We start from the raw sequence: 57,671 nt of genomic DNA, 5'->3' as shown, positions 1-57,671 counted from the left end.
GCTGCTGCGATGGTTGCGGACAGGTCATTTATATTGAAAACAATATCCGCCACATTGGATATGATATCTACTGTTTGCCCGGTTTCCGTCTGAATCATCCGGATCTGTGATTTAATCTCTTCCGTGGCCCGAGAGGTCTGGGTGGCCAGATCTTTTATCTCCGAGGCGACTACGGCAAACCCTTTCCCGGCAGCGCCTGCCCGGGCGGCTTCAATGGTGGCATTCAATGCCAGCAGATTTGTCTGTTCGGAAATTTCTGTGATGGTCTCTGTTACTTTTCCAATGGCATCTGCAGCGGTTTTGAGAAGATCAACTTTTTTTCTGGCTGTCTTGGTCTGGGTTACGGCCTGGTCTGTTGTCTGTCTGGATGTGGCGGTATTCTTGGCCACTTCATCAATGGTAGCAGTCATCTCTTCGGCCGCGGCTGCAACTGCATTCAGGTTTTCCGAGGTCTCTTCCATGCCCTTGGCCACAGAAGTCATGGCATCATTCATCTCAGTGGCGGCTTTGGCCACATGGCTGGATTTGTCCGAAGCATTTTTGGCCCCCTCGGACATGGTATCTGACAGGCCGGTCAGCTCAGAAGCTGCATCCGTCAGATGGGTGATACCAAGGGTGAGACTTTTAATCAGGTCCCCGACACTTTTGGCCACCTGGTTTAGATGGTCTGCCAGGTCCCCGAGCTCATCGGTACTGTCAACATCCAGACGGGAGGTAAAATCACCCTTGGCAAGACTTTGGGCAAATGAAAAACTTTTGGTCAGAACCAAAAGAATCTGGCGGATAATTATGTAAGCCAGCACCGTTCCCAGGAAAATGCCGGCAAAGGCAATACCAATTAATAAAACACGGGCCTTTTTGAAATTTTTTTCTGCAATATCACGGTCATTTGTCAGGCCTTTCTGACTGGCATTGACAAGATCTGCCATGACTTTTTCTGCCTGGTCCAGATAGGGTTTGCCCTGGGCCTGGGACAGTTCAAAGGCTTTGATGTTTGAATTTTGAATAGCTAGTTCCGTAATCTGCTTGCTTGCAATGGTAAATTCTTTAAAATAACCTGTGGCTGCTTCAAAGTCTGGTTTTGATTTTTTATTGATGAGGGATCCCAGGGCATTAAATTCGGCTGCAATGGGTTTTTCCAGCTCGTTAGTTTTGGTGATGAGTGTCTGGATCTGAACCATATCCCTGGAAAGGATAATCGCCTGTTCTGTATTTTCCAGTTCCCGGATGGTTCCCAAAAGCCGGGCGGAACGTTTCATCAATTCTCCTACCTCGACAAGGAGCATGGAATCAAATAGCTGACCGGCCTCTATAAATTCCTCTTCATAATTGACAAGGATTTTTTCAACATGGCCGGTAAGTTTGGTAATCAAGGGGCCTGCAACGGTGGCCGCCAGTTGGGCGGCTTTAAAATTTGTATTTTCCCGGGTCAGAGCAGAAACAGCCCCATGGGTTTTCATGAAGTGTGAAAATGCCGTATTAAACAGGACCAGTTTCTTTCGTTCATCGGGGCTTGCAATTATAGACAATTGCTTGCTTTTGTCGAGAATTTTTGTTTCAGCCGTTTTGATCAGATCGGCATATTTTTTCATTTCTGAGTCATTTTCGGAAATGAGCATATCTTTTTCAGATCTGGAAACCAGTAGAAGATCTTTGTTAATGCTGGTGGCCAGAATTATTTTTTCAGCGGAACGATTAACGATTTTGGTGATCTGGTCCTTCATGCCGGAAAGGTTCCATAGTCCGACAATCCCGATGAGAAAAGAGATGATGATAAAAATGAGAACGACCGAAAAAAATTTAACCTTTAGGCTGATCCGGGTTGGTTTGTCTGCCATGTGAATGCCTCTCTTCTATTTTATTTTGTAAAAAATGCGTATTTTGTAAGGGTAATAATAACCACATACGGAGAAAGGAATCAATGGAAATCAAAGTCTCCGGTCCTCTCATGTCTTTGGGTTCTGACGGGTCTCCAGGCCTCATCGTTTAACAGCCAACGCCACCCAATCCCCTTCATTTGTTTCATGGTATATGTGAAGATTGCTCGTTTCAAGGGCAGCAAGAACATCGGGTTTACGTTCCCGGATAATTCCTGAAAGTATGGCCACCCCGCCCGGGGCGATCCGGCGTTCAAGGTCCGGCATGACATCAACAATCACCTGGGCAATGATATTGGCGGCAATGAGGTCATAGGTTTTTTCAGGGGTCTGGTCCAGGGTGGTGCAGGCAAGTGAATATAAAAGGGGGCTCACCTTGTTTTTTTCCAGGTTTTTTTTGCTGATCTCCACGGCCACCTCATCAATGTCAATGCCTGTCATCCGTTTGGCACCAAGACCGGCAGCCGCAATCATGAGAATACCAGACCCGGTTCCCACATCCAGGAATTCTGCTCCCGGTACAAGAAACTGCTGGATCATCCGGATGCACATGGCGGTTGTGGGATGGGTACCTGTACCGAATGCCATCCCCGGATCCAGGTGAATGACAATATCATCGGGTTCAGGGTCGTAGTCTTTCCAGTCTGGCTTGATGACAATCCTGTCGGTGATGCGGGTGACATTGAAGTAGGTTTTCCAGGCATCTGCCCAGTCTTTTTCATCCACAATCTCCACCTCTATTGTCACCTGGATACCAAACTGGGTCAGTTCCATTGACCTGGTTTTAATTTTTTTAAGAATGATATCTGAGGAGTCAATGTCGGGGAAGTATCCCACAATGGAGTTTCGATCCGGCAGGGGCAGGGTGTGGGTGCCAAAGCCTTCGTCGGGTTCTTCAAGGGGGACGTTGCAGACCACTCCTTTAAGGTTGAAGGAAAAAAAGAGGTCACAAATCAGCTCTTCAGCCAGGGGAATATTTTTTGTTTCAAATGCAGCGGTGATTTTTTTAAATTTCATGGATCGTAAGTCTCGCTTGAGTTTTTTTTTAAAAAGAATTATTTTACAAAGTCATTCTATTGTCAAATTTAATTTTCCGAAACAAAGGGAGCATGAAAAAAACAATACTAAAAATCATGGGGTTTGTCCTTGTTTTTCTTTTGGGTGCAACTCCTGTTTTTGCAAATACCCATATTAAACTGATGGGGGACACGTCTGTCTGGCCACAATTTTTTCGTGTGGACCTTGAATCATTGAAACCCCATTCCCGGACCATCCAGGCCATTGATCCCAATTTTAAGGAAGAGGGGAGAGCGGATTTTACTGGTATCGGAATAAAGAAAATTTTTGATCTGGCAGGGATTCCCTGGGAAAAAGGAATTACGATCATTGGGGCAGACCAATATGTGGGTTTTCTTTCCAAAAAGCAGATATTACAGGACATGGTCTTTTTGGTCTGGCAGATGAACCACAATCCCCTGAAAAAATTAAAGGGCGGCCCCTTAAAAATAATGTTTCTTGACCAGGCCAGGGTCCATGCTTCCTGTTATACCTGGTATGTGGAGGCCCTTATTGCCGGACGAATGGACCAGGCTGTTTTGAAGGTGCAGGTGAATGGCAATGAAAGGTCCTATGCCCGGAAAGGTCTGGTTTCCCAAGCCGGAGAGTTTTCGGCCCGTATGCTTTCAATCCCCCAGGGGTGTCGAAATGAGTTCAAGGGATTCCAGGCAAAACAAAAAACGATTTATGCCCTACCCTTTTCTCGACTCATCAAACCGGCTGAGATAAAAAAAGCAACTCAGATAAAACTGATTCCCCTTACCGGGCCCATCATGACCCTTAAACCGAAAGTGTTTGACTATCCGGTATCCATCGTTGTCAGTTGTAACGGGGACGCTCTTCATCCAGCCCTTGGCGGCCCTTTTTCCATTATTTTTCCAGTGGAAAATCATCCGGAACTCAAGGGGATGGTTCCGGATTCTGGTGCCTTGTTTTTCCTGGAGAAAATTATTGTTGAATAAAATATTTCCCCAAAAAACACTTCAGGCAAAACTTTTGGCCTCTGTCTTTGTTATTGTGAGTCTTACCATTGTTTCCATTACTGCAGTGGTAAGCGTCATTGTAAAAAAACAATTTCAGCAGACAGAACTAACTCGGATCTATTATGAAAGTAATGCCTTGAAAGCTCGGCTTGGGCAATTGATGTACGGCCAGAATTATCGATCTTTGATGATTACATTATCCAATGCGAAAATAACAAACCCGGCTATTTTGTATTTTCTGCTCACTGATAGGAAGGGTATAATTTTGATTGCCGATAATGAAACCCTTATCGGCCAAAAACAGTTTTCCGTGGCAAGCCAGGATGAAAACGACCCTTTGTATACCAATACAGACAGACTAAAGGGAAAAATCTCCTCGGATGTGTTTAACATTTATTTGTCCCGGCTCACCACAGATATCCATGACAAGAAATCCATCAAGGGCCGTAACCGGGATATTATATTTGATGCCATCTGGGAAATTTCCTATATGGGAGAGCCGATGGGAGAGCTTCGTGTGGGGTTTTCACGCCAGGAGATGGAACAGCACCTGTGGATGTTGACGGGTGCTATGCTGGGAACCGGATTTCTGGTGCTTTTGGTCACCCTTCTCATGATTTTTTGGGTAATCCGGTTGAACATGTCACCCCTGGCATCCTTTGTCGGGACGCTATCCATGCTTCAGCGGGACCGGGATGGGCAAAATCTGAGAAATAATCTGGCAGGTATTGCCCTGGAGGAAAAAGATACAGAAGTAGAAGAAATCCGGAGTTTAAAACGGGCCTTTATTAATATTCGGGATCTGTTTGTTTCAAATTGGGATCAGCTTGAAGATCACCGCCGGAACCTGGAACAGATGGTGGAAGAAAGAACCGTGGAATTCCATGAAATCAATGAACAATTGACCCTCCAGGTACGGGAAAGAAAAGAGATTGAGTCCCGGCTTTTAATGGTTCAGAAGCTTGAAGCCATCGGTACCCTGGCCGGGGGAATTGCCCATGAGTTTAACAATCTGTTCATGGCCATAACCGGGTATGCCACCCTGATCCAGAAACAGGCGGAACCCGGGCATTCCAATATTAAAAAAGCAGAAAAAATTCGCCAGCTGGTTGACACAGGCTCCCAGTCCATCCAGCAGCTGTTGGGGTTTGCAAGGAGCGGAAAATATGATCCCGGCCCCTTGAATCTCAATGGGGTGATACGCCAGAACCTTCTCATATTCAGCCGCAGCAGAAAAGATATTGAGATTAAAACAACCTATTGCCCCGACCTGTGGAGTGTCCAGGCGGACAGGTCCCAGATGGAACAGGTCGTCATGAATCTCTTGCTCAACGCTTCGGAAGCCATGCCGGGAAAAGGGTGTCTCCAGGTGGAAACCCAAAATGTGGTCCTGGATAAAAAAGCAGTTTCCCTAGGGAAAAGGGTGTCGGGTAGATTTGTCCTCTTTTGTATAAAGGACGAAGGCCGGGGCATCGATAAGGAGTTACTCCCAAGGATTTTTGACCCGTTTTTTACCACCAAGCACATGGGGGTGGGAACGGGAATGGGACTGGCTTCTGTATTCGGCATTATCGATAATCACGGGGGAATTATAACCGTTGACAGCCAAGAGGGCAAGGGAAGCCTGTTTTGTGTCTACCTGCCTGCCCTGGCGAGCAAACCCAAGGGAAGTGAATACAGATGAAAAATCCCTATGAACAATTGGTCATTTATAATCTTGACGGTGTACCAGCCCTTGACCATCGGGTGGAAAAGGATGAACGGTACCTGGGTACCTGGGTGGAGGAAGATACCTCCTTTCTTTTTTTTTCCAGTCCGGTGCCTTCCCTGGTTGAACAGGTAAGGCGTGAAAATTCCCATATCTCCCTGGTGGAAACCTATGAAATGACCTGTGAGCAATGGCACGGGGATAAGATTGAGCCCTATTTCGTTGAAGATTTTTGCATTGCCCCGCCCTGGGACCGGCTGAACGAAGAGACAAAATCGGCAGCCCGGGAAATTCTCCTGGATCCGGGGGTGGTTTTCGGCACCGGGTGTCACCAGACCACGGAGGATTGTTTGACACTGATCCATTGGTTGTGTACCCGGGAGACGATCGGGACGGTTCTGGACATCGGCACGGGCACGGGGCTTCTCGCTCTCGGGGCTGCCGCCCTTGGGTGTGCCAGAGTTCTGGCCTGTGACTTTAATCTTCTGGCCGTGAAAACCACCCTGAAAAATATTCGACTGAACCGGTTTGAAGCGCAAATCCTTGCCTTCCAGGCAAAGGGGGAAGAGGTGATCTGCCTTCCCTGCGACCTGCTGGTGGCCAATATCCACTATGATATCATGCAGCACCTGGTTGAACATCCTGCGTTTTTGGAAAAAAAATATTTTATCCTGTCCGGTCTTCTAAATTCTGAAACCACTAAGATTATGGCATCCCTGGCTACAAAAAGGGTTCATGTCATTGAAAGACGATGTCCCGACGGCATCTGGAATACCCTCCTGGGCAAACGGATATAAAAAATATGTCCCCCCTGTAAGAAGCGCGCTTTGTGGGGGAAAAAAAGATTGACATTTGTTTTTTTGATATTCTATGTTAGGGAACTCGCGTACAAGGGAATCAAATACAAAAAATTTCATCTGTCGCCCATTTCAAATCTTGGATTTCCTGCCGCTTCGTTTTCGTCTTGATTCTGGGATTCCTGTTCAGCAGGGTGCCTGATTCAAAAATAATAATGGATGATAAGGGGGAACCTAAATGAACTATTTTATCAAATTTATGATTGTATCGTTGATTTTTTTCCTGGGTGCATGCACGCCCTCAGGGGAACCAGTAGGAAAAAAAGCGCGCATGGAACTGGTCTGGGAGACAGCAACCGGGCTGGATGTCCCTGAATCGGTGATGTACGATCCGAATAATCAGGTCTTATTCGTCTCCAATATCAGCGGCAAACCAACGCTTAAAAACGGCAGGGGATACATTGCCAGGCTGAACCTGGACGGAACGCTGGATACCCGTGTCTGGGTGGGCGGTTTCAATGCGCCCAAAGGAATGGGGATCTTTGGTGACACCCTCTATGTGACGGATATTGACCGGGTTCACGCGATTGATATTCCAACGGCTGTCGTTCATAAAACCTGGGATGTTGCCGGTGCAAAGTTTTTAAATGATATTGCCGTTGACGGCACCGGGGTTGTCTACATTACCGACATGGCAACCAAGACGATCCATGTAATCAAGGAGGGACAGCTGGATTCCTTCCTGGTGCTGGAGTACAACAAGCCGAACGGGCTTTTTATGAGGGGCAGCACCCTCCTGGTCGGGACCGCAGACGGGTTGTTGAAAATTGACATCCCCTCTAAAAAGGTTGTCCTGGAGATTGTTCATCCCGGGGGCATAGACGGCCTTAAGCCATTGGGAAGAGGACAATTCATTGTCAGTGACTGGAAAGGGAAAATAGAGATTATCGAAAAGGGTCGGTCTCCAGTTCTGCTTATGGATACATCGGCTCAGAAAATAAACGCAGCGGACTTTGAATATATCCCAGATAAAAAATGGGTGATCGTCCCGACATTTTTTGACAACCGAATTCTGGCGTATCATCTGCAATAGCGCTGCGGGCTAACTCGGTGGAAATTGTATGACATCTGATTTTTTATGAACCTTGGAGGCTCTGGTTTCGGGTGTGGGGGGGGGGCTCAAAAAGCCCCCCCCCCCTATGATCGTTAGAGAAAAGTCAGTACAAGTGAGATCACAAATCCTCCCCAGAGGAGGGCAACAACGCAATAGCCCATGATATCGCGGATACCAAGACCGGCGATGCCCAGCAGGGGAAGTGCCCAGAAGGGCTGGATCATGTTGGTCCATGCATCTCCCCAGGCGATTGCCATGGCCGCTTTGGCAAGGGGTACCCCGAGGGCCTTTGCCGCAGGCATGATGATGGGACCCTGTACAGCCCATTGTCCTCCGCCTGATGGCACAAAGAAGTTGACAATGCCGGCACTCAAAAAGGTGAAAAAGGGAAAGGTCATGGGAGTGGATACCTGGACAAACCACTGGCTGATGGAGGCGGCAAGGCCCGAGTGAACCATCATGCCCATGATGCCGGCATAGAGGGGAAACTGGAGAACGATGCCGCCGGTGTTTTTAATGGCCTCATTGGCCGCCTTTAAAAAATTGGCCGGTGTGCCGTGGAGAACAATACCGGCAAACAGAAAAATCATGTTCACACTGTTGAGCCCCAACTTTCCGCCGGTGATGAAATAGTAAACAATGTAGGCAAAGCCGAAGAGTCCCAGGAGCATGGAGATGATCACGCTGTTTTCAATTCTCTCAGCCGGTGTCGTCCCTTTGGTTTTTGCAGTTTGGCCCCCGGTCTCCTCAAGCAGTGCCGGGTCTATCTCAACAATGTCATCCGCATCCGGGGCCATCATCATGTTAATGATCGGAAGGGTGAGGATGAGAACCGCACAGATCAGCAGGTTCTGCCAGGCAAAGATGGTTTCTGTCACCGGAATGACTTCGCCGCCGGTGATGGCGGACATGAAATTTTTAGAGACCTGGGCAATCTTCAGGGGAACGGAGCCTGACAGCCCGGCATGCCAGATGAGAAATCCCGAGTAGGCAGAGGCCACGAGAAGCCCGTAGTGGATCCCCTTGATTTTTTTTGCCATCTGCCTTGCCAGAAGGGCCCCCACAATCAGGCCGAAGCCCCAGTTGATCCAGCAGGCGATGAGTGCGACCACGGTGGTCACGACGATGGCCTGGGACGGCTTGCTGGCAAGGCCTGCTATGGCGGCAAGGACCGATTCCACCACCCGTGTTTTTGCCAGGGTGTGGCCGGTGACCAGGACCAGAACCATCTGCATGGCAAAGGCCAGAAGTTTCCAGAATCCCTGTCCCCAAAAGTTTACCATCTCAATGGGGGACTGCCCCTTGAAAACAATACCAAAGATGAAGACCACAAAGGTCAGAATAACGGCAAATAAAAAAGCATCGGGCAGCCATCTTCTAACTATTTTACTGAAAGACCCAGCTAAGGCTTTTATCACGAGAACCTCCTAATACGGTTGATGTTTTGTGCAGCCATTTATGAGAACCTGCCCGGGCAGACCGCCGGGCATATCTCTCCTTTGTCCTTTGTTTGCAGGTACCTGGATCTTTTAAGCGCTTGATAAAGTTAATAGCAAAGATCATGCCATTCTTCGGAGGGGGTGGGGATAGGGTCCGGGCGGGAGGGGGTGACCCAAATAAAGGGTAAACATTGACCGGAATGGGTAAAGTTTACACTGGATCTTCCAATTCGGTTGAGGCCAGGTCATAGGCATTGATCTTGTAGAAAAGTGCCTTTCGGCTCATCTGAAGCGCCCGGGCTGTTTTAATGCGATTCCATTGGTTTTCTTTCAATGTTCTGGCAATAATTTGCTTTTCCACCGCCTGGAGGGTTTCTTTCAGGGAGCGCCCCCTTCCCGTATCCACAAGGGGCTGGAAATCGGACGGGGATCGATTGAGGGAAAGGTCTTCGGGCATGATCAAGGGCCCCCGGGCCATGACAACGGCTCTTTCAATTTGATTTTCAAGCTCCCGGACATTCCCGGTCCAGTTGTCGTCGCATAAAATTGCCATGGCCTTGGGGGCGATGCATTTGGGAGGCAGGCCCTCCCCCTTTGAAAATTTGTTCAGAAAATAGTCCACCAGGAGGGGGATATCCTCCCGGCGTTCGCGAAGGGGGGGGATGGTGATCTGGATGACGTTGAGCCGGTAATACAGATCCTCCCGGAACCCCCCTCTTTCCAGGAGTTCTTCCAGGTTCCGGTTGGTTGCGGCAATGATGCGGACATTGGTTGTAATGGTTTCAAGTCCTCCCACCCGCTGGAACTGCTTGTCCTGGATCACCTTGAGAAGCTTGGCCTGGAAATAGGGCCGCATCTCGCCGATTTCGTCCAGGAACAGGGTCCCGTTGTCTGCGTATTCGAATTTTCCGATTTTGTTGGCAACCGCACCGGAGAACGCGCCCCTTTCATGGCCGAAGAATTCGCTTTCGATCAACCCTTCCGGGATGGAGGCGCAGTTTACCCCGACAAATTTACCGGTATTGTACTGGCTGTTATAGTGGATGGCTTTGGCCACCAGCTCTTTTCCCGTGCCGGTTTCCCCCTGGATCAGCACCGTTGCATTGGTCTGGGAAATTTTCCCGATCATTTTAAAGACCGTCTGCATTTTTTCGGATTTGCCAATGATATTGTTTATGGAAAACCGTTCCTTTACCTCTTTGCGCAGCAGTTGGACCTCTTTGTTCAGCGCCTTTATTTCCATGGCCTTGTTTACGCTGAGCCGGATCTCCGAATTGTTAAAGGGCTTGGAAATATAGTTGTAAGCACCCAGTTTCATGGCCTCGACCGCTGTGTCCACACCGGCAAAGGCGGTCATCATGATCACGGGAACAGTGGGATGTTTTTTACTGAGAATCTTGATGGCGGCAAGTCCGTCCATCACCGGCATCCGGATGTCCATGAAGACCAGATCCGCTCCCGAGGTCGCCATGTGGTCAATGGCCAGTTTCCCATTTTCAACCAGTGTCACCTGATATCCTTCCGCGGTGAGGATTTCCTTGAGAAGGCGCCGGACATTGTTTTCATCATCTGCAATTAATATTTTTTTATTCGCCATTTGTTTTTGTTCCTGTTATCGGTAAATGCAGGGTGATTTTTGCACCGTTGAACCGGGAGACCGAGACCGCCATGAACCCGTGGTGCAGGTCGATGATTCGCTGGACCACGGCCAGGCCGAGGCCGGTCCCGTTTTCCCGGGTTGTGAAAAAAGGGTCGATCAGCCGGTTGATATTTTTTTCTTCAATTCCGTGGCCGCTGTCTTCGATGTGAATCCGTATAAAACCATCCCCCCCGGCCTCTGTGGTGATCAAAATTTTCCCCCCATTTTCCATGGCCTGGGTGGCATTGATGATAAGGTTGATGAACACCTGGCGGATCTGTTCCTCGTCAATGGGAATCAGGGGCATGGCGGCCAGGAAGTTTTTTTCCACCCCCACCCCCTGTTTTTCGAATTTAAATTGCAGGAGGGTGAGGGCGCCATCCAGCAGGTGGTTAATGTCCTTGTGCATCTTCAGGGGGTCCGAGGGCCTGGCATAATACAACAGCTCTTCAACAATCTTGTTGAGGCGGTCTACTTCAAAGATAGCGATGGAGGCATACTCATGGGTTTGTTCCCGGGGGGCAGTTTTTTCCTGGATGAGCTGGATAAATCCCCGTATGGCGGTGAGGGGATTTCTTATTTCATGGGCAACACCGGCGGCAACTTCCCCCAGGGCGGCCATTTTATCGGCTTTTTGCATCTGTTCTTCCAGTTTTTTTCGTTTTGAAAGGGCCCCTGCCATCTCATTAATGGCCGTGATGATCTCGCCGATCTCGCCGCCCCTGGGCAGAATTCGGTAGTCCAGGTCCTCCTGGATCGTCTTTAACCCATTTTTAACCAGTTTCACCTTATTGGCCACCGACCCTGCGATCAGAATGCTGACCACAAACGAGATAAATACCCCCGTAAAAATAATGGCATAAAATTGATCCTTCAATTTTTCGGTCTGGCGGTTGATGTCCTCCACCAGCTCGTTGGCCCAGATATAGCCGATGATCTCCTTGTTGCGTATCACAGGATACATGCAGTTCATGATATTTCCCCGGACCAGCACGGCGGTCTGCACCATTTTCTGTCCTGTCTTCATCACCTCGCGGCCCTGGTGGGTAAGGGAGATGGACTGCCCGACCTTGCGACCCAGTTCATTGCTGGGCCCGTAGGTAATAATGGCATCCAGCTGCTTTGAATAATAGCCCACCCCGATTCCGGGGTCCGCATCTGCAATGACGTCTGTCCCTGATTTCAGGAGGGTATTTAACACGGCAATTTTTTGGGACCTGGGAGCATCCAGATTGCCGGTCTCTTGCAGGATCTGGTCAAAACTTTTTTCAAGCCGCCGGTCCATGAGCCTTGCCAGGGCAAACAGCTTGTTCTGCTTTTCTTTGAGAATGGCGTTCTGTGCCTTGATCATCATAAAATACCCAGTCCCCGGAACCGATAGGACGATCATTCCGGTCATGAGCAGCAGGATGGAAATTTTCAGGGACAGGTATTGTTTTCTTATGATCACAGCCTCCTGGTTAAAGGATGAATACGCGCCATATAAAAACTGATAAGTAGGACAGGGGGTCCCTTTTTGTCAAGAGGCGGGTGAAGAAACCAGCAAATCCCCGGGACCCGCTCTATTTTTCAGGAATGGGTGGGGGTAGCGTTTCAAGTACTGGGGACCGGTTTTCCCCATTCCTTTCCGGCTTGTCTGAAATTATAAAATCAAGATTAGAAATTGTATTGTTTGTATCGTAACGTCTTCGGTCGGTTTTTATTAAGAAAATAACCATGGAGTTGGCAAAAACTCAATTGTTTATATATCATTCAATATAGCCATTATTCTTTTGAATTTTCATTTTTTTTCATTTCTATATACCAATCTTCTTTGCCATAGAGTTCATCTGAACATTCAGGGCACATGCCGTGGCTGAATTCTGCATCGGAATTTTCCTGGATATAGCTTTCAATTCGATTCCAATAGCCTTTATCATCTCTGATTTTTTTACAATGGGAACAGATCGGAAGCAAACCACTTAGCGTTTTTACATTATCAATTACTTTTTGCAGCTTATCATTTGTTTGGATGAGCTGCTCTTCAGATTTCTGGTTATTCATTAATAAAAAGACTATATTAATTCCAACCTCTCCAATAAGCGCTATAAGAAAGTGTACTGAATTGAATATAGCATTTGTAAGAATATCATTGTCCTGAGAATTCATAAAATAGACCGCCCTAATCATGAGAGATGCTATTCGCACAACAATTATGGTTGCGGCAAGGTAGTATAAAAAATTATGTTGGTGGGTCATGTGGCGCATAAGTTTCCAAACTACAGGAATGCTGAAGATTAAAAAGAATAGACCAAAAACTAAGCTACGGACTGCCATATTGTCCTGAACGAAATAAAAATATGACCCAATCGCAATAGCCAAAAGGGGGGAAAAATATAATATTTTTTTAAATGACTTAACTCCCAGAAACTGAAGAATAGCATCCATTCTGCAGATTAAAGATACCATCAATAATAAGTTTCCGAACACAATACTCACACCGATTGGTATAAGCCCACGCGAACTTAAAAAAAAGAAGCCGACAGCATGAATAATTGTTCCAATAGTCCAAAGACGAAAGCCAGTGAAAGTTTTTTCGTATTTTAAATATACTAAGAATGTGAAACTTAGTAGAATAGATAAACTTATCTGGGAAAGCATTAAGGTTTTTATATCAATCATTAAATAGCATTTCACAAATATTTGTAAGTGCTGTTTTTTTTAAAAAATTCAATTTAGATTAACCTATATTTGGGGAATACATTAATTGCCATTTGATTAATGGTATTCCATTATCTGGTGGGGTAAACGGATCATGATAGTTAAAAATTAAGAACCCTTTGCCTGTTCATGTAAGATTTTAAGTAGACATTCCGGTCTTGCCTACAAGAGTCCTGAAAAATTGCCGCCGTCAAGCAGGATGCTCTGCCCCGTAATATACTTGGCATGATCGCTGGCCAGAAAGGCGGCCATGGCACCAAAATCAGACGGATCACCCATGGTTTTGCTGGGAATTTCGTTCGCCATCTCCTGGAGGATCTGTTCAGGCGTCTTGTTTTCCTGCTTTGCCTGATGACCTGCCAATTGATCAACACGGCCGGTTTTATGGATACCTGGCAAAATAGCATTCACCGTAATACCCTCCGGGGCCAGTTCCGTGGAAACGGTTTTTAAAAATCCGGTGAGCCCGGCCCGGGCTGTATTGGAGAGCAGCAGGTTCGCGATGGGCTGTTTGACAGATATGGAAGTAATGGCAATAATCCTGCCCCATTGTTTTTGTTTCATTGCCGGCACAAGGCCATGAATCAGGCGTACGGCACTCATCAGGTTCAGGTTAATGCCTTTTTCGTATTCTTCCAGGGGGGTGGTGGCAAAGGTCCCCGGAGCCGGTCCGCCCGCATTGGCCACCAGGATATCCGGGTCACCCAGATCGCTTTGGACCGCCTTGATTAAGTTTGCGATATCCTCCGGCTTGCTCATGTCTGCCCTAAACCCTGACACCTTTGCACGCGTTGCTTTTGATATCTCCTGTGCTGCTTTTTTAGCGTCGGCTTCATTCCTGGAACAGATGGCGACCTTACAGCCTTCTGCTGCCAGTTGTTCTGCACAACCTCTTCCCAGTCCCCTTGTGGCCGCAGTGACCAGTGCGATTTTATCTTTGATTTTAAAATCCATGTTTAACCTTTACTTATTTTATTGATTTATACACACTATATTTACAATGAAAACTTTTAAAATACAAATTTTTTGTACGATTTTGGGAACGGTCTTGATTTCCTGCTCCGCCTTGAATACGACCTATAACATCACAAAGGGAACTGTCAATGCGACCTATGATACGGCCAGATTTGTTACAAAATTAGGGATTGGGACATTAAAAATGTCATATAAAATCGGGACATTTACCTTCCATGTTGTTTTGGCACCATTGGAATGGCCAATGACATCAGATATCGAGAGTATTGATGGGTTGTCTCCAAAGGAAGCGGTTCGGCAGGGCAGGGTGAAAAATGCTCCTTATGTGGTAAAAGGGAAACGCTATGTGCCGATATCCGTGGCAAAATCTGCGACATATCAAGAAGTTGGAACCGCCTCATGGTATGGGAATGAAACCTTGCGTCAAAAAGGTGGACATATGACAGCCAATGGGGAAGCCTTTGATCCAAGAAAACCAACAGCGGCACACAAGCACTTGCCGCTGCCAATTCATGTGAAGGTAACAAATCTTGGAAATCATCGTTCCATAATCGTCAGGGTTAATGATCGTGGGCCTTTTTCTGGCAATCGAATCATAGACCTTAGTGCGGGTGCCGCAAAAAAGCTTGGCTTTTACAACCAAGGGACCGCCAGGGTGAAAGTCGAAACCGTGGAAATCTAAAATAAATTTTTTAAGAATAAATTCTTTAAAATTTTATCTGCCCCCGGTTTCCCCAGAGATAATCGTCTGCTGGTTTATTCTTCGCCCCGTTCTGCCAACACTTCTTTTAATACGCTCAATGCAGTGTTGGCTGCGGGCACGCCGCCGTAGATACTGGTCTGGAAAATTACTTCTGCCACCTCTTCTCTGGTGCATCCCACATTCAGGGCCGCATGGGTATGCAGCTTTAGTTCATCGGGTTTGGAAAGAACTGTCAGGGCTGCCACCGTGATCAACTGCCGTGTGGTATGGGGGATTTTTTCCCGGGCATACATCTGGCCGGTGATGTACAGGGACATGTCCTTTGCCAGGTCCTTGTCAAAATGGCGCCATAAATTATAGGGCTTGTCCTCATCTTTGACCGTGGAAAAATAGAGTTTGGCGGTTTCACCTGTTTTTTTTGCGATTTCTTTGGGATCCATTGTGGGTTTCTCCATGGGGTCAGGCTTGCGTTATTGCGTTTTGGACAAAACGCAATAACGCAAGCCTGACCCCTGTTTTTTGTTTATCTATTGGCTTTTTTAACGCCCAGCTGATCCAGGGCGATGATCATTTTGCAGATATTGGCAGAGCCTTCCACCATGGAGTAGGTGGGTGCATCTCTATAGTATCTGGCAACGGGGTATTCAGTGGAATATCCGTAGGCACCCAGAATTCTCATGGCAAAATTGGAACATTTGGTGGCCACTTCTCCTGCAAAGTATTTGGCCATGGCCACATCCAACCCGTTGTTGAGCTTGCCCTGATCCTTGGCCCAGGCAGCTTTGTAGACCAAAAGTCGGGCGGCTTCAATTTCCACTGTCATCTGGGCGATCATGTCCTGGTTCATTTGGAATTCACCGATTTTTTTGCCAAACTGCTTTCTTTCATTGCAATACTTGGTGGCGGCATCCAAACAGGCCTGGGATAGACCTACACCACCGGCGGCAGCGGAAAGTCGTGTATGGTTCAGGGAAGAGAAAACAATTTTTGTGCCGTCGCCGGGTTTGCCCAGGATATTTTCCTTGGGCACCTTGACGTTGTCCAGGAAAAGCTCGCCTGTGGGAGAAGAATGGGAGCCCAGTTTCTCCAGGGCAGAGGTTTTAATGCCGGCAAAGTTTTTGGGCTCAATAACAAAGGCGGACAGGCCTTTGGAGCCTGCGGCTTTATCTGTATAGGCGTAATAAAGAAGGCAATCCGCCGCGTTGGCATTGGAGATCCAGGTTTTTGACCCGTTCAAGAGCCAGTGATCCCCTTTGTCTTCGGCGGTTGAGGACATGGCCATGACATCGGAGCCTGCATCGGACTCTGTGATGCCAAAACCGCCGATGTACTCAGCTGTGCAGAGTTTTTTTATATATTTTTTTTTCACCGCTTCATTGCCGTATTTGAAGATGGTGTAGGCACAGCCCAATACCTGCATATTTACCTGGACCCGCAGGGAGGAAGAAACCTTTGCCAGTTCTTCTGTGACGATCATGGCGGCCATGAATCCCATGTCCTCCCCGCCGTATTCTTCGGGAATGACTGTGCCGAAATAGCCCAGTTCTCCAAAGGGTCGCATGACTTCGTCGATGGGGAAATAATTTTTTTCATCCCATTCGTCTGCATAGGGTTCAATCTGTTTTTTGGCAAATTTTCTAACTTCTTTCTGGAGCATCTGAAGCTCGGTTGATAATTTAAAGTCCATTTTTTCTCCTCTTAAAAATTGATAAATAAGTTGGTGAATAAAAATTTATGGGGTGCTGTTTCCCATGGCCTTTGAAAAAGAGTGGGCAGCACGCGTCAATATATGGATACAATTTGCGAGATGATCCTCCTGGATGATCCTTATTTCCGGTATGGCCAGGCTCAGGCTTGCCAGAATTTCTCCTCGATAATTAAAAACAGGGGCGCTCAAAGAGCCAAGTCCCGGGGTCCGCTCTCCATGGCTTGCGGCATATCCCTGGGTTTTGATTTTGTCCAGCTCCGCCTGTAATTGACCCGGATCAATAATGGTTTTCTCTGTTAAGGGCAACATTTCTATGGTATTAAAATAGTCTAGTTTAAAGGTGTCAGAAGAAAAGGCCAGAAGGCATTTGGCAGAGGCACCCGCATAAAGCGGAGACTGGTTTCCGATGGGCATGCCTGCCCTTAGTACCTTGTGGGATTCTATGGTATCAATACAGATACGCATGCTGCCTTCAATGATGTTCAGGTGAACGGTTTCAAGTGTCGTTTTTGCTATTTCTTCCATGTAGCTTTTGCCAACGCCGGTAAGGTTGTTGGCAGTGTTCAGGTTTTCAAGAAACCGGTAAAAGATATTACCAATATAGTATTGACGGGTCTTGGGATCCTGGCGGATGAATTCATAGGATTTGAGCACCTGGAGTATCCGCTGAACCGTTGCCGGGCTGAACCCAAGTTCACAGGAGAGTTCCCGGATACCCCATTTGGGTTTAGTGCCCTGGAATTTGAGCATGATCTCAAGGGCCTTTTCAATGGCATTGAGCTTTTTTTGGGCATTTGTTTTTAAGGGCATGTTTTTCCTTTAACTATAAAATCAGTCTTCTCGGGTCTGGCGATGGGCCCGGGAAGGGAAAATTATTTTGGTTTCAAAATTGTTTGGGTTCATGGGGTAACCCTGTGATTATAGGTGTTTGTTTTATATATTAAAACGCCGTTTCATATCATGGATTAAAATAAACTAAAAATCCCTTTAAATGTCAAGATAAAATATGATTAAAAATCTGATTAAAAAATATCTTGACAAAGGGTTTTGATTATTTCTATTTTAAATTGAATAGAACAGCGTCTTATATTATGAAACAGATGGGGTCCTGGGAAAATATCAACGAAATAGACGGGGTGTGAATTTTTAACGGGAAAGTATGAAACAAAAAACAAACAGGCAGGATTTTATTGCAAAGAGCCCGGTCCAAGGCCCAAGGCTCTTTACAGATAAAAATATCAGGACAAAGGTATTGAATAATTATTCAATGACAAGCATCACCTGTTTCGTGGCCACTTTGTCGTCAACCTTGACATTGATTTCTTTGATTTTTCCGTCGGCTGTTGCAACAATTGGATTCTCCATTTTCATGGCCTCCAGGACCAATAGTTCCTGGCCTTCAACGACTTCGTCTCCCGCTTTGACTTGGATTTCAATTATGGTTCCGGGCATGGGGGATAAAATTTCAGTGCTCATGGGATTCTCCTTAATTCAAAAGATAGTTGCTCAAAAGATAGTTGCCGCGTTGTTTACAAAAAATACATTTTTTTTTAAACAAGATAGTTTAGCTCTATACTTAAAGAAGAATTTAAAGTCAAGTCAGTATATGGACCGGCAGGATCATAGGAAGACCATGCCAGGGGATTGGTGGCTTTTAAGGGCCTGTTCCGGCAAAATCCAATAATATTTAGGACCTAGGAGTTTAGAATGCGACAATACTTTGAAAAGATGACAGAATTCGGCAGTGAATTGAACAAGGGAAAGATGCTCAGTTCCGAGAAAAATTTGGTACAGGTCCGGGAAGTGGAAGCCGGTATCGACCTTGAGGTGGAAAAAGTAAAAAATGCCGGAATGCCCACGGAGAAAATTAATTCCCGGGGGGTTATGACCGTGTGGCAGCGCCTGGAATATCTCGTGGATCCGGGAACCTGGCATCCGTTGCATACCTTGTTTAACCCAGAGGACAATGAGGAGGGCACCACCAACGTCATCGATGGTCTGGGCAAGATTTCGGGAAAATGGGCCGTGATTATTGGGTTTGACAATAAAGTCATGGCCGGTGCCTGGCTTCCCGGCCAGCCGGAAAATATTTTAAGGGCCACGGACCTTTCCAAGCGGTTGAATATTCCATTGGTCTGGCTGGTAAACTGTTCCGGTGTTAAATTGACGGAACAAGAAAAATTTTATGCCAACAGAAGGGGATCCGGAACCACTTTTTACCGCCATGCAGAACTCGAACAGATGGGGATTCCCATTCTGGCAGGTATTTACGGCACCAACCCGGCTGGAGGAGGATACCAGGGCATCAGCCCCACCATTCTTTTTGCCCACAAAAATTGTAATATTGCCGTGGGCGGCGGTGGTATTCTAAGCGGTATGTCTCCCAAGGGCCATTTTGATGTGGCGGGAGCAGAATTGTTGATTGATGCTGCCAAACAATACAAGGCAAAACCGCCGGGATCAGTGGAAGTGCACCATGATTCAACCGGTTTTTTTCGATATGTTTATGAAGAGGAAACAGGGGTGCTGGACGGCCTCCGAGATTATATGGGGGATATGCCCGCTTACAACCCAAAATTTTTCCGGGTGGCTGAACCTGCGGAACCTAGGTTTCCGACAGCGGATCTGGCCCGGTTGATTCCCATTAACCAAAAACAGATTTATGATTTCAAGGAAGTTCTGGCACGGCTTGTGGACGGCAGTGAGCACATGGAGTTTCGGCCCGATTACGGACCCGAGGTCTATACAGGTCTTTGTAAAATTGACGGGTTTTTGGTGGCCTGTATCGGCAACAACCAGGGTTGGCTGGGGGAAGACTACCCCGAATATGCTGATTACGGCGGAATTGGCGGCAAGCTCTACCGCCAGGGCCTCATCAAAATGAACGAGTTTGTCACCCTCTGCGGCCGGGATCGAATTCCGGTGATCTGGTTCCAGGACACCTCGGGCATTGATGTGGGGGATATTGCAGAAAAAGCTGAGCTTTTGGGGATTGGACAATCTTTGATCTATTCCATCCAGCAGACCGATGTGCCCATGACCCTTGTGACCCTGCGAAAGGGCACGGCAGCCGCCCATTATGTCATGGGAGGTCCCACTGCCAACCGTCACAACGCCTTTACACTGGGACTTGCCACAACTGAAATTTATGTGATGCATGGTGAAACCGCTGCCGCCGCAAGTTATTCCCGGCGGCTTGTCAAGGAAAAGGATGCCGGGCGTCCCTTGGAGCCCATCATTGATAAAATGAATACCCTGGCCCAGGAATACCACGACAATTCCAGACCGGCCTTTTGTGCCAAGCAGGGATTTGTGGACGAGGTGGTCAAAATGGATTCTTTGAGAGATTATCTCAAGGCATTTGCGGGATCTGTTTATCAGAATCCCAAATCCATTTGTCCCCAGCACCAACTGATTACCCCGCGAATTATCAAGGGATAGGACCCGCAAGGATTGGACTTTTTATCCCGGTCCGTGCCAGGAACTAGTGTCCGGACCGGGAATAAAAAAAAATACAATGGCAAAAGAGAGGATCAAAGATACGCGAATCGGAGAGAAACCCCCATCAAAGACAGGAGGCATCTATGGCAGAGTCTGAGGCAGAATATGAGTTTATAACCCTAGAAAAAGATGATCAGGTGGCCAGAATAACCTTGAATCGGCCCAAGCATAATGTCCTGAATATCCCCATGATGAATGAGCTGAACAAGGAACTTGCTGCCATTGCAGCAGATGAGTCCTTAAAATGTGTGGTGATCACAGGAGAGGGGAGAAGTTTTTGCGCCGGAGTAGAAGTGTCAGACCATGCCCCGGATAATGTGGATGAAATGGTGGCGGTGTTTAACAAGATATTTGAGTTGATCAATATGATCGATATTCCTGTTATTGCGGCGGTGAACGGTGCCTGTCTTGGCGGGGGGATGGAGGTGGCCATTGCCTGTGATATTGTGATTGCCTCCAAACGAGCCATTTTTGGTCAACCGGAAATCAAGCTTGGATTTTTCCCCCCCTATGCTGCCCTTCGGTTGCCGGAGCTGGTCGGACCTGCCCGAGCCATTGAAATTGTCACAACAGGTAAAAATTATACAGCCAAGGAATCTAGGAAATTAGGCTTTGTCAGCCAGGTGGCATCGGAAGATGAGTTCAGCGATCTGGTGGAAAAAAATATCAAGGAAATCTGTCATTCAAGTCCCCTGATTATCCGCATGAACAAGAGAGCTGTCAAGCGCCACATGGGCACCAGTTTTTCCCAGGGTGTGGATCTGATTTCCAATTATTTTCTTAAAACCCTTATGAAAACAGAAGATACCCTTGAGGGAATTGCCAGTTTTGAGGAAAAGAGACGACCGGTCTGGAAAAATAAATAAGGATCGTTTGTGAAAACTGCCGTGGCAAGAGCCTTTACGTTCCTTGTCACGGCTTATTTTAAAATTTTGTTTTTGATGAAAAATAAATAGACCAGGCAAAGGAAGACAAACCCAATTAAAAAGGTGCCGGGGAACCATGTAAAGCTTTCTTTGAAAACGATGTTATCCAGCATGGCCGGCCCCATATCTCGATTCTCCAGGAAAAATTCTTGGCCCAGGGCCTGTTTTTTCGTCTTCAATAAAAGGGCATACCCTGTGCCCAGTATTCCGTAAGAAAGATTATAGGACAGCCCCTTAAAACTTAACACAGTTGCCCGTTGCTCAGATACCGTTTCCCGGTTTATATAAAAGCTGACAAAAAAACCGTTAAAATACATGGCGCTGAAGGTGATAAGTGCTGGAAGAAGGCCGGTCCATGGCCAGAAAAAGCTCATGGTTGTAAGACCCGAAATGGTAAGGGCTGCTGTGATCCAAAGTCCCTGGGCAGGTGCTTTTTGTTCTGCAATTTTTCTGGCGATTCTGGGGATGATAAATCCCAGCATGGCCACCATGGAGCCGATGATCCCGAAAAGGGCCTCGGGCAGCTGGATCATTCTATAGTATTGACTGGACAGGGTAACGACCATGCGAATGATGCCGTCAAAGAGCATGCCAAATAAAATAACACTCAAGACAAAGGGGGTTTTGAAAATCCAGGCGCCGGCTGTAAAGGTCAGGCGGAAGGCCTGTTTTACCCGGTGAATCCCGCCGGGGGTATCCCCTGAAGCGGCATTTGTCTGGGCTATCTCTTCCATACCCAGGGTCGCCAGGCAGGCAAAAAAGGACAGAATAAGGGTGGCGTATAAAGGAAACCGCATGGTTGTTTCCTGGGTCAGGGAAATAGAAACTCCAAAAAATCGACAGAGGCCTTCCATGAGGCGAGGGTCATAGAGGGCAGCGCCTGTGCTCATGGCAATGATAAATCCCAGGGCCTGGAATCGTGCCAGGACTTCTAAAACCCGTCCCCAGTCATCGGGGTTCCCCCTGTCTTTAAGAGCATCGTAGGCCAGTGCCTCATCCGCACCGCTGGCAGCTGCCTCGGCCAGGCCGCTTAAAAACCGGTTGATCAAAAATACATAAAAAATCAGAGATGGATTTGATGTCGGCACAAAACTGATCATCCCCACCTCCACCACCATGGTCAGGGTGGCAAATACCAGAAGCCGTTTCCGGCCGATAATATCGGCAAGGGCGCCCGAAGGAATTTCTGCCATGACAATGGTGGCTGCCCAAACTGCATTGAGGATGGCAAACTGGGGCACGGTCAAACCGAAATCAAGGAATAATATGGTAAAGACCGGGTAGTAAAATCTTGAGTTAAACAGCACTTTAAAGGCAATATACCGTTGGATATTGGGGATGGAAAAGGGGGACACTGGGCTGGTTTTTTCGAACATCAGTGCTGCCCCCTTTTACAATTATGGTTAATTACTGACCAGAATGATTCGGCTGTCCAAACCCGTCAATGAATTATTTTTTGCTGTCATTTTATTTTTAGGGAATCAAGGTCTTTAAAATGTCTTCCTTGCCGATGATACCCACTAATTTTTTACCTTCCGCCACCGGAATGGTGTGGAAATGTTTTTCAACCATGAGGCTTGCAATCCCCGATACCGGAGTGTCCGGGGTAACAGTGGTCACTTTTTTGACCATGGCCTGGGCCACCTTTGTGGCGGCCATTTTCTGGAATTGCGCTTCCAGGCTTTTTGAAGAAGACAGGGGGAAGATACTGTCCAGGATGGCAAAAATAGGGGGGATCGGGATATCCTTTTGCTGAAATATCAGATCGCTCTGGCAGAGGATGCCGATAATTTCCCCATTGGTGTCGACTACAGGAACCCCATTGATATGATTTTTGAGCAGGATTTCCACGGCGTCAGGAATTTTTGTATCCGGTGAGAGACTGATAATATCTTTTTGCATGATATCTTTGGCTTGGATCATGAGATTCTCCTTGTGATGGGTTCACAGGCGCTTCGGGCCTGGATATTTCTAATATACATGAATTGTCGGGGCAGGTAAAGCGATTGAACACCCAGACCTGTTAGTGGGAAGGTGAGTGGCAATGTTTAGGGTTTCGTTTGAACGATAGTAACCAATTATAAAGGATCAAGGCCGTCAGTATCAGGGCACCTGCCAGCTGAACCTGATGGGGAATCAGCTCAGATGCTTGTCCCACCACAACCTGGGCCTCTATGCCGAGAAATCCGTAAAGCCAGTCCAAAAACGTTCCCATGGCAAGGGAACAGGCGGCTATCATGGACAGGTAGATTACCAGAGCCCGGGTGTTGAAAATATTTTTGACAATGGCGATGGTGGCCGCATTTGTGGCAGGTCCTGCCAGTAAAAAGACCAGGGCTGCTCCGGGATTCAGCCCCTTGAGAATCAAAGCAGCGGCAATGGGAGTGGAGGATGTGGCGCAGACATACATGGGGATGCCGGCAGCCAGCATGGTCAGCATGGACAAAAACTGATGCTCATTGGCCCAGACCGTCAGGTCATCGGGGAAAAAGAAGGTGATGATTCCGGCAATAAAAATACCGATGATAAAGGGGGTTGCAATATCGGTGAGCAATTCGCCATAGGCATATTTTACCCCGGCCATCAACCGTTGGGAGAGTGGGGCATCGGTAATATCTGCACTGGGAACACCTGCACCGCAGGTGGCAGAACAACCTCAGCCGCCGGTTTTTTTCAGGGGAGCAGAGGCAATGGCAGGGGCAGGTGTGGGGTTGCCCCAATAATTTTGGGCGATCCCCGTGCAAACGGCTGTGAAAAATCCTGCCACGGGTCGGATAATGGTCATAATCGGATCCAGCATGGCATAGGATATGGCAATGGAGTCCACCCCGGACTCAGGAGTGGCAATCATAAAAGCCATGGCGGCCCCGTCATTTGCCCCTTGCTTTTTTAGCCCGGTTGCCACGGGAACCACCCCACAGGAGCACAGCGGAATTGGAATCCCGAAAAGTGCTGATAAAAAAACCGGTTTGATCTTGCCGGTTCCCAGATAACGTTTGATCTTATCTGCCTTGAAAAATACATAGAGAATGCCTGCCACCAAAAAGCCAAAGAGCATGTAAACCGAAACATCCAGGTAGATATGCCAGGATTCTTTTAAAATTTCATATACCATATTCATGGGAGCTGTCCTTAATTTCTATATTTCATGGTTCTATATTTTACAATTCAATTGTTTGCCAGGTTCAATTGTTTGCCAGGTTCAATGTTTGTCCGATTCAATGTTTAACATGGTCAAGACTATAATGGATCAGGGACATGACATGATCGTCATCCAGTGTATAGTATACACTCTTCCCCACTCTTTTGTTCTTAACAATTTTCAAGGTTCGTAGAACCCTGAGCTGATGGGATATGGCGGACTCAGACTGTTGACAGATCACGGCGATGTCACACACGCAATGTTCTCGGTTCAACAGCGCCAATACAATTTTAAGCCGGGATGGGTCGCTGAGTGCCTTAAATATTTCTGCCATCTTCACAATTTCTTTCTGGTCGGGAAGATCCTTTACGGTCTTGTTCACGTTGGCTTCATGGATACATTTTTCCGCACACACATTCATAGATCACCTCTTCAATTGAGCATTTGTTCATATGTTACTGCAAGACATTCCGCCTGTCAAGGGGAAAAATGGGGATGTCGGGTGGTGGTAAATGGCGGGTATCGATTTCCTGGTGGCTATTTTGGTCCCATGTTTTTCAGGACGGTGCTGGCATCCAGGACCGCCGTGTATATGAGGTTGGAATGTTTTTTTTCTTTGATAATGCCGTCAGCGCCGATTTCCATATAGGAGGGGCTGATGGCGCCGCCAATGGCATAGATCTCCTTGAGATTGGTTTCAAGGTGCTCCGAAAGCATGAGCAGACGTTCTCCCTCCTTGGCGATTTTGCAGATGGTGCCGGTACAGGTGATCTGCTGAAGATGCAGGGCATCAAAAATGGCAGATGGCCCGTGGGTGCCGATACAGGCAATGACATTTTTCATGGGAAAACTCATGCCTTGATACAGATACAGGTCATTGCCCATGGAAGCTGTGGATGCCTGGTGGATATAGAGCCGGTCAATGCCGTCTGGATCCACCTCTCCTATTTTGGGGACTGCCCGCTGGAGAATCTTGATCTGGCCACCCAACAAAATTTCTTCCCCCAGATCCCGGGCCGTGTCTGTATTGATCTCAAATTTTTCTTTGATGTGGGCCCAGTAGACTGAAGAGGCATCCCGGGCTTCCCTTTTTATCCTGGAAAGGGAGGCAACAACATCGGCTGCGGCATTCCCGCCGCCGATGACCAGCACATTGATGCCGATATAATCTTCCGGGTTTTCAATATTTCTGGCCACAGTTTTTGCTTCACCGTATATGCCCAGATCGTTGGGAATATTGCTGCCAAAGGCCAGAATGACAGCCTTTGTCAGATAAGATCCCTTGTCAGTTTTGACCATATAATCGGGATGGCTTCCTTCAATGGTTTTGAACGCCTCATTGAAATTGATTTTAAGATCAAGGGAATCCACGATGTTTCTTGCCTGGTCAATATAAGTTTCAACGGGGACGCGCTCATCGGGCGGTCGGATCTCATCCACTGGAAAGGGTTGGGTATAGCGTTTGGGTATGGTGGGATAGACTTTTTTCCCCTTGGGGTAGGTATTAATAATTCCCTGCATGGGGTTGTGACCTTTTTCCAGGATGATATATGACAGGTTTTTTCGTTTGGCCAGGATCCCGGCTGCCATCCCTCCGGGTCCAGACCCGACAATGACCAGATCCAATTTAGCTGTCATGGGTTTCCTCCTTAAATCGTGTGCGCGAATTTATTTTAAAATAAATTCAATTCAAAAAATAATGAAGGCTCAACCTATCACACCGATTAAGGTATTGTCCATTTAAAAAACTATTTTAAAATCAGGGGATTTATGACTATTAATGACGGTAAAATGACTGGGTTAACTGAAGATGAAAGGAACCAAAAGATGGAAAATGATATATTGATACACAATGGCCTCCTGTTGACAATGGAACAATGGCTGCCCGTGATTGAAGACGGTGCCGTGCTGATCCGGGGCTCACAAATTTTTGACTGTGGCCCGGGAAAAGAATTGGACCTGGCCCTTGTTCACCATGACAATCGAATTGATGCCGAAGGGGGGATTATCATGCCCGGTCTTGTCAATTGTCACACCCATGTACCCATGTCCATGTTCCGGGGGCTTGCCGATGACCTGCCCCTGGATGTATGGCTTAACGAGCATATCTTCCCTGCCGAGGCAACCCGGCTCAACCCGGATTCGGTTCACCAATGGAGTCTGCATTCTTGCAGAGAAATGCTGCTTTCAGGCACCACTACCTGCTGTGATGGTTATTTTTTTGAGGCACAAGTGGCAAGGGCCATGGTTGAATCGGGCATTCGGGCAGTGGCGGGTCAGGGGGTGATTGATTTCCCTGCTCCGGGGGTGCCGGACCCCGCCCACAATATCCAGACAGCAAAAGCATTTGTTTCGCAGATCAAGGATCTGTCTTCACGAATAACACCTTCTATTTTCTGCCACTCTCCCTATACCTGTTCAGCCGCGACCCTGGTGGCAGCTAAGCAGGCAGCCGAAGATGCCGGTATTCTTTTCCAGATCCATGCAGCGGAAACAAGAAATGAGGTTCACATGGTCAAGGGACTCAATAAAAGGTCTGTCATTGCATATCTGGAGGATCTGGGCCTTTTAAATGAAAGAACGCTTCTTGTCCATTCGGTGTGGATTGATGATGGGGATATTGAGACCATTCACAGGCGTTCTGCCCGTGTTGCCCATTGCCCGGAATCCAATATGAAGCTGGCATCTGGCATTGCGCCGGTTCCCCGTATGATGGATGCAGGAATTGTCGTGGGGATTGGTACGGACGGATGTGCTTCCAATAATGACCAGGATCTTTTTTCCGAAATAGACATGGCAGCTAAGCTTCACAAGGTGGCCTGCATGGATCCTTGTGTCATGGATGCCAGAACCTGCCTTGCCATGGCCACCATTGAAGGGGCAAAGGCCATTGGCCTTGACAGGAAAATCGGGTCCATTGAACGGGGGAAACAGGCAGATATCATTATCGTGGATATAAAAAAACCCCATATGGTGCCCATGTATGATCCTTTTTCCAGCCTGGTCTATTCCGCTAAATCATCGGACGTATCCCTGGTCATGGTCGATGGAATTCTTCGGGTCAAAGAAGGGAAATTGCTCTAAAAAGAATGCCGCCTGACTGCCAGGGTCAGGGCAGTCAGGCGGCTGGATAATGTTTGCCAAGGAGATGGGGGGTTGCCTTAGAAAAACAACTTCCTTCATTATCCGTATTTCGTAATCTTAAGTTTGTTTCTATCCCTATGGTTATTTTTTGTCAAGAGTAATTTTATATTTGGGTGTAAAATAAATTATAATTACTAAAAATAACCAAAAATAACTTTGTGTGTAGTAAGATTCTGGTGTAACAGACTATCGTTAAGGGTGACTTTTGGGTTGTCACACAGAAAATTCCAGTATATAAACCAGATCAAAAAGATGTGAACCCTTTTAAAGGAGTATTCCATGCTAGAACCGATTTTCATCAAAGCCACCAGCCTGTCCGATGCCTGGTTTCAAACCCTTTATCAATGTGTTGAAAAGGGTCGGTCCTTCACCATAGACAGGGGGTCCTTTGAAGGTCAGAAACGACTTGAGTTCGATTATATTACCATTCATATCACCCATCCTTCGTCAGTTCCCCTGTTGCCCAAGGTGAACCTGGCCCTGGGATTTCCCGACCCTGTGGATGAAAATTATCTGGATGATTATCTGCCCTATCTTATGACCGGTGAGGAAAAACAGGGAGAATCCTATACCTATGGTCAGCGGATCTGCAAGTGCGACCTTGCTTATCTGCCGGATGATTACAAGGAGCTCACAAAAATTTTGATCCAGGAAAGAGAAATCTGGACAGACCGGAATATTCTGATAGAGGAAAAGGGCAAATTTTATGTTAACCAGATGGAATTGATGATCTGGACCTATACCCACAAAGGTTACCGGAATAACCAGATGATCCTGCAGGTGGGGCAACCCTCTGACATGATTTTGATTGACCCGCCCTGTCTGCGTCATATCGATACTCGTATCCAGGATGGCAAACTTCATTTTTTCCCCTATTTCAGGTCCTGGGATCTGTTTGGCGGTTTCCCGGCCAACCTGGCCGCCATCGAGATGATGAAACAATATTGTGCAGCCCAGATCGGGGTTGAAAATGGTGAGATTATTGCCTCTTCCAAGGGACTGCATATTTATGACTATGTCTTTGAAATAGCCGAGGCCATCAGGGGGCGGTCCATGGATGAGTTCCGACAGATGACATGATCGAAAGGGTCTGTGATACCGACATTTTCTACGAGATCATCGGGCAGGGGCTTCCGGTGATTAATCTTCACGGGTACGGTATTGACCATCGTTCAATGAAGGCCGGCCTGGAACCCCTATTTACCTGTTATGACCGATTCCAGCGCATCTATTTTGACCTGCCCGGGATGGGGAAATCCGGAAGCAATCCCCAAATTCTCAGCTCCGATGACATGCTGGAAGTGGTGATACAGTTCATTGATCATCTGCTTGGCCCGGATCAACCCTTCATTCTCACAGGGCTTTCCTATGGCGGGTATCTTGCCCGGGGTGTGCTTCATAAAATGAAGGACCGGGTCCGGGCGATGCTCCTCGTTTGCCCTGTGATTGGATTTCGGCGTAAGGGCAGGCAATTGCCGGATTTCAGGCTATGGGAAAGGGATGAGGCCCTGGTGTCTGAATTGACCCCAAATGAATTTGAGACCATTGATCAATTTTTGACCATCCAGACAAAACCGGCCTGGGAGCGCTTTAAACGAGATATCAACCCTTCGCTGGTCTTGCCCGACCCAGGTCTTATGGAGAGAATCCGGGACACTCAATTCTCCTTTGACGTGGATACCCTGGAATCGCCCTTTGACAATCCCGCCCTGATCCTTCTGGGACGTTACGATGTTGCCGTTGGGTATAAAGATGCCTGGAAAATTTATGATAATTTCACCGATGCCACCCTGGTGGTCCTGGGCCGGTCAGGTCATTGCCTTCAAATGGAACAGCCAACCCTGTTTGAGACCCATGTCCGGGCATGGCTGGATCATATTCCGGTCTAAGCCATGATGAAATTTTTTTTCTTAAAGAAATTTTTCTTAAAGAAAATATTGTGAAGGCGATATCTGGTATTTTTTAAAAAAACTATAATATCAGGGCTTTCCTGATTGCTTTTTCTATGATTTCTCGATAGGACATTAGTATCAAATTTTTATAAATCATTAGCCGATAACTTTGGGTGTGGTTATGTCTGTTTTAAAAATTTTTGACCATCAATGGTTCAATTTTCTATCCGTTCTGGGGGTGTTTCTATCCATTATTTTCTGCCCCCTCCTGTTTGCCCATGAGTTTGCTTTGCAAAAGGCAAAAACATATACCCATAAAGAAGATATAACAGGGTGGGTGATGAGTGAGAAGCTCGATGGAATAAGGGGGTATTGGGACGGGCATCAATTGCTCACCCGAAAGGGCCTGCCCCTGAATCCACCCCCATGGTTTGTTAAAAATTTTCCACCCTTTGAGCTGGATGGTGAACTTTGGAGTAAACGGGGTGATTTTGAATTCATTCAATCAATCGTTCTTGATGAAAAACCGGGGGAGGGGTGGGAGAAAATCAGGTATAATGTTTTTGAAGTTCCCAATGAAAAAGGAGACTTTCCTGTACGAATCAACCGAGCAAAAGAATGGTTTGAAATACACAAGAACAGTCATGTGCGGTTTATTCCCCAGATACGGATACAAGACAGATCAGATCTTGATCAATTCTTAAATAAAATAGAATCCATGGGAGGTGAGGGTGTTATCGTAAAGGACCCGAAAATGCCTTACCATACCGGGCGAAGTGCCCATGTCCTGAAAGTGAAAAATTTTCAGGACATGGAAGGAATTGTTATTGGTTTAAACAAGGGGAAGGGAAAATACAGGGAGATGATGGGGTCTCTTACCCTGAGGCTTGCAAACGGAATTATTTTTAAGCTGGGCACGGGTTTTACAGACCAATTCAGGAAAAACCCACCCCCCTTAGGAACAAATATTACCTTCAAGTACAATGGATTTACCAAAAACGGGATTCCTAAATTTGCATCTTTTTTAAGGGTGCGTCAGGAATGATACCTGGGGTTAATGTCCTTTTTTTTCGAGTTGTTTTTCTATCCATAATTGGACATCCTTTAATACCTGTGCATGTTCAGGCTCATTGAATATTTCATGGTAAAATCCATCATAGAGTTTAATGGTTTTATCCCCTGAACCTACCAGGTCATAAAGAAGCTGAGCACCACCGGGATCGACCAATGAATCTTCACTTCCCTGGGCAATCATTATGGGCAATTGTATTTTTGCGGCATGTTCCGTGACATGGCGCATTGCTTTGAGTAATTCTGCGGCAAGGCGGGCTGTGATCTTTCCGGTATAAACCAAAGGGTCATTGATATAAGCTTCTACCACAGCAGGGTCACGGCTTATCCCTTCAAAAATTAATGGCGCAACACCTAATTTTGGCATGAGCACGGAAAATATTTTCCCCGCGAGAATAGCGATCTGGGAAATATTCTCCGGTATTTTGATTGCCGGCCCGGAAAGAACAGCCCCAGATAAATCATCCTGATGTTCCAGCAGGTATGCGGCACCAATTAATCCCCCCATGCTATGCCCGATCAGAAATATCGGCGTTTCAGGCTGCTTTTCCCGGATAGAATCAAAATAGATCTTGAGTGTCTTTGTAAAATCCTGGAATTGTTCCACATAGACTCTTTTGCCCTCTGATTTTCCATGCCCAATATGATCGATTCCATAAACACCATATCCCAGTGGGACAAAGTGATTGACAAGATTCATATATCGTCCACTATGTTCTGCCAATCCATGGGCAACCATAAGAATTGCTTTTGGTTTCTCCTCGGGCAGCCAATATTGATAATACACATTGGTTGCCCGATTGCTTTTTAAATACCCTTCCTGGTGTTTCATCCATATCTCCTTGAAAAATTATTTTCCAAAGCTGCAGGAGGGAAATCGACACACTTTGCAGCTGGAGCAGAATCCGCCATGTCCCATTTTAACTATGTCTGAGCGTTGAATGGTTTCTCCGGCTAAAAGCCGGGGTAAAATCAGGTCAAAGATGGAGGCCCTGTGGTACATGACACATCCGGGAAGTCCCACCACGGGAATATCTCCGATGTGAGCCAGCATGAACATGGCACCGGGAAGAACCGGGGCACCGTAGGAGGTAACCTTGCCCCCCGCCGCCCGGATGGCAGCCGGGGTTAAATCATCCGGGTCCACGGACATGCCGCCGGTTACGGCTATCATCTGGGCGCCTTCCGCCAGCAACTCCTGGATGGCGGTAACGGTCATGGACAGTTCATCGGAAACAATTATTTTTCGAGTAATACGACTGCCCAGTTCTTCAAATTTTTTTGTCACCACAGGTCCAAATCCATCCCGAATTCTGCCGCTAAAGACTTCTGATCCCGTTATCACCAACCCCACATCCAGCTTGGCCATGGGTTTTACCTGGATGATGGGAAAATATTGTTGGCATATTTTTTCTGCTTCAATGACGTTGGTTTTATCAGTGGACAGGGGGATGATCCGGGTGCCGGCAAGCTCCTGGCCAGGTTGAACCACCTGGTTCGTATGCAGGGTGGAAAAGATGACCTCCGGGACTGAGTTTAATCGTTCAAGGGCGGCCACATCGATTTTTAAAAAACCAAGGGCTGTGGCGGAAAAACTTACCTTGCCCTCCTTTGGATCGCTGATGGAAAGACCTTTGCCCATGGCGGCCTGGGCAATGCGCAGGGCAGCATCATTTTCATGGACCTCTCCGTCAAGACCTGCCACATATATATTTTGTTTGCCAAGATCCAGCAGTTTTTCCACGTCTGCCGGGGTAATGACATGGCCTTTCCTAAAGGTCGGGCCTTTAAAAAGATCCGGCACGATTTCGGTGATGTCATGGAGCAGAACTTTGCCCACGGCATCTTGAACGGGAAGGGCCTTTATTTTTTCTTTTTCATAGTATTGCATATCATGATACTCCTGAAAGATAGTCCACTGATAGCGATTTGTCCGGTCTGATGCAACTGCTAACCGCCGAGATTGGGATTGATAAACTCGATCATATCATTTTCCATGACCATACAGGTATCATAATTTTTAGGATAAATATACCTGCCGTTTTGTTCCACAATTACGTGGGGGTCCCCTTCACCAAAAAATTTAATGAGTTCGTTGATATTCAGGCCCTCGGGGATGGTCTCTTTCAAACCGTTAAATTGGATGTTCATATTGTCATATCTTTATATTTTGATTTTTGTTTGATGGGCTGCAGGCCCTGCAGTCCGGATTCGGTGTTAAGGTGGCCGTGGTAATTCGCATATCCAGTCCGGAAATCCGGACCAGCCGATTTGTCAGCGGGGTGCCGATGGCCAACAATAATTTAACCGCTTCCATGGCCTGGATGGAAGCAATCATTCCGGCGGTTGCTCCCAGTATACCATTGTTGGGGGGGTGTGTCCCGGGTTTTATTGTTTCGGGTTTTAAGGTTTCAGGATTTTGGATGATACATTCAAAACAAACAGATCCCGGGACAAAACTTGAGATCATTCCGTCAAATCCCATGACGCCGCCAAAAACCCAGGGTAGATTATGGCGCAGCGCAGCCCGGTTCAATACTTTTCGGGTGGGGTAATTGTCACATCCATCCACGATGAGGTCCACGCCTTCCAAGAGCCCGTCAATGCTTCCCTGGTCTATTCTTACCTGTACCGGGGTAACCTGAATGGTTGAATTGAGCTGACCCAGGCGTTGGGCGGCAGAGACCACCTTGGGATCGCCCAGGGTGGCCTCACAGTGAACAAGCTGTCGGTTCAAATTGGAAAGCTCCACATGGTCGTGGTCCGCGATGATTAAATGGCCCACACCGGCGGCTGCCAGATACAAGGATGACAGGGAGCCTAACCCCCCGGCCCCGGCAATCAGGACCCTTGCCCTGGAAAGTTTTTCCTGACCTGATAGGCCGATCTGGGGCAGCTTGATCTGGCGGGTATACCGTTCGCAGGTTTCAAGGGCCATTTTTTATCAGCGTTCCTATTCTATTCTTCTATTTGGCCATGCTATTTTACCATTTTGGTCTTATACTCCTGGATGGCATGGAAGACCCGTTCCGGGTTCATGGGCAGTTCATTGAGCCTGACTCCTGCGGCATTGTAAACCGCATTGAGGATGGCGGGGATGGTCGGCATGATGGCGCCTTCCCCCACTTCCTTGGCGCCGTAGGGGCCATTGGGTTCATCGCTTTCCACCACAATTGCTTTGACCCGGGGCATGTCCATGGCTGTGACAATTTTATATTCGGCAAGGTCAGCGTTGAGTACCTGGCCTTGATCGTTAAAGATCACCTCTTCATGCATGGCTTCCCCGATTCCCATGGAGACGGATCCTTCCATCTGGCCTTCCACCGAGGTCATGTTGATGGCCTTGCCGCAGTCATGGGCGTCGGTGATGTTGTCAATGGTCACCTGTCCTGTTTCCATGTCCACGGTTACCTCGGCTACCTGGGCTGAACACCCATAGGCAGGAGAGGTTCCAACGGCTGCTCCCTTGAACTTGCCACCCAGGTTATGGGGCTTGTATTTGCCGGTTCCCACAATGGAGCCCTTTTCAAGGAAGGCGATTCGGGAGGCTTCCTTAAAGGTCAGACGTTCAGAATCAGGATTATCGATCCATCCCCTGTGTTCCTTGATATACCGGGTCCGAAGAGTTGAAAAATCAGGCACTTCTCCTGAAAATTTGATAAAGCCGTTTTTGATATCCAGTTCTTCCACGGGGACGTTCAGCTGATCCGCCAGCACTTCTAAAACCTGGGCCTTGGCATGGTCGGCAGCATCCTTGGTGGCGTGTCCGGTCATCAGTGTCTGGCGGCTGGAGTAGGCACCCAGGTCAACGCCCATGTCGGTGTCTCCGGAAGCCAGTCGGACATGATCCAGAGGGATCCCCAGGGCTTCTGCGGCAATCATGGCAAAGGCCGTGTCAGACCCCTGGCCGATTTCAGCCGATGCCGTATAGACAAGGGCGGTGCCGCCGTCCTCCGTTAATTTGACAATGACGGTACCATGAAAGGTGTCAGACCGATAAATGGGGTATCCTGCCCCGGACACAAAGAAACCGCAGGCCATGCCGATGCCTTTTCCAGGGGCCATATTTCCCTTTTTCTTGTCCCAGCCGGATCCTTCTCGCACCGCTTCTATACATTCGGACATGCCAAATGAGCTCATGTTCAGGTCGTTACAGGTAGTGTCTCCCGCGTTCATCATGTTTTTGAGTCGCAGTTCCATGGGGTCCATGCCGATCTCTTCTGCAATCATGTCCATCTGCTGTTCAAACAGCGCCCGGGCAATCACTGCCCCGTGTCCCCTTTGGGCACCACAGGTGGGTTTGTTGTTATACACCCTGTACCCATCATAGCTCATATTGGCAATTTTGTAGGGCCCTCCCAGAAGGGAGCCTGTGTAGTAGACCGTGGCAATACCAAAGCTTGTATAGGCACCGCCGTCCAGGCAGCACTCATGTTTGATGGCCATGAGGGTCCCGTCTCGTTTGGCGCCGGTGGTAATGGTATGGGTGAACTGGTGCCGGGCCCTTGCATACATAAAAACCTGTTTTCGGGTAAAATTCATTTTGACGGGTTTATTGGTTTCCCTTGCCAGGATACAGCAGATAAGTTCCATGGGGTTGGCAGCGGCCTTGATACCGAAACCTGCGCCTACATAGGGTTTTTTTACCCTTACCTTGCCCACATCCATTCCTAAAACCATGGCAACGGTTCTCTGGACATAATGGGGGACCTGGGTGGAGGTGACCAGGGTGAGGATGCCTCTGTTGTCAAATTCGGCGATGCATCCCTGCATTTCAAGAAAGGCGCCGTCCTGGCGTTTGCTTTTCATGGTGCTGGTTTTGATGATATCGCATTCTTTTAATGCAGTGGCCACATCCCCGAATTCCTGGTGGACTTCGGCGCACAGGTTGCCAGGGGAATTCTCGTGGAGCTGGGGTGCCCCATCCTTCATGGCATCTTCCACCGTGAATACCGCCGGCAAAAGTTCATATTCAACTTTGATAAGGGTGCAAGCCTTCAGGGCAATTTCCAGGGAAACCGCGGCAACTGCTGCAATTTCATCCCCTATATACCGCACCTTGTCAATGGCAAATACGGTTTCATCATACCGGGCAGGGCTGACACCATATTTGATGTGACCTGCCTGTTCATGGGTAATAACAGATTTGACCCCGGGAAGACTTGCGGCCTTTGAGGTGTCAATGGAGATTATTTTTGCGTGGGCATGGGGGCTTTGGAGCATGGCACCATAGAGCTGGCCCGGTCGGCTGATGTCATCGGTAAACACAGCCTGTCCCGTTGCCTTGTCCGGGGTATCAATACGGCGTGCCCGGGTGTTGATAGTGTCGAATTCTTTCATGGCTTCCTCCTTTGGGTAGGATTAGGGTCGGCTGGTTTATGAACGCTGGGATTCAATGGCTTCGAAAATTTTCTGGTATCCCGTGCACCGGCAAAGATTGCCTGAAATGCCTTCCCGGATTTCCTGTTCCGAAGGGTTGGGGTTTTTATCCAACAGGTTTTTGGCGGACATGATAACGCCCGGGGTGCAAAATCCACACTGGATGGCCCCTTTCTCAACAAAGGCATCCTGGAGGGGGTGAAGTCCTTTGTCCGTGCTCAATCCTTCGATGGTCTCAATGACAGATCCGTTGGTCTGGATTGCCAGGACCAGGCAGGAATTGACAACATCTCCATCCATGATGACGGTGCAGGCACCGCAATCTCCTGTGTCACATCCTTTTTTGGTGCCGGTCAGGGCCAACTCGTATCGGAGCATATCGGCAAGGGTAATATTGGGCTCAACCGCAATTTCATGTGATTGATTGTTGATGGTCAGGGTGATTATCTTTTTCATTTAAGTTCTCCTGTTCAGTTGCCGCGGTTTTTGCAGAACTATTTTTTTAAAAAATGATCTCATTGGAAAAGGTTTTATTCACACTGGCTTAAAGGGAAACGCTGCTGGCCCGGTCATAGGCCGCGGCAAGGGTGCGTTTGGTCAGCACGCCGACCATGGCCTGTCTGTAGGCGGCGGTGCCCCGAAAGTCGTCTATGGGACGACAGTCTTCTCTTCTGGCTTTTTCACCGGCAGCAAAAAAAGAGGCCTCCTCCGGCGTCTGGCCCAGCATGGCGGCTTCTGCCCTGGGGGCTCTAATGGGGGTGGCAGCCACTGAACCCAGGGCGATGCGGCAGGTGGTTACTTTCCCTGTGCCCGGATCATATTCAAGGAAGGATGCCACATTGACCACATTGATTTCTGATGATTTCCTTTTCCCCAATTGGATATAGTGTGCATCACTGTTATCGCTTGGGATGGAAAGCCTGAAGCCCGTGAGAATTTCATCGGGGGCTATACAGGATTTGCCGGGGCCTGTAAAAAAGTTGGCAATGGGAATTTCCCGTTTTGTGTCGCTGCTTGCCAAAAGGGCCGTTGCCTCATAGACCAAAAGGGCGCACAGGGTATCTCCGGCAGGACTGGCATTGCAGGCATTGCCGCCAATGGTCGCCCGATTTCGGATTAAATGGCTGCCAAGGTTGTCGCAGCCGGCCTTGAGGGCCTTGAATTTTTCCTGGATAATGGGGGTTGAAGAAATGGTTGCCATGGTGGCGCAAGCGCCAATGACAATGGCATTTTCTTCTCGGTTAATCAGGGACAGGTCCTTGATTTTTGTCAGGCTGATGAGGTTGTCCGTGGTGATCAGCTTTTTTTTCATGTGGACCAGAAGATCGGTTCCGCCTGCCAGTAAACGTGCATTCTCGCCAAGGTCTCGCTTGAGTTCCAGTGCATCCTCCAGGGAAAGGGGCTCGTGAAATTCAAAGGTGGGTAGCAGCATATTTGTCTCCTTCATGTTAAAGGGAAAAATCAACGAATACCTATTGAGCTACCATTGGGAAGTTGACATGTCAACAAAAATGTGGGGTTGGTATAAACTATTTTGTTCACTATGCTGAACAGAATGATTTTTCTTGATAAGGGACTGTTATTTAAAGGCCTTTAAAGTTTATGTATGGGTTCATTCTATGCTAAAAAATAGCCTTAATTTAGTAAAATTTATAATAGTGAACTTTAAAATGGACGATTAGGGGAAAGAATTGCCTTTCAATATTATCCCGTCCGACGACCTGTTTGAAACGGTAACGGTATTCACAGAAAACCAAAAAAAACAACTTCACGGGGAAATGGTCCAGACCTTTACCCATGGGAAAAATTAGAGTATAGATAGCGTCATTGCTGCATAACGCAAACTTATGTTTTCGTTTTGCACGGGTTAAAAATTTTTGTCAGGAAAGAGTGAGGCCTGCTTGATGGTGAAACAATTAAAAGGTAAGGATGATAAAGAACCAATAGGGATTGTCTGGCTGCTTGTTGTCATTTTTTTACTGGTAGCCGGAGTCGCTTCGGCTGAGACGTTTTGCATGGGTATTCTTCCGGTCATTGATACACTGCCGCTTCAAGTGGGGGTGATGGAGGGATATTTCAAGGCGGAAAATATCGATCTTAAACTGGTGTCTTTTTCCAGTGCCATGGAAAGGAACACGGCCATGCAAACCGGTCAACTGGATGGATTTTTCGGTGATATGCCGGCGACCTTACTCCTGGTCAAAAATAAGATTCCGGTCCGATTTTTAACGGTTTCCTATGCAACCGATAAAAAACAGCGGATGTTCGGGTTGATGCTGTCTCCAAAATTGCCCCTGGCCCGGGAACAGGGCAAAATCACGGTGGCGATTTCCAAAGCCTCGATTATTGAATATCTATTCGATCATTTAAAACAGCTGCCCGAAACGAACAAGATGCTATTGGAAGAAATCGAAATCAAGCAGATGCCCATTCGGCTGCAAATGCTGTTGACGGGCAAGATTGATGCGGCCTTGTTACCCGAACCGCTGACCTCGCTGGCCCAAGACAGGGGAGCAAGGCTGGTTGTGACCGACCAGGGGCTGGATATGCCGCTGACCGTCTTGAATATTCATAGGGATAAATGTTATCTGGCCGACACGTTTGTCAAAGCCTATACAAAAGCTGTGACCGCAGTCAATAAGACCCCGGAAAAATATCGTGGGCTGATGGCAAAAACCTGCCGGATTCCCGGGAACCTGGTCGATACCTTTCCCGTGTACCGATACCCGGCACCCCGGATACCCACCAGGATTGAAGTACAGCAGATTCAGGACTGGATGATGAAAAAGGGATTGTTACACCACTCCATTTCCTACGAAAATTTAATTCCCTAGCGCAAAGATTCCCATGCTAACCATCAGCAATATATGCAAAGAATTTGATTCAAAAGTCGTTTTAAAAAATATTTCCTTTCATTTGGATGCCCGGGAAACGATCGTTATTCTGGGCCCTTCCGGGTGTGGCAAGACAACCCTGCTGCATCTGATCAGCGGGCTTGAGAAACCCGAAAGCGGTCGGATCCTGCTCGATAACCGGCCGATATCCAAACCGGTTCCGGATGTGGCGTTGATCCTGCAAAATTATGGCCTTTTGCCCTGGAAAACCAATTTGCAGAATGTGGCGCTGGGGTTAAAAATACAGGGCGTTTCCAGAAAAGATCGAAATGCCCGGGCACAAAAAATTTTAGCGGAACTGGGTCTTGCGGGTCGAGAAAATGATTTCCCCTGTGTCATGAGCGGCGGCGAACAGCAACGGGTGGCCATTGCCAGGGCCTATGCATCCAAACCTCGCCTGCTGCTCATGGACGAACCGTTCTCATCTTTGGATGCCATCACCCGGGAAACACTTCAGGACACCCTGCTGATCACCTGGCTTGAGACGTCCGTGCCGTATCTTCTGGTCACCCATAGCGTGGAAGAAGCGGTTTTTCTGGGCAAACGCATCTTGATTCTTTCCGGCACCCCTGCATCCATACACGAGATATTTGACAATCCAGGATTCGGGGACCTTGCCTATCGGCGGACCAGTGAATATTACGAGTTGATTCGGTCCATCCGGCATAAAATAGGAGAATACTGGTGAAATTTATCAAGCGTATCGCTGTGCCATATTCAATCACGATTATAGTGGTTTGCCTGGTATGGAAAGTCCTGGCAGTCCTAGTGTCTCAAAATGTCCTGCCCTACCCGGAAGATGCTATTTACACATTTCTGGCAGCCCTGATGACATCCCAATTCTGGCACCATTTTGCAGCCAGTGCGTTCAGGGCAGTGATGGCAATGATCATCGGCTGGGGCGTTGCCTTTCCCATCGGTATCCTGATGGGCAGTGCCCGCCGGGTGGACAATTTTTTGTCTCCGTTTGTGTCCATGACCTATCCCATTCCCAAGGTTGTATTGCTGCCGGTGGTTCTTTTGTTGTTCGGGCTGGGGGATCTGTCCAAGATCATTATTATCAGCCTGATTCTCGGGTACCAGGTATTGGTAGCAACCCGGGACGGGGTTCGGGCGATTCAACCGCAACATCTGGATTCCATTCGATCCCTTGGGGCCGGTCGTTGGCAGTTATTCTGGGAAGGATATTTTCCCGCCGCACTTCCCCACGGGTTTACAGCGCTTCGCCTGAATTCAGGGGTCAGTGTGGCTGTTTTGTTTTTTGTCGAGTCTTTTGCCACATCAAAAGGCCTGGGATATTTGATTATGGATGCCTGGGGCCAGATGGATTTCAACACCATGTTTGTGGGAATATTCGGCATGAGTCTGCTGGGGGTGATATTGAATGAAGGCAGCAATTTTCTGGAAAAAATAAGCTGTCCATGGAAAAAATAGAACCGAACCGCAAAAAAAAGTTCAAAGACCTTTGAATAGCTCAACCCAATGGTGTAAATAAATAAGAATTTAAAATGAACATAATGACGCTATAAAAAACAAGGAATGAATAACGGTGACTTCAGGGAATGAACTTAAAGACAGTGAGAAACTTGCCAGGACTCTTTTTAAAATTGCCAATGCTGCCAATACAACCCAGGATTTAAATGAGTTGTATGCATCAATCCATCGTTCATTGAATCATATTCTGGATGCCACAAATTTTTATATTGCCCTGTATGATAAAAAAAAGGATGTCCTCTCTTTCCCTTATAATGTGGACACAAAAGACGGGGTTCTCAAGGATCTCAGGCAGGCCAGCAAATCCAGTTCTTTAACACAAGAAGTCATACAAAAAAACAAAACGCTTTTTTATACAAAGAAACAATCCATTGTCCGGGCAAAGGCTATGGGACTTGAAGTTGCCGGGTCTCCATCCGAACTCTGGCTTGGCACACCCTTGAAAACAAAAAAAGGGGTCATTGGGGCCATCGTTGTTCAAAGCTACGATAATCCTGATATTTATGATCAAAGGGATATGGACCTGCTGATTGCGGTCTCTGACCAAGTTGCCATGGCCATCGATAAAAAGAGGGAGGAAAAGGCAAAAATAAGAAGTGAACTGCTCAATAAAATTTTTTTTACAATTTCAAATGCCGTGAACACCACTGACAATCTGGACGAGTTATATGGATCCATTTTTCAGACCTTACACCAGTTAAAGCACCTTCCCAATTTTTTTATTTGTATTGTTGATGAGATAAAAAAACTTATGCATTTTCCCTTTTATGCTGATGAATTCGATGGTGCCCCGTTTAAAGGGGCAATGCAGTACAATGACAAAAGCCGGTTTCTCACGCTGGATGTCATTAAAAGCAAAAAACCCGTATTGTTCAATAAAAACGAACTCAATAAAAAACATAAAGGAAACAGGGCGACCGGAACTCAGGCCGTGGTATGGTTAGGGGTTCCCTTGCTTATCAAGGGCAAGGTAATCGGTGTCATGGCTGTCCAGCACTATTCAGATCCGGATTATTTCACCCGTAAAGATGTTGACATCTTTGTTGCTGTGTCAGACCAGATTGCTCTGGCAGTAGAAAGAAAACGCTCTGAAGAAGCCCTGGCCATAAGCAGGGAGCAGCTCGAAATCATATCCAACCAGACCGAACAATTCAGCATGGCTGCGGCATCAATGATTTCTGCAAAAAATCCCAAACATACCTTTAGACAAATAAGCCAGGCCATTGTCAAATATTCAAATTACAAAGAAGTTGCAATTTTCTATTTGACCGAAAAGGCACCGTATCACGAAATCCTTGCATATGATGGCCTCAGTTCAAAGAATATTGAACGGTATAAAAATACTATTATCCGCCCTTCTTTTTTAAATGATTTTTTACAAAGCGGTGAAAAAATCGGCCAGTTTTCTGTTTTAATCAAATCGTCTTCGCTTCAGAAAGCCTATCGTTTGAAACCGGCAGCAGAAAAAAAGCAGCCCCCCCCAGGACCATCTTCTGATTCATGGGACAAAGATGATATGCTTTTTGTCAAGATGCTTGATGCATCAAAAAAACTGATCGGATTTATTTGGGTTGATAACCCAATGTCAAGAAAAAAACCGACAGATGAATCTGTTCGGCCCCTTGAAATCTTTTCAAGCCTTGTTTCACAGATAATTATTCATACAAAATCCCAGGAAGAATTAAAAATAGCTAAAAACGCGGCAGTGGCAAGCGCAAACTCCAAAAGTGAATTTTTAGCGAATATGAGCCATGAAATCAGGACGCCTATGAATGCCATTATGGGGCTTACAGAGCTTGTTTTAAAAACTGAGCTTGATGAAAAGCAAAGGGATTATTTAAACAAGATAAAATCTTCAAGCACATCCCTTCTTGGGATAATCAATGATATTCTTGATTTTTCCAAGATTGATGCCGGCAAAATGAATATAGAAAAAATCGATTTCAGGCTTGACGATGTCATGGAAAGTGTCTCTGACATGTTTTCCCCTAAAACAGCTGAAAAAGAAATTGAGTTTATCATCTCCATCTCAAATGAGATTCCCGGTAAGCTTATTGGAGATCCGTTAAGATTAAGACAGGCCCTGATAAACCTCACAGGAAATTCCGTTAAATTCACACAAAAAGGAGAAATCATTGTCAGCGTTTCCTGCCTTGAGAAGAATACCGATTATATTAAACTTGAGTTTAGCGTTCAGGATACGGGTATCGGCATCCCCAAAGACAGGCTCAATAAACTGTTTGACTCTTTTGTCCAGGCAGACGGGTCCACAACAAGAAAATACGGCGGCACAGGGTTAGGGCTTTCCATCTCGAAACAGCTGATTGAGCTTATGGGAGGCCACCTTGAAGTAAAAAGTAAAGCTGGAAAAGGAACGACATTCAGCTTTGATCTAAGGTTTAAAACACAAAAAACAAGGTTCCGCAAGACGGCCCTGACCGAAGAACTAAAGGAGATGAATGTCCTTGTGGTTGATGACAATCAAGCAGCAAGGGATATCATGCGAGAAACATTATCGTCCTTCGGCTTTCACGTCAATACGGTTGATTCCGGTGAAAAAGCGGTAAAAGAACTTGAAAAAGCCCAGAGGGAAGGGTCCCCCTTTAAACTGGTGATGCTGGATCTGATTATGCCGGGATTAGATGGTCTTGAAACAGCAAAGCGCATCAGAAAGAATCCTGATATGGATAGGATCTCTATCATCATGATGACGGCTTTTGGCAGGGAAGAAGTCATTAAAAAATTTGAAAAGGCCGGTGTAAACAACTTTTTAATAAAACCTGTCAAACAATCCATTCTTCTTGACATGATAATGGATGTTTTTGGAAAGAAGCAAGGCCATTTTATTTCTCAAACAATCGAGACCAAAGACACGACAACTGATCATGGCAGGCTCAAAGGCCTTCGGGTGCTGCTTGCTGAAGATAATACCATTAACCAGCTTGTCGCCGAAAAAATGCTGGAATATGCAGGTGTTGTGGTTACCATTGCTTCTACAGGACTTAAGGCGGTTGAACTCCTGGAAACAAAAGAATTTGATCTTGTCTTAATGGATATCCAGATGCCTGAAATGGATGGGTATTGTGCCACAGATATCATCAGGAACAAATTAAAATTAAAGGAGATTCCCATTATTGCAATGACAGCCCATGCCATGACCGGTGATAGGGAAAAGTGTATTCATGCGGGAATGAATGATTATATATCAAAGCCCATTGATTCCAACCTGCTGTATTCAAAGCTTATAAAATATAAGGGCAATAAACACCATTTAATTCATCAAAAAGGAATCAACCCTGATTTGAGCCAGGCAAAAAAGGCCTCTTCTATTCACCCCTTCCATACCCTGCCCGACGCCTTGCCCGGCATTGACGTTAAATCAGGACTTTCCCGTTTCATGGGAGATACTAAACTTTATGTTCAGCTTTTAGCAGATTTTATAAATGACCATAAAAATTCCATGGAAAAAATCAACACCATGGTCAAGGAAAAGAAAATTGCCGAGGTGCTCGGGTATCTGCACAGTATTAAGGGCATTGCCGGCAACCTTTCACTTTCAAGTCTGTATGAATCAACAACAGGACTGGAGGTTTCTATTGAAAAAAAATCAACCGCTGATAGTGTCTTGCTCAATAATTATAAAAAAACCTTTAAGGAAGCGTCAAAAACCGTTGCTAAACTAAATGATTCTTTTATTAACCCACAGCCCACAGCTCCCCAAAAAAACAAACAGGAATTTGGGCAGCAAGATATTTTACGAAACATCCTATCTTTGCACGAAAAAATTATAGAAAATGACCTGGAAGCAATTGACAGGTTCGGCATTGTAAAAGAAATGATACAAAAGAAAATCAAACCCAATGACATTCTGAGTTTGGATAAGGCCATCAATAATTTTGACTTTGATGAAGCAGAAGTTGTATTGTTCAAGATAGCCCGTTTTTTTAATATTACTTTAAAAGGTATGTAAAATGGTCAACTACTCAATTCGTTCTACTATTCTCATTGTTGATGATCAACCGACAAACATACGGGTGTTGGGTGAAGCCTTAAAAAACGATTACCAGATAAAAATGGCTACCACCGGCGAAAAAGCCCTTGAAATAGCCGGTTCCGAAGCTCCCCCGGACCTTATTTTGCTTGATATCCTAATGCCTGGAATTGATGGGTATGAAGTTTGTAAACGATTAAAACAGAACCCAAAAACAGAAAAAATACCGGTTATTTTTATTACGGCAAAAAATCAGGAGGCTGATGAAACAAAAGGGTTGGACTATGGCGCAGTTGACTATATTACAAAACCGTTCAGCATTCCCATTGTAAAGGCCAGGGCCAAAACACACCTGGAACTTAAAAAACATCGTGATCTTTTAGAAGATCTTTCAACCCTGGATGGTTTAACCGGAATTCCCAACAGAAGAAAGTTTGATGATTACCTTAAGATGGAATGGAAACGTGCTGTAAGAGGCTCCTATCCTGTATCCATTATTATGATTGATATTGATTATTTTAAATTATTTAATGACAATTATGGACATAGCGCCGGTGACGACTGTCTGAAGAAAGTGGCACAAAACCTTAATATGGCGTCAAGAAGACCCGCTGATTTTATTGCACGCTATGGCGGCGAAGAATTTGTCGGCATACTGCCCAACACCTTTATTGAGAAAGCTGCTGAATTTGCACAACGATTGAGGCATAGCGTGGAAGAACTCAATATTCCCCATGAATTTTCTCTGGTAAATGACAAAATAACCGTCAGTTTAGGATGTGCCGCAACCATCCCAACGGTTAAAAAATCCTATGACCTATTAATCAAAAATGCTGACCAGGCCCTGTATGAGGCAAAATCAAAAGGCCGCAACCAATTGCAATGTGTTGGCATTGATTCGTTGGGAAAATTTTAGCAGGACTCTTTTTTTTGTCTCTTGTGAGTTCCCCACGGTTTGTGGTAAAAAAATGTCATATTGAAAATTCAACTTCCAGGGAAATCGTGAAGAATCTTATTTTTGTTAATCATCAAATTTGTTTACGGGTTTGTTAATGACCGGCATTTTTTATCGGGATTTTAAACCTGAAAATTTGCCGGTCCCAGATGGGCAGGTCATGCAATTGATTCAGTATACCCTGCGCGATGATGCCAAAATAGACAAGCTGACCCAATTGATATCTTTGAACCCCGCCTTAACAGCCCAGCTGCTGAGTCTGGTCAATTCTCCGTTTTTTGGATTTCGAGAACAAATTAAAACCATTTCCGATGCTGTGACCGCCATGGGGTTGGATAGCCTTCGAAATCTGATACTCTGTTTTGCGGTGAAAGAAACGCTTTCAAAGAATGATATCCCCGGGTTTGAAATTGATTTATTCTGGGAAGACTCCATACGAAGGGGGGTTGCGGCCCGGCAGTTTGGATACCTGGTAAATGGACCGGTGGAACAGGCCTTTACGGCTGGAATGCTCCAGGATATCGGTTTGCTGATCTTGTTTTCCATGGAACCTTCAAAAGCGGATCGGTGGCCTTTGTTAAGATCCAATCTTCCGGGAAAACGCCATGAAATGGAAGAGAAATTGTTTGGTACCGCCCATGATCGTGTCGGGGCTTTGGTCTTTAAAAAATGGAACCTGCCCAAATCCTATACCCAGGCAATCGGGAACCACCATTCTTTTTTTCATCGACGAGATTCCAAAAAGTTTGGACAACAGGAAAAACAGTCGGTTTTGGCGGGAATGCTGCATTTGGCGGATTTATGCAATGCCATTTACACCTGCCATGAAAAAGCGACGGCCCTGGCAGACTTAAAACAAAAATCAAAAGCACTTTTCGGATTAGCAGACGATAAAGTGGAATCTTTATTGTCCCTGTTACCTGGCCAGGTTGAAGAAACCTCCAGGGCATTGAATCTTGTCGTCGGGTCACAGATTGATTTTGAAATGGTGATGGAACAGGCCAATAGAAAACTGATAGAAGATAATATAAGCTATCAGGAACTGACCTGGAAATTGCAGACTTCCTTAAAACAGCGGGATGAATATGCCGGTAAGCTGGCGGCTGAGTTTGATATTGCAAGGGAGATTCAAGAACACCTTCAACCTGATATTGAGAAAATTTGTGGGGTGGCGGCCATTAATATGCCGGCCTTTCATCTGTCCGGGGATTTTTACGATTATTTTATAAGAAAAGACAACACCATTTGTTTTTGTATCGGGGATGTTTCCGGCAAAGGAACCTCTGCAGCATTGCTCATGGCCAAGGCCATTTCTCTTTTTCGGTGTTTGTGCAAGGTGATGACCGATATCAGTGAAGTGGTTCATCTCATGAACGATGAACTTTGTGAAACAGCTGTCAGGGGTATGTTTGTTACCTTTGTCGGCGGGTGCTTGAACCCTGAATCCCATGAACTTCGTCTTATTAACCTGGGTCATTTGCCCCCGTTCATTGTCAGTGAAAAGAAAATTGTAAAATTAGAAGCCCAGGGCCCGCCTTTGGGGGTGCTGTCGGGGATATTGTATCCGGCAAATAAATTTACCCTGAAAAACAGCCGGTTGTTCCTGTATACAGACGGTTTTACAGAGGGCAGACTAAAAATTGGAAGCCCAAAAGAGCTTGGCAAAGAGTTGGGGATAAAAGGATTCCTGGGGTGGTTGCTCTTGTCAAAAAAATTACCCCTTGACGAGCAGATAGCCTTTATCAAAGAACGATGCAAAACCCAATTGGCTCCCCAGTCCGATGACCAGACATTAATGATCCTCTCCGGGAAGTGAGATGAAGACTTATTGCGAATAAAACCAGGCTGTTTTTTTAATCATTCCTTGACTTTAACCAGTCTTTTTTTTAACAATTAAGCTGTAGATATGTCAAAAAAAGTAAATATCGTAAAATTCATAAACATACTTTTTTGTATCCGGGAGAACGATTATGAAAAATTACAACACCATAACCCCCATTTGGTTACCCCTGGTAGTTTTCTTAATCCTGTTTTTTTATGCTGCTCCTGCCCCTGGGTTTGACATTCTTTTGGGCACAGCCAGGCCAGGCACTTTTTCCAATTTTTCAGGCCGCGTGCTTGAGAGGATAATCAACAAACAAATTAAAGGTGTTAACTGCAAGGCAGTATCTGGTTCCGGTGATATCCATAACCTTACAAATCTTCAGCAGGGTTCCCTGGACATAGCATTGATTGATTCACGCATGCTGTATGATGCCGTTAACAAAATTGGAAACTTTCAGTTCCTTGATATCAACTACAAAAGCGTAAGGGTTCTTCTTCCCCTTTATGATGTGCCGATCACCCTTATCGTTGGTCATAATACCGGTATCAAGCAGCTGGAGGATCTCAAGGGAAAACGGATAAATGCAGGTAGCCCCCTTTCCCCTCAAAGCCATTTGTTTGAGATGATTTTAACCGCAAAGGGCTGGTCAAGAAAAGAGTTTCTGTTGGTGACTGAAATTTCAGATTCCCAGTCACAGGATACCATGGCCTTTTGTCACGGCAGCATAGATGCAATGATTTATCTGGGAATACATCCCGCCACCCCGTTGCAACAACTATTTGGTCTTTGTAACGCCGACATGGCCGATATGAATGACAGTGATATTGATCAATTGGTTTCCCGCCACCCCGCCTTTTTAAACGTCACCATCCCGTCGGGCACTTACCCTGAGCAGACAACAGATATAAACACATTGGGAACCCAAACCCTTCTGGTGGCATCCCAGGATCTTGATCAAGAAACCGTCTACGAGGTCCTTGATGCCATATTCAGCAATCAGAAAAGACTTTTTCATGCGCATCCTGCACTTTCTTTGCAAAAACCGGATACTAAAATAAACCGGTTGGGCATACCCCTGCATGCAGGTGCTGTCAACTATTTTTCCAGGCATTGAGGTCGTAAACATTTCAATACCTTGTTTTCCGCAGTTTCATGCATAGCCATTTTATGTTAATATTGTTTTTACTATTGGATATAGGACTATTGTTTTGTGTGTGAGCTTTGTGTTGCGTGGGGGGGGGGATGGTATGGTGCCAATCCAGTGGGAAATTAAAAAATTTAGCGAATTGACGGCGTCAGAACTCTATGAGCTGCTCCGGCTGAGGGTGGATGTGTTTGTGGTGGAGCAGGCCTGCCCTTATCCTGAGCTGGATGGGAAGGATCTTAATTTAGAAACCCTTCATGTGGCAATCCGCCTGGCAGATGGGAATCTGGCCGCCTATCTCAGGATTCTGGCCCCCGGCGTCAGTTATCCCGGGGTCAGTATCGGGAGGGTTGTGACCGCCAAAACTTTTCGGGGCAGGGGCTTAAGCCACGACTTGATTGAAAAGGCCATGGAATTGGCCCGGGATAACTGGCCGGGTATTCCCATTCAGATTGGTGCCCAGGAATATTTGAAACGTTTTTATCAGTCCCATGGATTTGAAACCATATCCAAAATATATATAGAAGACGGTATTCCCCACATTGACATGGTCCGAAAACAGGGTTAATCTGTAACCCAAGGACAAAAAAATGGAAGAGACCCTGTTAAAAATTTCAAATATGGTGAGCATTTCTGAGCGAGACATTGAGTTCCAGGCCATTCGGGCCCAGGGACCGGGGGGCCAGAATGTCAACAAAGTGTCGTCTGCAATTCACCTGCGCTTTGATATCCCGGCATCGGATTTGCCCGGGGTTTATAAAGAAAAGCTTCTGGCCTTAAAGGACAGCCGGATTACCAAGGACGGGGTGGTGGTGATCAAGGCCCAAACCTTTCGAAGCCAGGAAAAAAACAGGGAAGACGGGCTGAAGCGGCTGGTTGCCTTGATACGGGGGGCGGTCAAGGAACAGCGGAAAAGAAGGCCCAGTAAACCTTCCCGTTCATCAAAACAAAAGCGCATGGATTCAAAGACCCGGCATGGAAACTTAAAAACCCTGAGAAAAAAAATCACCCATTAGATCCAAATTTCAACAACCACTGGATAAGAAATAGCGATAATCTGTGTAATTGTGCGGTTTTGGCAGTGCCCTGAGGTGTTCTTTTAACCTAAACAATATAATTAAGGAGAAAAATGATGACAACCTCCCTTTTTTCACCCATGACCATAAACAATATCACCTTTAAAAATCGAATCGGTGTGGCTCCCATGACCCGGATGTCCGCAGGGGACAACAGCATTCCCAGACAAGATGTATTGGATTTTCTGGTGACCCGGGCCAAAAATAATGCAGGGCTTGTTTACAATGAGGCCATTGTTACGGACTATGCGAGCGCCCAGGGGTATCCGGGCCAGGCAAGATTGTTGAACCAGGATCAGGTGGCTGCATGGAAACAGGTGACCGATAAGATCCGTGAATACGGGGCTGTTTCCATTTGTCAGGCATTTCACTGCGGCCGAATGGCCTATGAAGGGATTAACCCAGCCAACCGGGTTTTGGGTCCCAGCCCCATTGCTCCCAAACAGGACAATCCCATGACCGGCGCTCCCTATCCCGTGCCCGAGGTGATGAACCAGTCCGACATGGATGAGGTGATCTCAGGGTTTGTTGAAACTGCCAAGGGTGCCATGGCAGCAGGGTTTGACGGGTTTGAAATCCATTGTGCCCATGGGTATCTGCTCAACCAGTTTTTGTCTGCCTATTCCAACCTGAGAACAGATGATTACGGTGGATCCATGGAAAATCGCTACCGGTTTGTTCATGAGGTGATCGCAGCAGTTCGATTGGTAATTCCCCGTGATCGTCTTCTTTTTGTACGGGTTTCCAACTGGGGCATTGCCGACATGGATGTTTCTTTGTTTGAGAGCAAGGCTGAGTGGCAGGAGATGATTGGGCTTTTTTCCAGGGAATCCTTAGATGCCATTTCCCTGTCCACCTATGATTATAGTGCAAAGGCCTTTGGTACAGATCAAAACATGACACAGATTACCCGGGAGGCAACAAAACTGCCCATATTGATCTGCGGAAAGATCCATGACCGGAAAACAGCGGATGAGGCCCTGCAGGATGCCGATATGGTTCTTTCCGGTAAATCCATGCTTTTGAATCCGAACTGGGTGTCCGAGGTGGAAGCGGCAAAAAAATTGAAATTGTACGGATCTGATGAAGCAGGCATCGCCTATACAAAAACGCCTTTGCCCTAGATACTTTTTTATGTCGCAAAAAAACGGTAGCCGATTATTTTTGATTTTGGTAATGTATCGTTGTTTTAATACCCAAACCAAAGAAAAAGGTTGCCGCTATGCTTCAGAAAAATGATCCTGCCATGGTGTGCTGCGGTCGTCCAGTGACCCATCAAGAAATACAAGAGGTGCAGGAAACTGTCCGTTTGTTTTCAAATTTAAGCCTCCACGAATTAACGGAAACAATCTGTGAACATCTTAATTGGCGGAGGGCATCAGGCAATAACAAATTTGATGCCTGCCTGAAAATGTTGGAGAAATTAGAAGCGAAAGGTTTATTACGACTTCCTGAAAAGAAGATTCAGGTCAAATCGAAAAAAACAAAAATAGTATTAACGTCCAGAACAGAACCTGAGCCCATTATAAAAAATATAGTAGGTGATTTTGGTGATATTAATTTGGAGATTGTAAGAGATAAGAAGGACATCGAACTTTGGAATGAATATATGTCTCGCTATCATTATCTTGGTTATAGTAAACCCTTCGGTTATGTCATGCGGTATTTCATTAAGAATGATCACAACATTCTTGGATGCTTATTATTTTCAGGTGCTGCAAAATCGATGAGGGTAAGAGATGAATGGATCGGGTGGACAAAAGATCAGCGACTGCGAAATTTGGCATGGGTTATTAACAACACTCGTTTTTTGATCTTTCCATGGGTAAACATCAAGAATTTGGCCAGTCATTCACTAGGGAAGGTGAGTCGAAGGTTGAGAGATGACTGGCAGGGAAAATGGGGTTTTCAGCCGGTTTTATTGGAGACCTTTGTTGATCCTCAACTTTATCAGGGGACATGCTATCAAGCTTCGAACTGGGAATATCTTGGTATGACGACGGGGCAAGGACTTGTCCGTGAAGGCAAGATTTATAAAACAAGCCCCAAAAAAATTTATATAAAGCCTTTGGTTAAAAATTTTCAAACAATTTTGTGCTCTGATCATTTGACGGGGAAAGGGACCCCCTAATTAATAGATATGGGTTGATTTAACGAAGCCATGTCTATATCTTAATCCCCATTGATATTAAAAAGGAGATGACCTGGCATGGAACCTAAATCCCTGGTGTTTGAAAAACATTATAATGAGTATCTTCAACAATTGTCCTCCCTTGATTTTGAGGCCATTGCCCTGAAACTGGGTGGGCAGATAAATAAAAATCCTAGGGGAAAGTCCATCATATTGCCACTTTTGGGCAAACCCTATGAAATTTCTTCCCGGGGAATTCGGGATTCTTCAGGGAAAAAACCCATGTACGATATCTGCATTATTCTGTGTCGTCATTTGCTCATGTGTCCTGATATATTGCCCCAGGACCGTCACTGGGTTGCCTTCAGAGACCTGAAGACGTCAGGGCCCTTGACCGTCTATTTTCGGGACAATGTGGAACAGGCCATTGCCACCGGGTTTACAGGGAAAATTGAGGAACTCAAACATGGCATGACCGCGTTGAAAGGGGTTGCACCCGATCTGGATGTCAGTTATGACCTGGCCATTCAGGTGGCGGGGCTGCCTAAAATTCTCATGGTGATGCTTTTCAATGACGCCGATGACACTTTTCCCCCGGCATGTTCTCTTCTTTTTGAGCGACAGGTGGAAACATACCTGGATGCAGAATGCATTGCCATGCTGGGTTACCGGCTGGCTGTTCAATTAAAACACCTCCGGAAATGATTCATTACAGGGTGAAAATCCCTTGACCAAATTCTGGGGATAAGATAGCGTTTATTTTTATTCCGGTCAGAACAACAACCATAATCTCAGGAGGAATTCAATGTTAAATCTGGTGAGTACTTTTGAACACAGCGCAAAAGAGTTTCCCGACAAAAAAGCCATTATTTTTCAGGACAAAAGTTTTAGTTTCTCCCAGGTGGCTGCCATGGTCAATATGGTGGCCAATTCTTTGAAAAAAATAGGGATTAAAAAGGGTGACAAGGTCGCCTTGAGCTGTTTGAACCTGCCCTATTTCCCCATGGTCTATTATGGAATTTTAAAAACAGGGGCAGTGGTTGTTCCGTTGAATGTTCTGCTGAAAGGGCGGGAAATCGCCTATCATCTTAAGGACAGTGAGGCCAAAGCCTATTTTTGTTTCCAGGGAACCCCCGAGCTTCCCATGGCCCAGGAGGGCTTTGCAGGCTTTAACCAGACAGATACCTGTGAACAATTTTTTGTCATTACGGCAGACCCTGCTGCTGCCTCCCCCATTGAAGGCACCAAGACCCTGGGACAGCTCATTGCCGGGGCGTCTCCTGTGTGTGATACCGAAATGACCAGTCCTGAAGATACTGCTGTCATTCTCTACACCTCGGGTACCACCGGTTTCCCCAAGGGGGCAGAGCTTTCCCATTCCAACATGACCATGAATGCCATCGGCACCCGTCATCTTCTCCAGCAAACGGCTGATGATGTTCATTGCGTCGTGCTGCCGTTGTTCCATTCCTTTGGCCAGACCTGCCAGATGAATGGCGGATTTTTGTCGGGCAACACCCTGGTCCTGATTCCCAAGTTTACCCCGGAAGCGGTGCTGTCCGCCATACAAGATGAGGGTGCAAGCGTCTTCGCAGGGGTCCCCACCATGTACTGGGCATTGCTGAGTTATCAAGACAAAGAGGGCCAGTTTGATATTGAAAAAATAGCTAAAAATCTTCGCATCGGTATCTCCGGTGCCTCTTCTTTGCCCCTTGAGATTATTAAGGGCATTGAGGAAAAATATAAGATTCCGATCCTGGAGGGGTATGGATTGTCTGAGACCTGTCCGGTGGCCACCTTCAGCCATCCGACCAAGGAACGAAAACCCGGGTCCATCGGCACCCCCATCTGGGGGATAGAGGTGGATCTTTTTGATGAGAACCACGCACCTGTGGCAGTGGGGGAAGTCGGAGAACTGGTCATCCGGGGCCATAATGTGATGAAAGGGTATTACAATAAACCAGAGGCTACGGCGGAAGCATTTGCCGGAACCTCCTGGTTCCATACCGGAGATCTCGGGAAAAAGGACGAAGATGGATATTTTTATATTGTGGACCGGGTCAAGGACATGATTATCCGGGGGGGGTACAATGTTTACCCCCGGGAAATAGAAGAGGTGCTGCTGACCCATCCTGCTGTTTCCCTGGTCTCTGTTCTGGGGGTTCCCCATGACCGACATGGAGAGGAGATTGCTGCCTATGTTGTCCTCAACGAGGGGGCTTCCATCACCGAACAAGAGATCATTGAGTGGTCCAAAGAGCAGATGGCGGCCTATAAATATCCGCGAATTGTCAATTTTCGTGAGGGTTTGCCCATGACGGCCACCGGGAAAATTTTGAAAAAAGACCTCCGGGCGGAAAACAACTAGGGCTGATCCGTTTTTTTGATCAGAATTCGATAGGAAAACGGTAGGAACCTTTGTGTATACAATGAAAGGGGAGCTCCCAAGGGGACCTCCCCTTTTATTGTGTGCCGGTTGTTTTATGTCGGAGGGCGGGTTATTTTTTTAGAGGTCGCAACAACCCTTCCTGGGCAACGCTGGCCACAAGCGCCCCCTCCCGGGTATAGACGGATCCGATGTTCAGTCCCCTTCCATTGCAGGCTATCGGGCTTTTCATTACATAGAGCAGCCAGTCATCCATTGCAAATTCCCGATGGAACCAGATGGAATGATCCAGGCTGGCCACCTGCATATCCTGGGACCAAAAGGTTTTGCCGTGGGGATACAAGGAGGTGGATACCAGGTGAAAATCCGAAGCATAGGCCAGGATATATCGGTGGGCTGCGGTATCTTCAGCCGGTATCTTGCCAATGGCCCTGAACCAGACATATTTTTCCGGGGGCATGGGCTTGGGGGCGAAGGGGTTGACCGGGTTGACCACCCGGATTTCAATGGGTTTTTTGCAGAGCAGCTTTTCGAGAATACCAGGCGGAATCTTATCTGCAAGGCGTTTGGCCATTTCAACTTCCGATTCGATGCCTTCCGGTCCTTTGATGTCCGGCATGGTATCCTGGTGGGAATATCCTTGTTCTTTTCTGTGAAAAGATGCAGCCATGGAGAAAATGGCCTGCCCTTTTTGAACCGCGACCACCCGGCGGGTTACAAAACTTTTTCCGTCACGAATGCAGTCCACGGTATACACAATGGGCTGTGTGGCGTCCCCGGCCCGCATGAAATATCCATGGAGGCTGTGGGCATGAAATCCTGTCGCCAGGGTTCTTGATGCGGCAGACAGGGACTGGCCGATGACCTGGCCGCCAAAGACATTCCCATACCCTAAGTCCTGGCTCTGGCCCCTGAAAATATTTTTTTCTATCTTTTCCAGTTTTAACAGCCAAAGCAATTCTTCCAACACATTTCCCTCATAGCAGACATTCATGCTTAAATTCCTTTTATTATCGTATGGCCATCCGACTCCTAACCACCTGGAAGTTGATCCTTTTAGCCCAGGGGCCAGGATACCATATCATTCCTGTGGGGGCAATTGAATCGGTTTCTCAATGAAAGGATTGTCGGGGAAATTATGTGTAAAAAAAAGAAACTCAAAAAAAACTTGACAAAAATGTCAGTACATTCCTAATGTATACATCATAATTCCAAGGAGCAGTGGCGATGGCGAAAAATAATTTGGAAGAATTCGCATATAAATCGATTATCCGGTTGATTCTGGACAATCATTTTAAACCCGGGGATTCTTTGCTTGAAACCGAATTGTCTGATTCCTTGAGACTGAGCAGAACCCCTGTCAGACATGCTTTGGGACAGTTGGTCGCAGAAGGATTTCTGGATAAAAAAAAGAAAAAAGGGTGTTTTGTTCCTGCGGTAAGCCCGGCAGATGCCCGCCATGTTTTTTTTGCAAGGGAGAACATAGAGGGACTTGCCGCGGCCTCGGCTGCCCGGTACGTCGCCGATGAGGATCTGGTTTTTCTTTACGGGTTGATTGAAAAAGAAAGGGCATTGGTAGATACCCCTTCAAGATTGGGCTATATCCGTGTCAATGAGTCATTTCACCTGGGAATCGCAAGGATCAGCCAAAATAAATATTTGGAGCAATACTGTCGTAATGCCTTCTGGCGCTCCCATACTTATATTATATTTTTTGATAAATATTATACGGGAAAACTGGCTTCAGGAAACCAGGAAACAGGCCCCCAGCAGCATTTTCAGATTGTGAAGGCCATTGAAAACCGAAATGAGGAGAAAGCCTGCAACCTGATGAAACAGCATGTCCGGACCACATTTGAGCAGCTGTTTGTTAAATTGTAGTGTCCTAGGGGGTCACTTTAATGTGTACATTAATGGATGCCAAGGGGTGTCCAGAACCATATGAATGAAAACAAAAAAATGGGGCCTATATGAAAATTTTAGTTGTCGGTGGGGCGGGTATCCAGGGAAGAACCGCACTCCATGATCTGGCGTCTGATGATGAGGTGAAAGAGATTATCTGTGCAGACATTCAGTTTGATGGATTGTCCAAGATAGCCGGTTTCACCAACATGGAAAAGATAACCCAGGTGAAGGTGGATGCACAAAATAAGGCAGACCTGCTGGACCTTTATAAACGGGTGGACGTGGTCATTGACCTTCTGCCCAAGGAATTTAAAACCGTTGTATATGAAGCTGCCCTGGAAGCCCGGATGAATGTGGTCAACACCAATTATACCTATTCGCCTGAAGCCCTTGATAAAAGGGCCAAAGAGGCGGGGATCACCATCATGACCGAATGCGGGCTTGACCCGGGGATAGATCTTGTGATTTATGGGGATGCAAGGCAACGGTTTGATTCTCTGTCTGTTATCAATTCCTATTGCGGTGGATTTCCTGAACAAAAGGCCTGCACAAACCCGATGAAATATAAGGTTTCCTGGATCTGGCGGGGGGTATTGAGTTCCATCATGCGGGATGCCCGGATCATAAAAAATGGCAACATCATTGATATTCCCGGTAAAGATCAGCATGACCCCGCCCATGGTCATTCCATTGAATTCCCCGCATTGGGAACCCTTGAAGCTGTCCCCAACGGGGATGCCGTCTTTTTTACAGATCGCATGGGGATAACAAAAGATATTGTTCACACCGGTCGCTATTCCCTGCGCTGGCCCGGGTGGAGTGATTTTTGGCGCCCCCTCAAGGAATTGGGTTTTTTAAGTGAAGAACCGGTTCCGGGGTTGGCCGGCAATGTTTCTCCCATGGATTTTTTGGACAAGCACCTGGGCCCCAGGATGCAATATGAGCCGGATGAAAAGGATTTGGTTGCCATGATCAATATCTTTGAGGGAATGATAGACCATAAACCCATGCGGCTTACCAGCTCCATGCTCATTGAGCGGGACCTTGACACCGGGATTTCGGCCATGAGCAAAGGGGTGGGATATACCGCCTGTATTGTGGCAAAGATGATTGCAAGGGGCGAAATTACTCAACGAGGGGTGCTGTCTCCCATGACCCATATCCCCGTAAAGCCTTTCATGGAGCGTCTTAAAAAAAGAGGAATCATCATTCAGGAAACGCTGGAGGAGATATAAGAATAGCACATAGCTAATAGATAAAGGGACGTCACGGTGTAACCGTTTGTTTATAACGCAACAAAAAAGGAGAAGAACATGAGTCGAAAAAAATTGGTTTCAATTGTTTTGGCCTTTGCCATGTCTGTTTTTTTTACCGGGATCTGTTTTGCAGGAACCTTGAGCGAAATTGTCAAAAGGGGCGAGCTTCGGGTGGCAGTTCAGTCGGGTGCGCCTCCCTATGCCTTTATTGACAAAAACGGGGAACCGGCTGGATCCATGGTTGATTTCACCAAGGGAATGGCCGATGCCATGGGCGTTAAAATAAAAGTTCTTGATTTTGACTGGGACGGTTTGATCCCGGCTCTGCTTTCCGGTAAAGCCGATATCCTGGCTGCTGACATGACCCCCACCCTGAAACGGGCCCTTAAAATTTCCTTTACCGATCCCTGGATCGAAGTACAGCCCTGTGTTTTCACCACCACGGGTGCCAGCTTTAAAACCCTTGCAGATGTGAATAAATCAGACGTTACCGTCGGAGTTCTCCTGGGTTCCACCGGTGAGACCATTGCCAAAAAATATCTGCCCAATGTCAAGATCAAGTCCTATAAAGGCGGCGGTCGGATGATTGTTCAGGCGCTGGTTGCAGGCCATGTGGATGCTGGTGTGAATGATGACCTTGCCGTGTTAACGGTTTTGCCGGACTTTCCGCCCAACTCGGTTCGCCTTCTGGACAAACGGTTGGGTCAGGGCAAAGATCCCTTGGCATTTGCTGTTCGCCAGGACTCTGACAACCTGAGGCAGTGGATTAACCTTTATTTTAAAACCGTCCGTTCCAATGGTGAATATGATGCCAACATCGCCTATTGGTTAGAAGGTATCGAATGGAAAAAAGATCATTA

The 57,671-nt window shown here is 46.7% G+C and carries 51 protein-coding genes (2 of these 51 only partly in view); 27 read left to right on the top strand and 24 right to left on the bottom strand.

Annotated elements, in window-relative coordinates; genetic code table 11:
- Both ACZ45G_RS25995 and prmA read right to left on the bottom strand, forming a co-directional pair.
- Window positions 1-1,838 carry the 5' portion of a HAMP domain-containing methyl-accepting chemotaxis protein gene (locus ACZ45G_RS25995; protein WP_464173492.1) on the bottom strand. Its footprint begins 253 nt before the window's first position, so only the first 1,838 of its 2,091 coding nucleotides appear in the window; it begins with the start codon at window positions 1,836-1,838; its stop codon lies beyond the left edge, outside the window.
- A 141-nt stretch (window positions 1,839-1,979) separates the two neighbouring features.
- Complete coding sequence (gene prmA, locus ACZ45G_RS25990; RefSeq protein ID WP_464173491.1) at window positions 1,980-2,894, bottom strand: 50S ribosomal protein L11 methyltransferase; 915 nt, start codon at window positions 2,892-2,894, stop codon at window positions 1,980-1,982.
- A 92-nt stretch (window positions 2,895-2,986) separates the two neighbouring features.
- Here prmA and ACZ45G_RS25985 point away from each other — a divergent pair, with 92 nt between their 5' ends.
- The 4 genes from ACZ45G_RS25985 to ACZ45G_RS25970 all read left to right on the top strand — a co-directional run bounded on the left by ACZ45G_RS25985 (window position 2,987) and on the right by ACZ45G_RS25970 (window position 7,514).
- Window positions 2,987-3,895 carry a molybdopterin-dependent oxidoreductase gene (locus tag ACZ45G_RS25985; protein WP_464173490.1) on the top strand — a complete coding sequence of 303 codons (909 nt, stop codon included), beginning with the start codon at window positions 2,987-2,989 and terminating at the stop codon, window positions 3,893-3,895.
- Window positions 3,888-5,600, top strand: coding sequence for a sensor histidine kinase (locus tag ACZ45G_RS25980; protein ID WP_464173489.1), 1,713 nt, complete (start codon window positions 3,888-3,890; stop codon window positions 5,598-5,600). Before ACZ45G_RS25985 ends, ACZ45G_RS25980 begins: the two co-directional genes overlap by 8 nt.
- Window positions 5,597-6,421 (top strand): 50S ribosomal protein L11 methyltransferase, encoded by an 825-nt coding sequence (locus ACZ45G_RS25975; protein ID WP_464173488.1) that lies wholly within the window; start codon window positions 5,597-5,599, stop codon window positions 6,419-6,421. The genes ACZ45G_RS25980 and ACZ45G_RS25975 overlap by 4 nt, the downstream gene beginning before the upstream one ends.
- Before the next feature lie 238 nt (window positions 6,422-6,659).
- On the top strand, window positions 6,660-7,514 hold the full coding sequence (locus ACZ45G_RS25970) for an SMP-30/gluconolactonase/LRE family protein (protein WP_464173487.1): 855 nt from the start codon (window positions 6,660-6,662) through the stop codon (window positions 7,512-7,514).
- Window positions 7,515-7,627: 113 nt separating this feature from the next.
- Here the strand turns inward: ACZ45G_RS25970 and ACZ45G_RS25965 are convergent, their stop codons facing one another.
- The 5 genes from ACZ45G_RS25965 to ACZ45G_RS25945 all read right to left on the bottom strand — a co-directional run bounded on the left by ACZ45G_RS25965 (window position 7,628) and on the right by ACZ45G_RS25945 (window position 14,267).
- Complete coding sequence (locus tag ACZ45G_RS25965; RefSeq protein WP_464173486.1) at window positions 7,628-8,953, bottom strand: short-chain fatty acid transporter; 1,326 nt, start codon at window positions 8,951-8,953, stop codon at window positions 7,628-7,630.
- A gap of 232 nt (window positions 8,954-9,185) precedes the next feature.
- The gene (locus ACZ45G_RS25960) at window positions 9,186-10,571 is read right to left on the bottom strand and encodes a sigma-54-dependent transcriptional regulator (RefSeq protein ID WP_464173485.1); all 1,386 of its coding nucleotides are present in this window, start codon (window positions 10,569-10,571) and stop codon (window positions 9,186-9,188) included.
- Complete coding sequence (locus ACZ45G_RS25955) at window positions 10,561-12,063, bottom strand: ATP-binding protein (protein ID WP_464173484.1); 1,503 nt, start codon at window positions 12,061-12,063, stop codon at window positions 10,561-10,563. Before ACZ45G_RS25955 ends, ACZ45G_RS25960 begins: the two co-directional genes overlap by 11 nt.
- 314 nt (window positions 12,064-12,377) lie before the next feature.
- Entirely contained in the window at window positions 12,378-13,274 is an 897-nt protein-coding gene (locus ACZ45G_RS25950; protein ID WP_464173483.1) for a hypothetical protein, read from the bottom strand.
- 201 nt (window positions 13,275-13,475) lie between these two features.
- Window positions 13,476-14,267: an SDR family oxidoreductase gene (locus tag ACZ45G_RS25945; protein WP_464173482.1), complete on the bottom strand. Its 792-nt coding sequence runs from the start codon at window positions 14,265-14,267 to the stop codon at window positions 13,476-13,478.
- Window positions 14,268-14,472: 205 nt separating this feature from the next.
- Here ACZ45G_RS25945 and ACZ45G_RS25940 point away from each other — a divergent pair, with 205 nt between their 5' ends.
- Entirely contained in the window at window positions 14,473-14,970 is a 498-nt protein-coding gene (locus ACZ45G_RS25940) for a septal ring lytic transglycosylase RlpA family protein (protein WP_464173481.1), read from the top strand.
- Window positions 14,971-15,044: 74 nt separating this feature from the next.
- Here the strand turns inward: ACZ45G_RS25940 and ACZ45G_RS25935 are convergent, their stop codons facing one another.
- The 4 genes from ACZ45G_RS25935 to ACZ45G_RS25920 form a co-directional block, all read right to left on the bottom strand.
- On the bottom strand, window positions 15,045-15,431 hold the full coding sequence (locus ACZ45G_RS25935; RefSeq protein WP_464173480.1) for a carboxymuconolactone decarboxylase family protein: 387 nt from the start codon (window positions 15,429-15,431) through the stop codon (window positions 15,045-15,047).
- An 83-nt stretch (window positions 15,432-15,514) separates the two neighbouring features.
- The gene (gene acd, locus ACZ45G_RS25930; protein WP_464173479.1) at window positions 15,515-16,678 is read right to left on the bottom strand and encodes a glutaryl-CoA dehydrogenase Acd; all 1,164 of its coding nucleotides are present in this window, start codon (window positions 16,676-16,678) and stop codon (window positions 15,515-15,517) included.
- 45 nt (window positions 16,679-16,723) lie between these two features.
- On the bottom strand, window positions 16,724-17,509 hold the full coding sequence (locus ACZ45G_RS25925) for an IclR family transcriptional regulator (RefSeq protein WP_464173478.1): 786 nt from the start codon (window positions 17,507-17,509) through the stop codon (window positions 16,724-16,726).
- A gap of 450 nt (window positions 17,510-17,959) precedes the next feature.
- Window positions 17,960-18,175 carry a biotin/lipoyl-containing protein gene (locus ACZ45G_RS25920; protein WP_464173477.1) on the bottom strand — a complete coding sequence of 72 codons (216 nt, stop codon included), beginning with the start codon at window positions 18,173-18,175 and terminating at the stop codon, window positions 17,960-17,962.
- Between the two features lie 231 nt (window positions 18,176-18,406).
- On the opposite strand from ACZ45G_RS25920, the gene ACZ45G_RS25915 reads away from it, so the two are divergent.
- Together ACZ45G_RS25915 and ACZ45G_RS25910 are read left to right on the top strand one after the other, a co-directional pair.
- Window positions 18,407-20,140, top strand: coding sequence for an acyl-CoA carboxylase subunit beta (locus ACZ45G_RS25915; RefSeq protein WP_464173476.1), 1,734 nt, complete (start codon window positions 18,407-18,409; stop codon window positions 20,138-20,140).
- Between the two features lie 143 nt (window positions 20,141-20,283).
- The gene (locus ACZ45G_RS25910; RefSeq protein WP_464173475.1) at window positions 20,284-21,066 is read left to right on the top strand and encodes an enoyl-CoA hydratase/isomerase family protein; all 783 of its coding nucleotides are present in this window, start codon (window positions 20,284-20,286) and stop codon (window positions 21,064-21,066) included.
- Window positions 21,067-21,119: 53 nt separating this feature from the next.
- Here the strand turns inward: ACZ45G_RS25910 and ACZ45G_RS25905 are convergent, their stop codons facing one another.
- The 5 genes from ACZ45G_RS25905 to ACZ45G_RS25885 form a co-directional block, all read right to left on the bottom strand.
- The gene (locus ACZ45G_RS25905) at window positions 21,120-22,502 is read right to left on the bottom strand and encodes an MFS transporter (RefSeq protein WP_464173474.1); all 1,383 of its coding nucleotides are present in this window, start codon (window positions 22,500-22,502) and stop codon (window positions 21,120-21,122) included.
- Between the two features lie 97 nt (window positions 22,503-22,599).
- Window positions 22,600-23,049 (bottom strand): CBS domain-containing protein, encoded by a 450-nt coding sequence (locus ACZ45G_RS25900; RefSeq protein WP_464173473.1) that lies wholly within the window; start codon window positions 23,047-23,049, stop codon window positions 22,600-22,602.
- A gap of 100 nt (window positions 23,050-23,149) precedes the next feature.
- Window positions 23,150-24,247 (bottom strand): SO_0444 family Cu/Zn efflux transporter, encoded by a 1,098-nt coding sequence (locus ACZ45G_RS25895; RefSeq protein ID WP_464173472.1) that lies wholly within the window; start codon window positions 24,245-24,247, stop codon window positions 23,150-23,152.
- Window positions 24,248-24,344: 97 nt separating this feature from the next.
- Window positions 24,345-24,689, bottom strand: a complete 345-nt coding sequence (locus tag ACZ45G_RS25890; protein WP_464173471.1) for an ArsR/SmtB family transcription factor — start codon at window positions 24,687-24,689, stop codon at window positions 24,345-24,347.
- 116 nt (window positions 24,690-24,805) lie between these two features.
- Window positions 24,806-25,906 carry an NAD(P)/FAD-dependent oxidoreductase gene (locus ACZ45G_RS25885; RefSeq protein ID WP_464173470.1) on the bottom strand — a complete coding sequence of 367 codons (1,101 nt, stop codon included), beginning with the start codon at window positions 25,904-25,906 and terminating at the stop codon, window positions 24,806-24,808.
- Window positions 25,907-26,095: 189 nt separating this feature from the next.
- Here ACZ45G_RS25885 and ACZ45G_RS25880 point away from each other — a divergent pair, with 189 nt between their 5' ends.
- The 4 genes from ACZ45G_RS25880 (at window position 26,096) to ACZ45G_RS25865 (ending at window position 30,349) form a co-directional block, all read left to right on the top strand.
- A complete protein-coding gene (locus ACZ45G_RS25880) occupies window positions 26,096-27,352 on the top strand; it encodes an amidohydrolase family protein (RefSeq protein ID WP_464173469.1) in 1,257 nt (418 codons plus the stop codon).
- A 339-nt stretch (window positions 27,353-27,691) separates the two neighbouring features.
- Window positions 27,692-28,492: a thymidylate synthase gene (locus tag ACZ45G_RS25875; RefSeq protein WP_464173468.1), complete on the top strand. Its 801-nt coding sequence runs from the start codon at window positions 27,692-27,694 to the stop codon at window positions 28,490-28,492.
- Window positions 28,489-29,301, top strand: coding sequence for an alpha/beta fold hydrolase (locus ACZ45G_RS25870; RefSeq protein ID WP_464173467.1), 813 nt, complete (start codon window positions 28,489-28,491; stop codon window positions 29,299-29,301). Before ACZ45G_RS25875 ends, ACZ45G_RS25870 begins: the two co-directional genes overlap by 4 nt.
- Before the next feature lie 184 nt (window positions 29,302-29,485).
- Window positions 29,486-30,349, top strand: a complete 864-nt coding sequence (locus tag ACZ45G_RS25865; RefSeq protein WP_464173466.1) for a DNA ligase — start codon at window positions 29,486-29,488, stop codon at window positions 30,347-30,349.
- 9 nt (window positions 30,350-30,358) lie between these two features.
- On the opposite strand, the gene ACZ45G_RS25860 is transcribed toward ACZ45G_RS25865, so the two are convergent.
- The 7 genes from ACZ45G_RS25860 to ACZ45G_RS25830 all read right to left on the bottom strand — a co-directional run bounded on the left by ACZ45G_RS25860 (window position 30,359) and on the right by ACZ45G_RS25830 (window position 37,186).
- Window positions 30,359-31,207, bottom strand: a complete 849-nt coding sequence (locus ACZ45G_RS25860; RefSeq protein ID WP_464173465.1) for an alpha/beta hydrolase — start codon at window positions 31,205-31,207, stop codon at window positions 30,359-30,361.
- Window positions 31,208-31,225: 18 nt separating this feature from the next.
- Window positions 31,226-32,266, bottom strand: a complete 1,041-nt coding sequence (locus ACZ45G_RS25855; RefSeq protein WP_464173464.1) for a molybdopterin-binding protein — start codon at window positions 32,264-32,266, stop codon at window positions 31,226-31,228.
- A gap of 59 nt (window positions 32,267-32,325) precedes the next feature.
- Window positions 32,326-32,526 (bottom strand): sulfur carrier protein ThiS, encoded by a 201-nt coding sequence (thiS, locus tag ACZ45G_RS25850; protein ID WP_464173463.1) that lies wholly within the window; start codon window positions 32,524-32,526, stop codon window positions 32,326-32,328.
- 4 nt (window positions 32,527-32,530) lie between these two features.
- The gene (locus tag ACZ45G_RS25845; protein ID WP_464173462.1) at window positions 32,531-33,313 is read right to left on the bottom strand and encodes a HesA/MoeB/ThiF family protein; all 783 of its coding nucleotides are present in this window, start codon (window positions 33,311-33,313) and stop codon (window positions 32,531-32,533) included.
- A gap of 41 nt (window positions 33,314-33,354) precedes the next feature.
- Window positions 33,355-35,715, bottom strand: a complete 2,361-nt coding sequence (locus ACZ45G_RS25840) for a xanthine dehydrogenase family protein molybdopterin-binding subunit (RefSeq protein ID WP_464173461.1) — start codon at window positions 35,713-35,715, stop codon at window positions 33,355-33,357.
- 36 nt (window positions 35,716-35,751) lie between these two features.
- Window positions 35,752-36,210 (bottom strand): (2Fe-2S)-binding protein, encoded by a 459-nt coding sequence (locus ACZ45G_RS25835; protein ID WP_464173460.1) that lies wholly within the window; start codon window positions 36,208-36,210, stop codon window positions 35,752-35,754.
- A gap of 88 nt (window positions 36,211-36,298) precedes the next feature.
- Window positions 36,299-37,186, bottom strand: a complete 888-nt coding sequence (locus ACZ45G_RS25830) for an FAD binding domain-containing protein (RefSeq protein ID WP_464173459.1) — start codon at window positions 37,184-37,186, stop codon at window positions 36,299-36,301.
- Window positions 37,187-37,658: 472 nt separating this feature from the next.
- Here ACZ45G_RS25830 and ACZ45G_RS25825 point away from each other — a divergent pair, with 472 nt between their 5' ends.
- From ACZ45G_RS25825 to ACZ45G_RS25765, 13 genes are all read left to right on the top strand, one after another.
- On the top strand, window positions 37,659-38,588 hold the full coding sequence (locus ACZ45G_RS25825; protein WP_464173458.1) for an ABC transporter substrate-binding protein: 930 nt from the start codon (window positions 37,659-37,661) through the stop codon (window positions 38,586-38,588).
- A gap of 13 nt (window positions 38,589-38,601) precedes the next feature.
- Window positions 38,602-39,336 carry an ABC transporter ATP-binding protein gene (locus ACZ45G_RS25820; protein ID WP_464173457.1) on the top strand — a complete coding sequence of 245 codons (735 nt, stop codon included), beginning with the start codon at window positions 38,602-38,604 and terminating at the stop codon, window positions 39,334-39,336.
- A complete protein-coding gene (locus tag ACZ45G_RS25815; RefSeq protein ID WP_464173456.1) occupies window positions 39,333-40,082 on the top strand; it encodes an ABC transporter permease in 750 nt (249 codons plus the stop codon). Before ACZ45G_RS25820 ends, ACZ45G_RS25815 begins: the two co-directional genes overlap by 4 nt.
- Window positions 40,083-40,197: 115 nt before the next feature.
- Window positions 40,198-44,112: a response regulator gene (locus ACZ45G_RS25810; RefSeq protein WP_464173455.1), complete on the top strand. Its 3,915-nt coding sequence runs from the start codon at window positions 40,198-40,200 to the stop codon at window positions 44,110-44,112.
- Window position 44,113: 1 nt separating this feature from the next.
- Window positions 44,114-45,049: a diguanylate cyclase gene (locus tag ACZ45G_RS25805; protein WP_464173454.1), complete on the top strand. Its 936-nt coding sequence runs from the start codon at window positions 44,114-44,116 to the stop codon at window positions 45,047-45,049.
- 136 nt (window positions 45,050-45,185) lie between these two features.
- Window positions 45,186-46,904: an HDOD domain-containing protein gene (locus tag ACZ45G_RS25800; protein ID WP_464173453.1), complete on the top strand. Its 1,719-nt coding sequence runs from the start codon at window positions 45,186-45,188 to the stop codon at window positions 46,902-46,904.
- 154 nt (window positions 46,905-47,058) lie between these two features.
- Window positions 47,059-48,027, top strand: a complete 969-nt coding sequence (locus ACZ45G_RS25795) for a TAXI family TRAP transporter solute-binding subunit (RefSeq protein WP_464173452.1) — start codon at window positions 47,059-47,061, stop codon at window positions 48,025-48,027.
- A gap of 133 nt (window positions 48,028-48,160) precedes the next feature.
- Complete coding sequence (locus ACZ45G_RS25790; RefSeq protein WP_464173451.1) at window positions 48,161-48,625, top strand: GNAT family N-acetyltransferase; 465 nt, start codon at window positions 48,161-48,163, stop codon at window positions 48,623-48,625.
- Between the two features lie 22 nt (window positions 48,626-48,647).
- Complete coding sequence (arfB, locus tag ACZ45G_RS25785; protein ID WP_464173450.1) at window positions 48,648-49,073, top strand: alternative ribosome rescue aminoacyl-tRNA hydrolase ArfB; 426 nt, start codon at window positions 48,648-48,650, stop codon at window positions 49,071-49,073.
- A gap of 113 nt (window positions 49,074-49,186) precedes the next feature.
- The gene (locus tag ACZ45G_RS25780; protein WP_464173449.1) at window positions 49,187-50,257 is read left to right on the top strand and encodes an oxidoreductase; all 1,071 of its coding nucleotides are present in this window, start codon (window positions 49,187-49,189) and stop codon (window positions 50,255-50,257) included.
- Window positions 50,258-50,355: 98 nt separating this feature from the next.
- Window positions 50,356-51,264: a DUF4338 domain-containing protein gene (locus ACZ45G_RS25775; protein WP_464173448.1), complete on the top strand. Its 909-nt coding sequence runs from the start codon at window positions 50,356-50,358 to the stop codon at window positions 51,262-51,264.
- Window positions 51,265-51,342: 78 nt separating this feature from the next.
- Entirely contained in the window at window positions 51,343-51,969 is a 627-nt protein-coding gene (locus ACZ45G_RS25770; protein ID WP_464173447.1) for a DUF3786 domain-containing protein, read from the top strand.
- Window positions 51,970-52,069: 100 nt separating this feature from the next.
- The gene (locus ACZ45G_RS25765; RefSeq protein ID WP_464173446.1) at window positions 52,070-53,632 is read left to right on the top strand and encodes a long-chain-fatty-acid--CoA ligase; all 1,563 of its coding nucleotides are present in this window, start codon (window positions 52,070-52,072) and stop codon (window positions 53,630-53,632) included.
- A gap of 130 nt (window positions 53,633-53,762) precedes the next feature.
- Here the strand turns inward: ACZ45G_RS25765 and tesB are convergent, their stop codons facing one another.
- Window positions 53,763-54,644, bottom strand: coding sequence for an acyl-CoA thioesterase II (gene tesB, locus ACZ45G_RS25760; RefSeq protein WP_464173445.1), 882 nt, complete (start codon window positions 54,642-54,644; stop codon window positions 53,763-53,765).
- A gap of 233 nt (window positions 54,645-54,877) precedes the next feature.
- On the opposite strand from tesB, the gene ACZ45G_RS25755 reads away from it, so the two are divergent.
- The 3 genes from ACZ45G_RS25755 to ACZ45G_RS25745 form a co-directional block, all read left to right on the top strand.
- A complete protein-coding gene (locus ACZ45G_RS25755; RefSeq protein ID WP_464173444.1) occupies window positions 54,878-55,531 on the top strand; it encodes a GntR family transcriptional regulator in 654 nt (217 codons plus the stop codon).
- An 89-nt stretch (window positions 55,532-55,620) separates the two neighbouring features.
- Window positions 55,621-56,790: a saccharopine dehydrogenase family protein gene (locus ACZ45G_RS25750; RefSeq protein ID WP_464173443.1), complete on the top strand. Its 1,170-nt coding sequence runs from the start codon at window positions 55,621-55,623 to the stop codon at window positions 56,788-56,790.
- 78 nt (window positions 56,791-56,868) lie between these two features.
- On the top strand, window positions 56,869-57,671 hold the 5' portion of the coding sequence (locus ACZ45G_RS25745) for an ABC transporter substrate-binding protein (protein WP_464173442.1). It continues 1 nt past the right edge of the window; 803 of the gene's 804 nt are visible here — the first part of the coding sequence; its start codon is at window positions 56,869-56,871; the stop codon is cut by the window's right edge — 2 of its three bases fall inside, at window positions 57,670-57,671.

The sequence above is a fragment of the Desulfoconvexum algidum genome, assembly GCF_055382125.1.
The sequence above is the reverse complement of the archived record's forward strand: the minus strand, read 5'-3'. Positions and strand labels throughout refer to the sequence as shown.

Bases quoted from the DNA above. Each gene is read 5' to 3' on its own strand.
- ACZ45G_RS25925 (WP_464173478.1), bottom strand. From the start codon at position 17,509: ATGCCCTTAAAAACAAATGCCCAAAAAAAGCTCAATGCCATTGAAAAG.
- ACZ45G_RS25765 (WP_464173446.1), top strand. From the start codon at position 52,070: ATGTTAAATCTGGTGAGTACTTTTGAACACAGCGCAAAAGAGTTTCCC.
- arfB (WP_464173450.1), top strand. From the start codon at position 48,648: ATGGAAGAGACCCTGTTAAAAATTTCAAATATGGTGAGCATTTCTGAG.
- ACZ45G_RS25885 (WP_464173470.1), bottom strand. From the start codon at position 25,906: ATGACAGCTAAATTGGATCTGGTCATTGTCGGGTCTGGACCCGGAGGG.
- ACZ45G_RS25790 (WP_464173451.1), top strand. From the start codon at position 48,161: ATGGTGCCAATCCAGTGGGAAATTAAAAAATTTAGCGAATTGACGGCG.
- ACZ45G_RS25920 (WP_464173477.1), bottom strand. From the start codon at position 18,175: ATGAGCACTGAAATTTTATCCCCCATGCCCGGAACCATAATTGAAATC.
- ACZ45G_RS25905 (WP_464173474.1), bottom strand. From the start codon at position 22,502: ATGTTCGAAAAAACCAGCCCAGTGTCCCCCTTTTCCATCCCCAATATC.
- ACZ45G_RS25900 (WP_464173473.1), bottom strand. From the start codon at position 23,049: ATGATCCAAGCCAAAGATATCATGCAAAAAGATATTATCAGTCTCTCA.
- ACZ45G_RS25875 (WP_464173468.1), top strand. From the start codon at position 27,692: ATGCTAGAACCGATTTTCATCAAAGCCACCAGCCTGTCCGATGCCTGG.
- ACZ45G_RS25950 (WP_464173483.1), bottom strand. From the start codon at position 13,274: ATGATTGATATAAAAACCTTAATGCTTTCCCAGATAAGTTTATCTATT.
- ACZ45G_RS25800 (WP_464173453.1), top strand. From the start codon at position 45,186: ATGACCGGCATTTTTTATCGGGATTTTAAACCTGAAAATTTGCCGGTC.
- ACZ45G_RS25910 (WP_464173475.1), top strand. From the start codon at position 20,284: ATGGCAGAGTCTGAGGCAGAATATGAGTTTATAACCCTAGAAAAAGAT.
- ACZ45G_RS25880 (WP_464173469.1), top strand. From the start codon at position 26,096: ATGGAAAATGATATATTGATACACAATGGCCTCCTGTTGACAATGGAA.
- ACZ45G_RS25775 (WP_464173448.1), top strand. From the start codon at position 50,356: ATGCTTCAGAAAAATGATCCTGCCATGGTGTGCTGCGGTCGTCCAGTG.
- ACZ45G_RS25780 (WP_464173449.1), top strand. From the start codon at position 49,187: ATGATGACAACCTCCCTTTTTTCACCCATGACCATAAACAATATCACC.
- ACZ45G_RS25865 (WP_464173466.1), top strand. From the start codon at position 29,486: ATGTCTGTTTTAAAAATTTTTGACCATCAATGGTTCAATTTTCTATCC.
- ACZ45G_RS25770 (WP_464173447.1), top strand. From the start codon at position 51,343: ATGGAACCTAAATCCCTGGTGTTTGAAAAACATTATAATGAGTATCTT.
- ACZ45G_RS25820 (WP_464173457.1), top strand. From the start codon at position 38,602: ATGCTAACCATCAGCAATATATGCAAAGAATTTGATTCAAAAGTCGTT.
- ACZ45G_RS25825 (WP_464173458.1), top strand. From the start codon at position 37,659: ATGGTGAAACAATTAAAAGGTAAGGATGATAAAGAACCAATAGGGATT.
- ACZ45G_RS25915 (WP_464173476.1), top strand. From the start codon at position 18,407: ATGCGACAATACTTTGAAAAGATGACAGAATTCGGCAGTGAATTGAAC.
- ACZ45G_RS25830 (WP_464173459.1), bottom strand. From the start codon at position 37,186: ATGCTGCTACCCACCTTTGAATTTCACGAGCCCCTTTCCCTGGAGGAT.
- ACZ45G_RS25855 (WP_464173464.1), bottom strand. From the start codon at position 32,266: ATGCAATACTATGAAAAAGAAAAAATAAAGGCCCTTCCCGTTCAAGAT.
- prmA (WP_464173491.1), bottom strand. From the start codon at position 2,894: ATGAAATTTAAAAAAATCACCGCTGCATTTGAAACAAAAAATATTCCC.
- ACZ45G_RS25860 (WP_464173465.1), bottom strand. From the start codon at position 31,207: ATGAAACACCAGGAAGGGTATTTAAAAAGCAATCGGGCAACCAATGTG.
- ACZ45G_RS25755 (WP_464173444.1), top strand. From the start codon at position 54,878: ATGGCGAAAAATAATTTGGAAGAATTCGCATATAAATCGATTATCCGG.
- ACZ45G_RS25960 (WP_464173485.1), bottom strand. From the start codon at position 10,571: ATGGCGAATAAAAAAATATTAATTGCAGATGATGAAAACAATGTCCGG.
- ACZ45G_RS25975 (WP_464173488.1), top strand. From the start codon at position 5,597: ATGAAAAATCCCTATGAACAATTGGTCATTTATAATCTTGACGGTGTA.
- ACZ45G_RS25795 (WP_464173452.1), top strand. From the start codon at position 47,059: ATGAAAAATTACAACACCATAACCCCCATTTGGTTACCCCTGGTAGTT.
- tesB (WP_464173445.1), bottom strand. From the start codon at position 54,644: ATGAATGTCTGCTATGAGGGAAATGTGTTGGAAGAATTGCTTTGGCTG.
- ACZ45G_RS25940 (WP_464173481.1), top strand. From the start codon at position 14,473: ATGTCATATAAAATCGGGACATTTACCTTCCATGTTGTTTTGGCACCA.
- ACZ45G_RS25840 (WP_464173461.1), bottom strand. From the start codon at position 35,715: ATGAAAGAATTCGACACTATCAACACCCGGGCACGCCGTATTGATACC.
- ACZ45G_RS25890 (WP_464173471.1), bottom strand. From the start codon at position 24,689: ATGAATGTGTGTGCGGAAAAATGTATCCATGAAGCCAACGTGAACAAG.
- ACZ45G_RS25750 (WP_464173443.1), top strand. From the start codon at position 55,621: ATGAAAATTTTAGTTGTCGGTGGGGCGGGTATCCAGGGAAGAACCGCA.
- ACZ45G_RS25835 (WP_464173460.1), bottom strand. From the start codon at position 36,210: ATGAAAAAGATAATCACCCTGACCATCAACAATCAATCACATGAAATT.
- ACZ45G_RS25870 (WP_464173467.1), top strand. From the start codon at position 28,489: ATGATCGAAAGGGTCTGTGATACCGACATTTTCTACGAGATCATCGGG.
- ACZ45G_RS25805 (WP_464173454.1), top strand. From the start codon at position 44,114: ATGGTCAACTACTCAATTCGTTCTACTATTCTCATTGTTGATGATCAA.
- thiS (WP_464173463.1), bottom strand. From the start codon at position 32,526: ATGAACATCCAATTTAACGGTTTGAAAGAGACCATCCCCGAGGGCCTG.
- ACZ45G_RS25945 (WP_464173482.1), bottom strand. From the start codon at position 14,267: ATGGATTTTAAAATCAAAGATAAAATCGCACTGGTCACTGCGGCCACA.
- ACZ45G_RS25970 (WP_464173487.1), top strand. From the start codon at position 6,660: ATGAACTATTTTATCAAATTTATGATTGTATCGTTGATTTTTTTCCTG.
- ACZ45G_RS25935 (WP_464173480.1), bottom strand. From the start codon at position 15,431: ATGGATCCCAAAGAAATCGCAAAAAAAACAGGTGAAACCGCCAAACTC.
- ACZ45G_RS25985 (WP_464173490.1), top strand. From the start codon at position 2,987: ATGAAAAAAACAATACTAAAAATCATGGGGTTTGTCCTTGTTTTTCTT.
- ACZ45G_RS25845 (WP_464173462.1), bottom strand. From the start codon at position 33,313: ATGGCCCTTGAAACCTGCGAACGGTATACCCGCCAGATCAAGCTGCCC.
- acd (WP_464173479.1), bottom strand. From the start codon at position 16,678: ATGGACTTTAAATTATCAACCGAGCTTCAGATGCTCCAGAAAGAAGTT.